Annotated in this window: 54 protein-coding genes and 2 pseudogenes (2 of these 56 running past the window's edge); 28 read left to right on the forward strand and 28 right to left on the reverse strand. The window is 64.2% G+C overall.

What is annotated here, in order from left to right:
- Window positions 1-187, reverse strand: partial view of a PilZ domain-containing protein gene (locus PVZ72_RS06920; RefSeq protein ID WP_187979315.1) — the 5' portion only. 113 nt of this gene lie to the left of the window's left edge; the window shows 187 of its 300 coding nt (coding positions 1-187); the start codon lies at window positions 185-187; the stop codon falls past the left edge of the window.
- Between the two features lie 204 nt (window positions 188-391).
- Between PVZ72_RS06920 and rssB the strand changes: the two genes are divergently transcribed.
- Entirely contained in the window at window positions 392-1,576 is a 1,185-nt protein-coding gene (gene rssB / locus PVZ72_RS06925; RefSeq protein WP_133861614.1) for a two-component system response regulator RssB, read from the forward strand.
- Window positions 1,573-2,055 (forward strand): anti-sigma factor antagonist RssC, encoded by a 483-nt coding sequence (gene rssC, locus PVZ72_RS06930; RefSeq protein WP_007158388.1) that lies wholly within the window; start codon window positions 1,573-1,575, stop codon window positions 2,053-2,055. Before rssB ends, rssC begins: the two co-directional genes overlap by 4 nt.
- Window positions 2,056-2,067: 12 nt before the next feature.
- Here rssC and tal read toward each other — a convergent pair whose 3' ends face one another.
- Window positions 2,068-2,994, reverse strand: a complete 927-nt coding sequence (gene tal, locus PVZ72_RS06935) for a transaldolase (RefSeq protein ID WP_133861615.1) — start codon at window positions 2,992-2,994, stop codon at window positions 2,068-2,070.
- A gap of 47 nt (window positions 2,995-3,041) precedes the next feature.
- Window positions 3,042-4,052, reverse strand: a complete 1,011-nt coding sequence (gene dusA, locus PVZ72_RS06940; RefSeq protein WP_273861522.1) for a tRNA dihydrouridine(20/20a) synthase DusA — start codon at window positions 4,050-4,052, stop codon at window positions 3,042-3,044.
- A gap of 243 nt (window positions 4,053-4,295) precedes the next feature.
- Here dusA and PVZ72_RS06945 point away from each other — a divergent pair, with 243 nt between their 5' ends.
- Complete coding sequence (locus tag PVZ72_RS06945) at window positions 4,296-4,961, forward strand: DUF4113 domain-containing protein (RefSeq protein ID WP_337960392.1); 666 nt, start codon at window positions 4,296-4,298, stop codon at window positions 4,959-4,961.
- Window positions 4,962-5,009: 48 nt separating this feature from the next.
- Window positions 5,010-5,735: a hypothetical protein gene (locus PVZ72_RS06950; RefSeq protein ID WP_187979311.1), complete on the forward strand. Its 726-nt coding sequence runs from the start codon at window positions 5,010-5,012 to the stop codon at window positions 5,733-5,735.
- Here PVZ72_RS06950 and PVZ72_RS06955 read toward each other — a convergent pair.
- From PVZ72_RS06955 to PVZ72_RS07000, 9 genes and pseudogenes are all read right to left on the reverse strand, one after another.
- Window positions 5,732-6,187 (reverse strand): annotated as a pseudogene (locus tag PVZ72_RS06955) (phage late control D family protein); the annotation flags it as partial. The gene PVZ72_RS06950 and the pseudogene PVZ72_RS06955 sit on opposite strands and share 4 nt — an antisense overlap.
- Before the next feature lie 129 nt (window positions 6,188-6,316).
- Window positions 6,317-7,039 carry an arsenical resistance protein ArsH gene (gene arsH, locus PVZ72_RS06960; RefSeq protein WP_187979310.1) on the reverse strand — a complete coding sequence of 241 codons (723 nt, stop codon included), beginning with the start codon at window positions 7,037-7,039 and terminating at the stop codon, window positions 6,317-6,319.
- Window positions 7,036-7,509, reverse strand: a complete 474-nt coding sequence (locus tag PVZ72_RS06965; RefSeq protein WP_187979309.1) for an arsenate reductase ArsC — start codon at window positions 7,507-7,509, stop codon at window positions 7,036-7,038. Before PVZ72_RS06965 ends, arsH begins: the two co-directional genes overlap by 4 nt.
- 8 nt (window positions 7,510-7,517) lie before the next feature.
- Window positions 7,518-8,807 (reverse strand): arsenic transporter, encoded by a 1,290-nt coding sequence (locus PVZ72_RS06970; protein WP_273861523.1) that lies wholly within the window; start codon window positions 8,805-8,807, stop codon window positions 7,518-7,520.
- Window positions 8,801-9,175 (reverse strand): metalloregulator ArsR/SmtB family transcription factor, encoded by a 375-nt coding sequence (locus PVZ72_RS06975; RefSeq protein ID WP_309739246.1) that lies wholly within the window; start codon window positions 9,173-9,175, stop codon window positions 8,801-8,803. The genes PVZ72_RS06970 and PVZ72_RS06975 overlap by 7 nt, the downstream gene beginning before the upstream one ends.
- A 386-nt stretch (window positions 9,176-9,561) precedes the next feature.
- Window positions 9,562-10,062 carry a signal peptidase II gene (gene lspA / locus PVZ72_RS06985; protein WP_273861524.1) on the reverse strand — a complete coding sequence of 167 codons (501 nt, stop codon included), beginning with the start codon at window positions 10,060-10,062 and terminating at the stop codon, window positions 9,562-9,564.
- 237 nt (window positions 10,063-10,299) lie between these two features.
- Window positions 10,300-10,863: a fasciclin domain-containing protein gene (locus PVZ72_RS06990; protein WP_273861525.1), complete on the reverse strand. Its 564-nt coding sequence runs from the start codon at window positions 10,861-10,863 to the stop codon at window positions 10,300-10,302.
- A 74-nt stretch (window positions 10,864-10,937) separates the two neighbouring features.
- Window positions 10,938-11,645: an anti-sigma factor gene (locus PVZ72_RS06995; protein WP_273861526.1), complete on the reverse strand. Its 708-nt coding sequence runs from the start codon at window positions 11,643-11,645 to the stop codon at window positions 10,938-10,940.
- Entirely contained in the window at window positions 11,642-12,217 is a 576-nt protein-coding gene (locus tag PVZ72_RS07000) for a sigma-70 family RNA polymerase sigma factor (protein ID WP_273861527.1), read from the reverse strand. Before PVZ72_RS07000 ends, PVZ72_RS06995 begins: the two co-directional genes overlap by 4 nt.
- A 351-nt stretch (window positions 12,218-12,568) precedes the next feature.
- Between PVZ72_RS07000 and PVZ72_RS07005 the strand changes: the two genes are divergently transcribed.
- From PVZ72_RS07005 to PVZ72_RS07065, 14 genes and pseudogenes are all read left to right on the forward strand, one after another.
- Complete coding sequence (locus PVZ72_RS07005; protein WP_273861528.1) at window positions 12,569-13,309, forward strand: response regulator; 741 nt, start codon at window positions 12,569-12,571, stop codon at window positions 13,307-13,309.
- Window positions 13,310-13,311: 2 nt separating this feature from the next.
- Window positions 13,312-14,370: an ATP-binding protein gene (locus tag PVZ72_RS07010; protein ID WP_273861529.1), complete on the forward strand. Its 1,059-nt coding sequence runs from the start codon at window positions 13,312-13,314 to the stop codon at window positions 14,368-14,370.
- A 100-nt stretch (window positions 14,371-14,470) separates the two neighbouring features.
- A complete protein-coding gene (locus tag PVZ72_RS07015; protein WP_273861530.1) occupies window positions 14,471-15,061 on the forward strand; it encodes an EF-hand domain-containing protein in 591 nt (196 codons plus the stop codon).
- Between the two features lie 309 nt (window positions 15,062-15,370).
- Window positions 15,371-16,912, forward strand: coding sequence for an ABC transporter substrate-binding protein (locus PVZ72_RS07020; RefSeq protein WP_273861531.1), 1,542 nt, complete (start codon window positions 15,371-15,373; stop codon window positions 16,910-16,912).
- Window positions 16,909-17,844 carry an ABC transporter permease gene (locus tag PVZ72_RS07025; RefSeq protein ID WP_273861532.1) on the forward strand — a complete coding sequence of 312 codons (936 nt, stop codon included), beginning with the start codon at window positions 16,909-16,911 and terminating at the stop codon, window positions 17,842-17,844. Before PVZ72_RS07020 ends, PVZ72_RS07025 begins: the two co-directional genes overlap by 4 nt.
- Window positions 17,841-18,662, forward strand: coding sequence for an ABC transporter permease (locus tag PVZ72_RS07030; protein WP_273861533.1), 822 nt, complete (start codon window positions 17,841-17,843; stop codon window positions 18,660-18,662). The genes PVZ72_RS07025 and PVZ72_RS07030 overlap by 4 nt, the downstream gene beginning before the upstream one ends.
- On the forward strand, window positions 18,659-20,134 hold the full coding sequence (locus tag PVZ72_RS07035) for an ABC transporter ATP-binding protein (protein WP_252977126.1): 1,476 nt from the start codon (window positions 18,659-18,661) through the stop codon (window positions 20,132-20,134). Before PVZ72_RS07030 ends, PVZ72_RS07035 begins: the two co-directional genes overlap by 4 nt.
- Before the next feature lie 1,120 nt (window positions 20,135-21,254).
- Window positions 21,255-22,463 carry an OprD family porin gene (locus PVZ72_RS07040; RefSeq protein WP_273861534.1) on the forward strand — a complete coding sequence of 403 codons (1,209 nt, stop codon included), beginning with the start codon at window positions 21,255-21,257 and terminating at the stop codon, window positions 22,461-22,463.
- Window positions 22,464-22,590: 127 nt separating this feature from the next.
- Window positions 22,591-23,361: pseudogene (locus PVZ72_RS24165) on the forward strand (MCP four helix bundle domain-containing protein); the annotation flags it as partial.
- Window positions 23,362-23,427: 66 nt separating this feature from the next.
- A complete protein-coding gene (locus tag PVZ72_RS24170; protein ID WP_443218239.1) occupies window positions 23,428-24,216 on the forward strand; it encodes a methyl-accepting chemotaxis protein in 789 nt (262 codons plus the stop codon).
- A 265-nt stretch (window positions 24,217-24,481) separates the two neighbouring features.
- On the forward strand, window positions 24,482-24,694 hold the full coding sequence (locus PVZ72_RS07050) for a hypothetical protein (RefSeq protein WP_187979297.1): 213 nt from the start codon (window positions 24,482-24,484) through the stop codon (window positions 24,692-24,694).
- Between the two features lie 109 nt (window positions 24,695-24,803).
- Complete coding sequence (locus PVZ72_RS07055) at window positions 24,804-25,187, forward strand: response regulator (RefSeq protein WP_085982650.1); 384 nt, start codon at window positions 24,804-24,806, stop codon at window positions 25,185-25,187.
- A gap of 94 nt (window positions 25,188-25,281) precedes the next feature.
- Window positions 25,282-25,527 carry a hypothetical protein gene (locus PVZ72_RS07060; protein ID WP_133861670.1) on the forward strand — a complete coding sequence of 82 codons (246 nt, stop codon included), beginning with the start codon at window positions 25,282-25,284 and terminating at the stop codon, window positions 25,525-25,527.
- On the forward strand, window positions 25,527-26,390 hold the full coding sequence (locus PVZ72_RS07065) for a formate/nitrite transporter family protein (RefSeq protein ID WP_133861671.1): 864 nt from the start codon (window positions 25,527-25,529) through the stop codon (window positions 26,388-26,390). Before PVZ72_RS07060 ends, PVZ72_RS07065 begins: the two co-directional genes overlap by 1 nt.
- Before the next feature lie 56 nt (window positions 26,391-26,446).
- Here PVZ72_RS07065 and fabI read toward each other — a convergent pair whose 3' ends face one another.
- The 3 genes from fabI to gloB all read right to left on the reverse strand — a co-directional run bounded on the left by fabI (window position 26,447) and on the right by gloB (window position 30,001).
- The gene (gene fabI / locus PVZ72_RS07070) at window positions 26,447-27,247 is read right to left on the reverse strand and encodes an enoyl-ACP reductase FabI (RefSeq protein ID WP_042134086.1); all 801 of its coding nucleotides are present in this window, start codon (window positions 27,245-27,247) and stop codon (window positions 26,447-26,449) included.
- A 194-nt stretch (window positions 27,248-27,441) separates the two neighbouring features.
- Complete coding sequence (locus PVZ72_RS07075; protein ID WP_187979296.1) at window positions 27,442-29,076, reverse strand: lytic transglycosylase domain-containing protein; 1,635 nt, start codon at window positions 29,074-29,076, stop codon at window positions 27,442-27,444.
- 145 nt (window positions 29,077-29,221) lie between these two features.
- Window positions 29,222-30,001 (reverse strand): hydroxyacylglutathione hydrolase, encoded by a 780-nt coding sequence (gloB, locus tag PVZ72_RS07080; RefSeq protein WP_273861535.1) that lies wholly within the window; start codon window positions 29,999-30,001, stop codon window positions 29,222-29,224.
- An 83-nt stretch (window positions 30,002-30,084) separates the two neighbouring features.
- Between gloB and PVZ72_RS07085 the strand changes: the two genes are divergently transcribed.
- From PVZ72_RS07085 to dnaQ, 3 genes are read left to right on the forward strand one after another with little or no spacing between them, the layout of a single operon-like run.
- Complete coding sequence (locus PVZ72_RS07085) at window positions 30,085-30,861, forward strand: methyltransferase domain-containing protein (protein ID WP_133861674.1); 777 nt, start codon at window positions 30,085-30,087, stop codon at window positions 30,859-30,861.
- A complete protein-coding gene (gene rnhA, locus PVZ72_RS07090) occupies window positions 30,854-31,318 on the forward strand; it encodes a ribonuclease HI (RefSeq protein ID WP_133861675.1) in 465 nt (154 codons plus the stop codon). Before PVZ72_RS07085 ends, rnhA begins: the two co-directional genes overlap by 8 nt.
- 18 nt (window positions 31,319-31,336) lie before the next feature.
- A complete protein-coding gene (gene dnaQ, locus PVZ72_RS07095; RefSeq protein ID WP_273861536.1) occupies window positions 31,337-32,071 on the forward strand; it encodes a DNA polymerase III subunit epsilon in 735 nt (244 codons plus the stop codon).
- 326 nt (window positions 32,072-32,397) lie between these two features.
- Here dnaQ and PVZ72_RS07100 read toward each other — a convergent pair whose 3' ends face one another.
- Window positions 32,398-32,742: a hypothetical protein gene (locus tag PVZ72_RS07100; RefSeq protein WP_273861537.1), complete on the reverse strand. Its 345-nt coding sequence runs from the start codon at window positions 32,740-32,742 to the stop codon at window positions 32,398-32,400.
- A gap of 3 nt (window positions 32,743-32,745) precedes the next feature.
- Between PVZ72_RS07100 and PVZ72_RS07105 the strand changes: the two genes are divergently transcribed.
- Window positions 32,746-34,185 (forward strand): ferrous iron transporter B, encoded by a 1,440-nt coding sequence (locus tag PVZ72_RS07105; RefSeq protein ID WP_273861538.1) that lies wholly within the window; start codon window positions 32,746-32,748, stop codon window positions 34,183-34,185.
- The gene (gene nudC / locus PVZ72_RS07110; RefSeq protein ID WP_273861539.1) at window positions 34,182-35,009 is read left to right on the forward strand and encodes an NAD(+) diphosphatase; all 828 of its coding nucleotides are present in this window, start codon (window positions 34,182-34,184) and stop codon (window positions 35,007-35,009) included. Before PVZ72_RS07105 ends, nudC begins: the two co-directional genes overlap by 4 nt.
- On the opposite strand, the gene PVZ72_RS07115 is transcribed toward nudC, so the two are convergent.
- Entirely contained in the window at window positions 34,977-35,753 is a 777-nt protein-coding gene (locus PVZ72_RS07115) for a TSUP family transporter (protein WP_017640224.1), read from the reverse strand. The genes nudC and PVZ72_RS07115 overlap by 33 nt on opposite strands.
- 77 nt (window positions 35,754-35,830) lie before the next feature.
- A complete protein-coding gene (pobA, locus tag PVZ72_RS07120; protein ID WP_273861540.1) occupies window positions 35,831-37,015 on the reverse strand; it encodes a 4-hydroxybenzoate 3-monooxygenase in 1,185 nt (394 codons plus the stop codon).
- Between the two features lie 114 nt (window positions 37,016-37,129).
- On the opposite strand from pobA, the gene PVZ72_RS07125 reads away from it, so the two are divergent.
- Window positions 37,130-38,047, forward strand: coding sequence for a helix-turn-helix domain-containing protein (locus tag PVZ72_RS07125; RefSeq protein ID WP_252977122.1), 918 nt, complete (start codon window positions 37,130-37,132; stop codon window positions 38,045-38,047).
- Here the strand turns inward: PVZ72_RS07125 and PVZ72_RS07130 are convergent.
- Together PVZ72_RS07130 and PVZ72_RS07135 are read right to left on the reverse strand one after the other, a co-directional pair.
- On the reverse strand, window positions 38,007-41,066 hold the full coding sequence (locus tag PVZ72_RS07130) for a hybrid sensor histidine kinase/response regulator (RefSeq protein WP_273861541.1): 3,060 nt from the start codon (window positions 41,064-41,066) through the stop codon (window positions 38,007-38,009). The two genes, PVZ72_RS07125 and PVZ72_RS07130, sit on opposite strands and share 41 nt — an antisense overlap.
- A gap of 42 nt (window positions 41,067-41,108) precedes the next feature.
- Window positions 41,109-42,377, reverse strand: a complete 1,269-nt coding sequence (locus PVZ72_RS07135) for a 3-phosphoshikimate 1-carboxyvinyltransferase (RefSeq protein WP_187979291.1) — start codon at window positions 42,375-42,377, stop codon at window positions 41,109-41,111.
- 203 nt (window positions 42,378-42,580) lie between these two features.
- Between PVZ72_RS07135 and PVZ72_RS07140 the strand changes: the two genes are divergently transcribed.
- From PVZ72_RS07140 to PVZ72_RS07150, 3 genes are all read left to right on the forward strand, one after another.
- Window positions 42,581-44,134: an alkaline phosphatase D family protein gene (locus tag PVZ72_RS07140; protein WP_273861542.1), complete on the forward strand. Its 1,554-nt coding sequence runs from the start codon at window positions 42,581-42,583 to the stop codon at window positions 44,132-44,134.
- Between the two features lie 118 nt (window positions 44,135-44,252).
- Window positions 44,253-45,197 carry a DNA replication terminus site-binding protein gene (locus PVZ72_RS07145; RefSeq protein WP_187979289.1) on the forward strand — a complete coding sequence of 315 codons (945 nt, stop codon included), beginning with the start codon at window positions 44,253-44,255 and terminating at the stop codon, window positions 45,195-45,197.
- Between the two features lie 521 nt (window positions 45,198-45,718).
- Window positions 45,719-46,312: a DUF1349 domain-containing protein gene (locus PVZ72_RS07150; RefSeq protein WP_273861543.1), complete on the forward strand. Its 594-nt coding sequence runs from the start codon at window positions 45,719-45,721 to the stop codon at window positions 46,310-46,312.
- A gap of 12 nt (window positions 46,313-46,324) precedes the next feature.
- On the opposite strand, the gene PVZ72_RS07155 is transcribed toward PVZ72_RS07150, so the two are convergent.
- Both PVZ72_RS07155 and PVZ72_RS07160 read right to left on the reverse strand, forming a co-directional pair.
- Window positions 46,325-47,098, reverse strand: a complete 774-nt coding sequence (locus tag PVZ72_RS07155; protein WP_187979287.1) for an L-iditol 2-dehydrogenase — start codon at window positions 47,096-47,098, stop codon at window positions 46,325-46,327.
- Between the two features lie 68 nt (window positions 47,099-47,166).
- Window positions 47,167-48,474: an ABC transporter substrate-binding protein gene (locus PVZ72_RS07160; RefSeq protein WP_187979286.1), complete on the reverse strand. Its 1,308-nt coding sequence runs from the start codon at window positions 48,472-48,474 to the stop codon at window positions 47,167-47,169.
- 248 nt (window positions 48,475-48,722) lie between these two features.
- Between PVZ72_RS07160 and PVZ72_RS07165 the strand changes: the two genes are divergently transcribed.
- Window positions 48,723-49,637, forward strand: a complete 915-nt coding sequence (locus PVZ72_RS07165) for an AraC family transcriptional regulator (RefSeq protein WP_187979285.1) — start codon at window positions 48,723-48,725, stop codon at window positions 49,635-49,637.
- Window positions 49,638-49,724: 87 nt separating this feature from the next.
- Here PVZ72_RS07165 and mgrA read toward each other — a convergent pair whose 3' ends face one another.
- The 6 genes from mgrA to PVZ72_RS07195 form a co-directional block, all read right to left on the reverse strand.
- Entirely contained in the window at window positions 49,725-50,762 is a 1,038-nt protein-coding gene (mgrA, locus tag PVZ72_RS07170) for an L-glyceraldehyde 3-phosphate reductase (RefSeq protein ID WP_273861544.1), read from the reverse strand.
- Between the two features lie 557 nt (window positions 50,763-51,319).
- Complete coding sequence (locus tag PVZ72_RS07175; RefSeq protein ID WP_273861545.1) at window positions 51,320-52,294, reverse strand: biotin-dependent carboxyltransferase family protein; 975 nt, start codon at window positions 52,292-52,294, stop codon at window positions 51,320-51,322.
- Window positions 52,291-53,163: a 5-oxoprolinase subunit B family protein gene (locus PVZ72_RS07180; protein WP_273861546.1), complete on the reverse strand. Its 873-nt coding sequence runs from the start codon at window positions 53,161-53,163 to the stop codon at window positions 52,291-52,293. Before PVZ72_RS07180 ends, PVZ72_RS07175 begins: the two co-directional genes overlap by 4 nt.
- Window positions 53,160-54,512: an acetyl-CoA carboxylase biotin carboxylase subunit gene (locus PVZ72_RS07185; protein ID WP_405046285.1), complete on the reverse strand. Its 1,353-nt coding sequence runs from the start codon at window positions 54,510-54,512 to the stop codon at window positions 53,160-53,162. Before PVZ72_RS07185 ends, PVZ72_RS07180 begins: the two co-directional genes overlap by 4 nt.
- Before the next feature lie 17 nt (window positions 54,513-54,529).
- Window positions 54,530-54,781 carry an acetyl-CoA carboxylase gene (locus tag PVZ72_RS07190; protein WP_158896781.1) on the reverse strand — a complete coding sequence of 84 codons (252 nt, stop codon included), beginning with the start codon at window positions 54,779-54,781 and terminating at the stop codon, window positions 54,530-54,532.
- 92 nt (window positions 54,782-54,873) lie between these two features.
- Window positions 54,874-55,191: the 3' portion of a 5-oxoprolinase subunit PxpA gene (locus PVZ72_RS07195; protein WP_187979282.1), read on the reverse strand. It continues 447 nt past the right edge of the window; 318 of the gene's 765 nt are visible here — the last part of the coding sequence; the start codon falls outside the window, past its right edge — the gene reads right to left on this strand; the stop codon is at window positions 54,874-54,876.

Consider the following 55,191-nt stretch of genomic DNA (forward strand, 5'->3'; position numbering starts at 1 on the left):
GGATGAGCACGGTCACCTTGTCGCCGATCTGCAGGCTGGTGGCGGCCTCGATCTGGAAGCCGGTGCTGGACAGATCGACGCAACGCGCCTCGAAGGAGGCGTCGCCGACCTTCAATAAGGCCTTGGAGTCGACATGCATGCGAATGAAGTCGCGCTTTTCACTGTAAGAACGGTCGATGGTACTCATGGCAATCCTACTGCTTGGGAGGATGGATGACGGGTTGCTGGAGGTATAAACTCCATAACGGCACCCTGTAAAGAAATTCCATCCGGTTGGCAAGCTTGAACGCCCCGGTGGATGGGAGTAGTGTCTCCGCCGTGTCGTAATCACCGTGGCCCGTGTCGGATAGTGTCCGCCGGTTTGCCGTTCGGGTGCATGCCTGGATCCTCTATGTCTAATTCGCCTGCCACGCTCTTGATCATTGACGATGACGAGGTGGTTCGCCTCAGTCTCGCCGACTATCTCGAAGACAGTGGCTTCAACGTCCTGCAGGCCAGCAATGGTCAGCAGGGCCTGGAAATATTCGAGCGCGAACAGCCCGACCTCATCATCTGCGACCTGCGCATGCCGCAGGTCGACGGGCTGACGCTGCTGCGCCGCATCAGCGAGTTGTCCATCGATACGCCCGTGCTGGTGCTGTCCGGCGCCGGCGTCATGAGCGACGTCGTGGAAGCCCTGCGCCTGGGCGCCGCCGATTACCTGATCAAGCCGCTGGAAGACCTGATGGTGCTCGAGCACTCGGTCAACCGTGCCTTGGATCGCGCTCGTCTGCGTCTGGAAAACGATCGCTACCGGGTCAAGCTGGAAAACACCAATCGCGAGCTGCAGGCCAGCCTGAGCCTGCTGCAGGAAGATCAGAACGCCGGACGCCACGTGCAGATGAACATGCTGCCAGTGACGCCCTGGGAAACCGAAGGGCTGAACTTCGCCCACGAGATCATTCCGTCGCTGTATCTGTCCGGCGACTTCGTCGACTACTTTCGCATCGACGAACACCGTGTTGCCTTCTACCTGGCCGACGTCTCCGGCCATGGCGCGTCCTCGGCCTTCGTGACCGTGCTGCTCAAGTTCATGACCACGCGCCTGCTCTACGAGTCCAAGCGCAACGGCACCCTGCCCGAATTCAAGCCCTCGGATGTGCTTGGCCACATCAACAGGGGTCTACTGGATTGCAAATTGGGCAAGCACGTGACCATGCTGGGTGGCGTCATCGACGAAACCACGGGTACCCTGGCGTACAGCATCGGTGGCCATCTGCCGCTGCCGGTCCTGCATACCCCGGAAGAAACGCGATTCCTGGTCGGCAAGGGGCTGCCGGTCGGCCTGTTCCAAGAGGCGACCTACAATGACCACCAGATGGATCTGCCCGAGCGTTTCAGCCTGACCCTCTTTTCGGATGGCATCTTCGACCTGCTGCCGGGAGACAATTTGAAAGAGAAAGAACACAGCTTGCCCGACTACGTCCGCCGCGCCGGCGGTACACTGGCAGGCCTGAGCGAAGCCCTGGATCTGGCATCCGTCACCGAGATGCCCGACGATATCGCTTTGCTGGTGTTGAGCAGGAACCTGGCATGAGCACCGGAAAAATCCAATTTGCCGAGCAGGATGGAACCTTCGTCCTGAAGTTTACCGGCGAGGTGCGTCTCACCCTGTGCTCGGCGCTGGACGCGACCATCGAACACATCTTCTCGTCGTTGAATTTCTCCTCCATCGTCATCGACCTGACCGAGACGCAGAGTATCGACAGCACCACCCTGGGCCTCCTGGCCAAGCTGTCGATCCTGTCGCGGCAGCGCATCGGGCTGCTGCCCATGCTGACCACCAACAACCCGGACATCCTGCGCCTGCTGGATTCCATGGGTTTCGATCAGGTGTTCAACATCGTCGAGACCGTACTGCCTTGCCCGGATTGCCTGACCGACCTGCCACCGCAGGACCAGTCCGAAGCCGAGGTGCGCAGTCGCGTGCTTGAAGCCCATCGGGTGTTGATGGGCCTCAATGAATCCAACCGCAATGCCTTTCGCGATCTGGTCAGTGCCCTCGAAAGGCACTGACCGAATGATCCTTTAGCGCTTGCCGGGCAGCAGCACTTCCAGCTTTTCCTGATCCCGCGCGAACTGGCGAATGCCTTCAGCCAGCTTTTCGGTGGCCATGGCGTCTTCGTTGTGCGCCCAGCGGAAGGCGGCCTCGTTCAGCTGCTGCTTGGGCTCGCCACCGGTGCTGTCGGCGTTCAGCACGCGCGGCAGGTCGCCCTGGGCTTCCGACAGCTGCTGCAGCAATTCGGGGCTGATGGTCAGGCGATCACAGCCGGCCAGCTGCTCGATCTGGTTCAGGTTGCGGAAGCTGGCACCCATCACCACGGTGTCGTAGCCATTGGCCTTGTAGTACTGGTAGATGCGGGTGACGGACTTCACGCCCGGATCTTCCGCGCCTTCGTAGTCACGGCCTTCGGCCTTCTTGTACCAGTCGTAGATGCGACCGACGAAGGGCGAGATCAGGAATACGCCCGCTTCGGCGCAGGCGGCGGCCTGGGCGAAGGAGAACAGCAGGGTCAGGTTGGTCTGGATGCCTTCCTTCTCCAGTTGCTCGGCGGCGCGGATGCCTTCCCAGGTGGAGGCGATCTTGATCAGCACGCGGTCCTTGCCGATACCGGCCTTCTCGTACAGTTCGATCAGGCGATGGGCGCGATCCAGGGTGGCGGCGGTGTCGAACGACAGGCGCGCATCCACCTCGGTGGAGATGCGACCGGGGATCAGCTTGAGGATCTCGCCACCGACGGCCACGGCGAAGCGATCGCAGGCCAGACCGATGTCACCCTTGGCGCCGCTGAAGGCAGCCTGCAGGTGTTCTTCGTAGCGGGGCAGGGCAGCGGCCTTGAGCAGCAGCGAGGGGTTGGTGGTGGCGTCGTAGGGCTTGAGGCGGGCGATGGCGTCCAGATCGCCGGTATCGGCGACGACCGTGGTGTATTGCTTGAGTTGTTCCAGCTTGCTCATGGCAGGTCTTTCCTTCGGTTAACGAATGGACATCGTGGAGACGTGACTCAGTGGCCCCTGAGAAGTTCAGTGGCCTCGTCATACAGGCGCAGCGGTTCAGGGCTGCGATGCAGATCGGTGGACAGCAGTTGACGGAAGCGCCGCGCGCCGGGAAAGCCCTGCGCCAGGCCCAGGATATGGCGGGTGACGTGATGGATGAGCCCACCCTGTTGCAGATGCGCCTCGACATAGGGCCGCAGCTGCAGCATGACCTCATGGCGGGTCAGTTGCGGGCGGTCGCAGTCGTAGAGCGCCGCGTCCACTTCCGCCAGTAGGTAGGGATTCTGGTAGGCCTCGCGACCCAGCATCACCCCATCGAAGACCTCCAGCTGCTCGCGGCAGGTGTCCAGGGTCTTGATCCCGCCATTCAGGATGAATTCGAGATCCGGAAAATCCTGCACCAGCTGCGCGGCCACGTCGTAGCGCAGCGGCGGGATCTCGCGATTCTGCTTGGGCGACAGCCCTTCGAGGATGGCGATGCGCGCGTGCACGGTAAAGCTGCGGCAACCGGCCTCGGCGACCTGGCCGACGAAGTCCCGCAGGGCCTCGTAGCTGTCGCGCCCGGAGATGCCGATGCGGTGCTTGACCGTCACCGGGATAGCCACGGCATCGCGCATTGCCTTGACGCTGTCGGCCACCCGCTCGGGATAGGCCATCAGGCAGGCGCCGATCATGTTGTTCTGCACCCGGTCGCTGGGGCAGCCGACATTCAGGTTGATCTCGTCATACCCCGCCTGCTCACCCAACCGCGCCGCGGCGGCCAGCTCGGCCGGCACGCTGCCGCCCAGCTGCAGCGCCAGGGGATGCTCGGTCTCGTCATGGCGCAGAAAGCGCTGGGCATCGCCATGCAACAGGGCACCGGTGGTGACCATCTCCGTATAGAGCAGGGCATGCTGGGACAGCAAACGATGGAAATAGCGGCAATGGCGGTCCGTCCAATCCATCATGGGCGCCACGGAGAAGCGGCGGGACGGCTCAGGGCGCGTGGTTGCTGGGTTTGAGGCGGTTTCGGCAAGCATCTCGGTACGTCTGTGTGGAGCTGGTTTGCTACCTTTCAGCCGCTTCAGTAGAGCTGTAGCTGCAAGGTCGCAAGCGTAAGGAGCATGAGTTGAATCGGAAGGGGAACGCTAACGTCTCACTGCCAAAAAACGGCAGAACAAGCGTAGAAATCCGGGTCTGCAGCATGCTGGGGTTCAGGGTTGAGTCTATCAGGAAAGCCAGGCATCCGATTGGAAGCGGACCCTTTAAGTATCGATGAGAAAGTGAGATATGGCGCGTGTCCAGAGCACAACGTGGGCTTCCTCAATTCCAACTACAAGCTCTACGCCGACGTCTCGAACCGGGTGGTGCGGACCATCCAGGGGATGGTGCTGGACGTGGAGGCGTATTCGATCAACAAGTGCTGGGCGGACCTCATCGGCCTGCTTGGCGTCCTGGGGCTGGACCGTAAGAGCCTGACGCGAGTGCATATGCCCATCGGCGTCGGGATATCCAGCACCAGAACGCTGGCGCTGGTGAGCATCCAGACCGGGCAGCATGAGCTGGAGGAGCGCCGCTACTACCGCAGCCTGTGTATCCCGCTCGCGCACCCTATCGATTACACCCGCCTCCTGGTGCAGGTCGTTCTGGCCGGCTTGGACCCCATTTATCGCGAGGGCTACGCCTACTCGAAGTGCGCCGGGGTGCTGGGCAGCATCGTGCAGACGGACGAGTTCACGCCGGATCTCTTCGCCCCGGCCTGGCAGGGGCGGCCCAGCGAGCGGATGCGGGTGGTGGACCGGATCAATGCGCGATACGGGCGGGCGGCGCTACACGTGGGGCGGGTGCCCGCCGATCCGGGGTGGCAGATGCGGCGGGAGCTGTTGTCGCGGGGGTATATGACAAGGTGGGGGGGAGTTACCGCAGGCTGGCTAGATTATGCAATCTAATCCGCTATGATTGGTTAATAACAATTTGCCTGTTAGGAAAGTGCGAGCATGGAAGGTTCTGCTGACATTGAAAAACCACCCCGCCGAATCATCGAATTTGGGGCAATTATAACGACTCTTACACTTGTCACGTATGCTCTGGGCTATCTAAAGCTAGCAGTCCTATATGCGGTTCTGGATTGCACGTGGGTTCTTAGGTTTCATGGGCCACAAGACTTTATAGCGAATGGCGCTGTTGGGGTGGCAGCGGCGTTTGTCTCGGCAGTAATATTTAGCTTTACAAAATGGCGAGAGAATTCGCTTCAGAATGCTCAGGTTATCCTAGGGTTGATAGGGTTGGTCTCCCTCTTGATCGCTGGCGGGCTTTCGAAATTATTCTCCAAATCGTCAGTGTTTTTTGACCCCGTAATGGAGGTGTTCCCTTACGTTTATATGGGGCCAATATTTTATGATTTATTTTTTTCCATATATGAGAAGCGTGAGGCGAAGAATCTTTCAATTTACTTCATGGGGGTTCCTGTTCTACTTTTTGTATTAATTTATATAGCTACAGATTCGAAATATAAGGAAGTTGCTAAAGGGCTGGGTTCTACTTATATGGTGTCTAGGCTCTCTGGAGCTGATAAATCAATATTGGTGGGCTCTGTGAATGGTAAGTATTTGGTACTGCCTTGCGAACCTCGCCAAAGGTTTTCCATTATTGATCCAGGTAGTGAGTGGGTTGTTTCTCCATTGGCTAGTGCCTCGGACTGTCAGCCTGCTCTACCGCGTTAGGTAGCCAGGTCAGTTTCTTTCAGCTTTTTCCACTCCCTTTCCACGGCCCGCTTCGCCGTCGCCTTGGTGGCGTACAGGTGCCTGAGCCGCCGCGGCTTGCTCTGGTCGCCCTCGGTGAGGGTGTGCTCCTTGCCGGTCTCGGGATCTCGGTAGTAGGCGATGATGCCGGTGTAGTCGCCCTGGATCTCGTCGACCAGGTCGGCGACCAGGTCTTCCGGCAGCTTGGCTTCCAGCTCGAGGCGCGTGGTGTAGCCGCCGTCCGCCGTGAGACTGTGCTGCACGTTCCCGCCGTACCAGATGATGGCGTCGATCTCGGCCTTCACACCCTGCAGGGTGTAGGCGGGTTCGGGCATGAGCTTCGGTCGGGCCAGGGCGAGCGGGTAGGCAAGGGTGGCGGTAGTGCGCGGAAAATGTCGTGTGGCGTAGGCTGAAAGGGGACTCTGGCGAGACGCAGCAAGTTGAGGACTGGAAACGCTACGGCCTTGTGCCCGCCGATCCGGTGGTAGATGCGGCGGGAGCTGCTGTCGGGGGGTATACGACGCGGTCGGGGAGTTGCCGCGGACAGGTTGGAAGGCCGTCGATCAGATCGAGCGCTGATTGACCCGCGCTGAAAGTGCTTCTGCGCTCTCCTTGCGCTCGGAGTAGCGATCAACCAGGTAGGCGTCCCGGCCTCTGGTGAGAAGCGTGAATTTCATCAGCTCCTCCATGACGTCCACCACCCGGTCGTAGTAGGCCGAGGGTTTCATGCGACCCGCTTCGTCGAATTCCAGGAACGCCTTGGGGACCGATGACTGGTTGGGGATGGTCACCATGCGCATCCAGCGGCCGAGGATCCGCAGCTGGTTCACCGTGTTGAACGACTGGGATCCGCCACTGACCTGCATGACAGCGAGCGTCTTGCCTTGGGTAGGACGTACCGCGCCCAGCGTGAGCGGAATCCAGTCGATCTGCGCCTTGAATACCGCTGACATCGAGCCATGGCGCTCGGGGGAGCACCACACCTGCCCTTCGGACCAGAGCACCAGATCGCGAAGCTCCTGAACCTTGGGATGCTCTACCGGCGCGTCGTCAGGCAGCGGCAGGCCGGTTGGATTGAAGACTGCCGTCTCGGCGCCCATGAGCTGCAGGATTCGGGCTGCTTCCTCAACCAGCAGCCGGCTGAAGGAGCGCTCCCGATTCGATCCGTACAGCAGCAGGATGCGCGGCTTGTGCTGAAGCTGTTCCGGCTCGGAGAGCTTATCGACGGTAGGGACGTCGAATAGCGATTCGTCCAGGTTGGGGCTGGTTTCGAGAGTGGCGCTCATTGGATCTCTCCGATCTCATCGAGCGCCTGCTTCAGTTGCGCTGGGCTCAATGCGTTCGGGTCTAGACGGAAAAAGGCGTCCAGTCTTCTGCGGATCTGAGCCACCGTTGCATCGAACGCGGCCTGGACCTGGTCATTATTGCCGACAACGTCAGAAGGATCCGCCAAGCCCCAGTGGCTTTTTATCGAGGGACCAAAGAAGACCGGACAGGGCTCGCCTCCCGCCTTGTCACAGACCGTGATGATGATGTCTGGCGGGTTGCCTTCAAAGGTCTCGGACCCTTTGCTGTAGAGGCCGGAAGTATCGATGCCCAGGCCCTCCAGCGTCTGGACCGCGATAGGGTTCAACCGTCCGCTGGGAAAGCTGCCTGAGCTCACGGCAGAGCAGCCAGCAGGTGCAAGGTGGTTGAAGAGACCTTCAGACAGAACGCTGCGGCAGCTATTGGCCGTGCACATAAAGAGGACTTTCATGGCTTCTCCTACGGATGAATGCTGAGGCGCACGGCCAGGGCGGCGAGGGTGGCGATCAGGATGGGAAAGGTGAGCACGCAGCCCACTCGGAAGTAGTAGCCCCAGGTGATGCGGATGCCTTTCTGGGCCAGGACGTGGAGCCAGAGCAGGGTGGCCAGGCTGCCGATCGGCGTGATCTTCGGACCCAGATCGCACCCGATGACGTTGGCGTAGATCATGGCCTGCTGGACGACCCCGCTGGCCTCACCGCCCTGGATGGACAGGGCGCCGATCAAGACGCTGGGCATGTTGTTCATGATCGAGGAGAGCAGCGCAGCGGTGAGGCCGGTGCCCAGGGTTGCCGACCACAGGCCATGACTGGCGAAGGTGTTGAGCAGGGAGGAAAGGGCCTCGGTGAGCCCCGCATTGCGCAGGCCGTAGATCACCAGGTACATGCCCAGCGAGAAGAGCACGACCTGCCAGGGGGCCTTGGCGAGTACCTGGCGTGTGGAGATGACCGATCCCTTGCCGGCGATGATGAGCAGCACAGCTGCACAGACCGCTGCCACTGCACTGATCGGAATCCCGAGCGGCTCCAAGGCGAATAGCCCGACCAGGAGGAAACCCAGGATCCACCATCCCGCCTGGAAGGTAGCGCGATCGCGAATGGCGTTCTGCGGCTGTTCGAGCGCGTGCGGGTCGTAAGACGCCGGGATGTCCTTGCGGTAGAACAGCCACAGCATCAATAGCGTCGCGGCGACGCTGACGATATTGACCGGCCACATGATCGAGGCGTATTCGCCGAAGTCGATCTGAAAGAAGTCAGCGGAAACGATGTTGACCAGGTTGGACACCACCAGTGGGAGGCTGGCCGTATCGGCGATGAAGCCCGCAGCCATGACGAAGGCAAGCGTCGAGGCCGGACTGAAGCGCAGCGCTACCAGCATGGCGATCACGATGGGTGTCAGGATGAGGGCTGCGCCGTCGTTGGCGAACAGGGCGGACACGACGGCGCCCAGCAGGATCATGTAGGCGAACAGCCTGCCTGATTTGCCGCGTCCCCAGCGGGCGACATGGAGCGCTGTCCACTCGAAAAAGCCCGCTTCATCCAGTACCAGGCTGATGATGATCACGGCGATGAAGGTAGCCGTCGCATTCCAGACGATGTTCCAGACAACAGGGACGTCGGCCAGGCTGACGGTGCCCGTCAGTAGCGCCAGTACCGCACCGCCCGCTGCGCTCCAGCCCACGCCAAGCCCTCTTGGTTGCCGGATCACCAGTACCAGGGTCAGAAGGAAGATCGATGCAGCAATCAGCATGACGCGGTCTCCACCGCGCCTGGCGGGCAGCAAGCAGCCTGCCTGGTAGGCCGGCTGTCCATTGCGGCGAGGCGATCCATCTGAGGCTGTACCCACGGCAGGTTTGCCCCGAGCGTCAGCTCCAGAACCTCCCGGGCCCAGGCAGGCAATTGGGGGTGCAGCCGGTAGTAGATCCACTGTCCTTGGCGCCGATCCTCAAGCAATCCGCAGGCGCGTAGCTGCGCAAGGTGGCGTGAGACTTTCGGCTGGCTGTCGTCGAGCGCGTGGATGAGTTCGCACACGCACAATTCCGCTTCGGCGCAGAGCATGAGCATGATGCGCCCGCGCGTATCGTCAGCGAGACATTTGAAGAAGCTGGTGGGGGACATAGCCAGAGCCTTGAATATATGAAAATCCGCATATGCGAAAATACATATGTATCAACTGGCGGTCTAGCTTCCGGCAGCTTGGCTTCCAGCTCGAGGCGGAATTGGGTAGCCGCCGTCCGCGGTGAAGCGGTGCTGCACGCTTCCTCCGTACTAGATTCTCGGCCTTCACGCCCTTGCAGGGTGTAGGTGAGTTCGGGCATGAGCTCAGGGCGGCCCAGGGCGAGTTGGTAGGCGTAGGTGTGGCCCAGGTCCTTCACGTTGTCGCCACCGCCGGCAATGGCCTCCTGCTTTTTAGCGCTGTAGATGTCGTGGAAGAAGGCCCGCAAGGCGTCGTAGCTCTCGTGATCAGCCTTGCAGTTAACCGTGCTGGTCGTCGTCTTCGTAGATCAGGCTAGCGCCTTCTGTTCTTTCGAAAATCCTGACAGGGCCAGGTAGGCCACACCTGCCATGATCGCTACGTCCGCGAGGTTGAAGACGCCTGTGTGGAGTGAGCCCAGGTTCAGGACCAGGTAGTCGACAACGTGGCCATCGCGAAAGAATCGATCGATGAGATTCGAACCGCCTCCAAGAGCGATCAGGTACAGAGCCGCCGAGCGACCTGGGGACTGCTGCCAACGCGAGAGCGCCCAGTAGCTTACGCCTGCGACAGCTGCCAGCGCGCAAAGGAAAATCAGTGATTTCACTGTCGATGGCAGATCCTGACCGATGCTGAGGAAGGCGCCAGGATTCAGACTCAGGACCACATCCATCCATAGGCTGGAGGTGCCAAGCCGATAGGAGATTGCGGCAAGCTGAGCCAACGCGGCGAGCTTAATCAGTTGGTCTATCGCTACAAAAGCCAGTCCCGCCCCTACAATAGCCCAGAGGGTCCAGGTGCTCCGCTTCATCGAAATCTCCATCTATGTACGTTAGTCGGCGGCATGATCGTATCAAAGCTGCCTTTTAACTTCGCAGATGGTTATGTCGTCGAGCATCCAAGAGGTACGGGAGCCGGGCGCGTCTCGCGTAGCTGACTTGCCTAAATTCGGTCTCGTATGGCTCTCGACGGAAGAGGCAACCGCCCCACGGATCGCTACCCAGTAAAAGCGGACACCCCTCACAGGTGTCCGCCCGCCGCCTGCCCGTTACTTCGGCATCAGTACGGTATCGACCACGTGGATCACGCCGTTGGACTGCATCACGTCGGCGATGGTGACGGCGGCCTTGCCGCCCTTGGCGTCGACCAGCCAGAGTTTGCCGTCATGCAGCTTCACGGTGAGGTCTTCGCCCTGGACGGTTTTCAGCTTGGTCATGCCGCCATGCATCTTCGCCTCGGCCATCAGTTGTTTGGCGGTGTGGGTACCGGGCACCACGTGGTAGGTCAGGATCCTGGTCAGGTCGGCCTTGTGCTCGGGCTTGACCAGGGTATCGACGGTGCCGGCCGGCAGCTTGGCGAAGGCTTCGTTGGTCGGCGCGAAGACGGTGAAGGGGCCGCTGCCATTGAGGGTGTCGACCAGACCCGCCGCCTTGACGGCCGCCACCAGCGTGGTGTGGTCCTTGGAGTTGACGGCGTTCTCGACGATGGTCTTGGACGGGTACATGGGCGCGCCGCCGACCATGACGGTATCGGCGGCGAAGCTGAGCGGGGCGGTGGCACCTAGGATCGCGAGACTGGCTACGATGGCGATGCGCTTGAGCAAGGTGTGCATGGTGCGTCTCCTGAGTTCTTCGGCCCTCCGGATGAGGGTGATGAATGTACGGAGCGGCCCGGCAAACGGATGCATCAAAGCGCGATTATTTTTCCCTGGGCGATGACCGGCCCCGTCGGCGCGCCTGTCGGCGAGCCGGTCCGCGGCTCGAGGGAGACCGCCAGTACCGCCCCTGGCGTCAGTGCCGAAGCGAGTCCCGCGGGAACGGCCAGGGTCACGGCCGTAGCGTCGTCGAGCAGGCCCAGGGAATGGGGTCTGCCATCCGTCGTGATGATCCAGGCCTCGGCGCTCCTGTCTGGCCAATCCGGCTTGCCGGTGGGCACGAACAGCAGCTGCCGGCCGTTCCCCTGCAGGGTGACGCTGAATGCCAGGCTGCCATTGCTCTGTTCCAGGCGGGCGAGCAGGGCAGGTGTCGCGACCTGGACCGGGCGCAGCAACACGAGCAGCGCCAGCACGAGGGCAGCGACCAGCGTCAGCCCGGTCGTCCAGCGCCACAGGCGCGGATTGTTCCAGCGGCGGATCGGCTCGGGTGCCGGTTCCTCTGTCGGGAACAGCCGTTTCTGGATACCGTGCCAGACGTGAGCCGGCGGTTCGACGACCGGAAACTCATCGAGCCACTCGGCGAAATGCCGCTGCCAGGCCGCCAGTTGCGCCTGGTAAGCAGGCTCCCGCCGCACGAGTTCTTCCACCTCCAGGCGTTCTTCGGCGGACAGTACGCCCAGGGCGTATTCCGCGATGAGCAGCGCCTGTCGGTCGGAAGGGGGGATCTCCTTGTCGTTCATAGGCCCAGGCACGCGCGCAGTTGCAGGAGGCCACGCCGGATCCAGCTTTTCATCGTGCCGAGCGCGATACTGTGGCGGGCGGCCAGTTCGGCATAGGAATAGCCCTCGAAGAAGGCGACCCGGATATAGGTCTGCTGGTCCTTGCCCAGGGTTTTCAGGCAGAGCTCGATCTGGCGACGCTGGCGATGGGCTTCGAAGTCTTCGGCGACGGACTGGGTTGCCGGCCACTCGGCCAGGCTGTCGAGCGGCTCGTGTCGATGCTGGGCGCGGCGTCGATCGATGCCCTTGTGGCGCGCCAGGGTCGCCATCCAGGTCAGGGCGCTGGAACGTGTGGCGTCGAAGGTGCCGGCCTTGAGCCAGATGGCGGTATAGGCCTCCTGCAGGACCTCTTCCGCCTCCGCGCGATCCCCCACGTACTGCAGGCACACGCCGAACAGTTTGCTCGCGGTCACGCGGTAGAGCGTTTCGAAGGCCAGGCGATTGCCCTGGCCGCAGGCCTGCAGCAGGACATTGAGCGCAACGGGCTCCGGGTTCGTTTCAGGGCTGGCCGATACGGCTGATCTGCTCGTCAAGGATGGCGTTCCGAAAGGAGGCGCAACAAAGGTAGCTGGGCGTCAGCCCTATCGGGGCCGAGCAGCAAGAGGCCCGGGATTGCGGTGCTTGATGGCTTCACCGCCTCGGACGACCGCAGCAGCGAGGGGCGATCTGTCCGATTTACCATCGAACGGGCGGCTTCGCAATCGCGATTACCCTCGTGCGCTAATGCTTGCTCGGGTGGCTTAGGGCGCGCGGGCCTGCCGGCTCCCTCTCCGTATCCGCTCCTTGACCACCTTTACACAAGGCTACATGCCAGGCCGTAGCTGCCTCGCGGGCTGAGCGGCTAGCATGCACGTCCAGATCGTCCGACTGTTCAGGTAGCCCCGATGTCGCTGTCATCCGAATCCCCGCGCTGGACCTCGCGCATCCTGCTAGTGGATGACGATCCGTCGATCCGCGAGTTGATCTGTGGCTATCTGGCGCGTTTCAGCATCAATGCCCGGGGGGTGGGTGACGGCCTGGAGATGCGCCGGGCGCTGGCGGAGGAGGCCTTCGATCTGGTGGTGCTGGATCTGATGCTGCCGGGGGAGGACGGGCTTTCCCTCTGTCGTTCACTGCGGCGCGACAGCGGCATTCCCATCCTGATGCTGACCGCCCAGTGCGAGCCGGCGGATCGCATCATTGGCCTGGAGCTGGGCGCCGACGACTATATGGCCAAGCCCTTCGAGCCCCGGGAACTGGTCGCGCGGATCCAGTCGGTGCTGCGCCGGACCCAGGATGGCCGCGTGCCCCAGCGCAAGGCGCCGCGGACCAGTGTCAGCTTCGATGGCTGGAAGCTCGATGGCATCCTGCATCAGCTGCACTCGCCGGCCGGGGTGATGGTACCCCTGTCCAATGCCGAGGTGCGGCTGCTGTGGGTCTTCATCGAGCAGCCGCGCCAGGTCCTGAGCCGCGAGCAGTTGCTCGACGCCACCCGCGGCCGGGCGATCGAGGCCTTCGATCGCAGCATCGATCTGCAGGTGTCGCGCTTGCGCAGCAAGCTGGGCGACGATCCCCGCGCGCCGCAGTTGATCAAGACGGTGCGCGGCGAGGGCTATCTGTTCGATGCCAGGCAGATAGGGCACTAGCCGTGCGCCGCCTGGATACGCTGTTCGCCCGCCTGTTCGCGGTCTTTCTACTGGCCATCCTGCTGGGCCATCTGCTGGCCTTTTTCTGGTTTCGGCATGGACTCGGCGAGCGACCGCCGCCACCGCCGCCACCCATGGAGGGTGAAGCCGCCTTCGATCGGCCACCGCCGCCCGGGCCTTTCCCGCACCGGGAGCCCGGCGTCTGGCGGCGCATCGAGTGGTTTCTCGGCGGCCCGCTGATCTTCCAGCTGGGCTCGCTGGTGATCGCCGCCTGGCTCGGTGCGCGATTGCTGACGCGGCCGCTACGCCAGCTGACCGAGACCGCCGAACACCTCAGCCATAACCTCGACGGTTCGCCCATTCCGGTCACCGGCCCCTGGGAGACCCGGGAAGCCGCGCGGGCGCTCAACCGCATGCACCAGCATCTGCTCGAACAGCTCCAGCAGCGCGGGCGCATGCTCACGGCCATCTCCCATGACCTGCGCACGCCCCTGGCGCGGGTGAAGCTGCGCATCGAGGACATCGACGATCCGCGCCTGCATGCCCGGGTCAGCCAGGACGTGGATGACATGATCGAGTTGCTCGACGGCACCCTGAGGTATCTCCGCGAACAGCACCGCCAGGAGCGTCCCATCCTCTGCGACGTGCAGGCGCTGGTCGAGGCCATGGCCGAAGATGCGGCGGAGGAGGGCGCCCAGGTCGCTGTCGAGGGCAGCTGCCAGCCGTTGAAGGTGGCGCCCATGGCGTTGCGCTCCTGCCTGGGCAATCTGCTGCAGAATGCCCTGCGCTACGCCGGCCAGGCGGAGATCTGCCTGAGCGAGCAACCGGAGCGGCTGCTGATCTCCATCCTCGACCGCGGGCCGGGGATACCAGCCCAGTATCGGGAAGCGGTGTTCGAACCCTTCTATCGCCTGGAGGGCTCGCGCAATCGATCCTCGGGTGGGACCGGGCTGGGGCTGGCCATCGCGCGGGAAGCGGCGGCGCACATGGGCGGCGAGCTGACCCTCGGGGAAACGCCCGGCGGCGGCCTGACCTGCCAGGTGGTGCTGCCACGCCCCTGATGTATCGCCGGGCATACAAAGTGACCAAATGGCTGACATCTACCCGGCGGATACTGGGCGGTGCGGAACACTGATGTCCGCATTCCCGGGAGAGACATCCATGATCAGCGGAATAGGCAGTGGCTACTCCAGCTACTACAGCAGTGCCAGCGCGATCAAAGGCACAGGCACGACAGCGTCCGGTAATAGCGTCAGCGGCAGCGAAGACGGCAATCCGTTGCAGAAGCTGTTCGGCAAGCTCGACGCCGATGGCGACGGTTCCATCAGTAAGAGCGAACTCGCCACCGCCGCCAGCGCGGCGAGCGATACCCAGACGGATACCGACCAGAGCGGGGCTATCGACGTCGACAAGCTGCTCGGCATGCTCGACCAGGATGGTGATGGCAGCGTCGGCGAAAGCGAATTCGCTTCGGTCTTCGCACCGCCTCCCGTTGGTCCCCAGGGGCAAGGGGGCACCGAGGATTCCGGCGATTCCAGCGTCGCCGGACCAGGTGGTTCGGCGCGTCCGCGCATGCCGCCGCCACCGCCGCAGGAGGCGAGCGGGCAAGGGGACAGCGAGGCCGATTCCAGCGCTCAGACGTCGTCGAGCCCCTACACGCAACTGGTCCAGGCGGTATTGCGGCAGTACCAGAGCATTGGCAGCAACGGCAGCAGCACCGCCACGGGCAGCACCTTGAACGTGGCCGCCTGAGCGGAGATCGGCAACACAGGGCAGGGCGGCCAGCGGCCGTCCGGTCTGCGCAATCACCTTGCACTCGATTCCCTTCTTGCCACCAGCTCCCTTCAGGGGCGAGTACCTTGGCTTACGGCTAATCGGACTGGACCTCATCGCCTGCCGCCGCTCCGCGAAAAATTCTCCAGCTGTTTCAAGATGTTGCTATCGCAGGTAGGGCTTGGCTTGTTGCGAAAACGTTATGATATAACGTGCGCCTTCATTGGTTTGGCCGATGCTCGGCTGTCAGCTGCGGGTATCGGCGCTTTCGCTCTGCTAAGGACTGTTATGCCTGTATCTCGCACCCTCCGGTCGGCGCTGACCGCTTCGGCGTTGGCGACCCTGGTCGCCTTCGTGCCGCCGCTTTCCAGCGCCGAGGAACGCGTCTTCGACGTGGTCGGCCCCTTCGAGATCGGTGGGCTGGATCCGTCGATTTCCGGCTTCGTCTTCCAGCGCATGCAGATCACCGAGACGCTGCTCGAAGCCGATGCCCAGGGCCAGCCAGTCCCTGGCCTGGCAGTGCGCTGGACCGAATCGGCGGATGGCCTTACCTGGCGGCTCACCATTCGCCAGGGGGTGAAATTCCATGACGGCAGCGTCCTCACGGCAGAAGCCGCGGCCGCTGCCCTCAATGCGGCACGGGGCAAGCCCGGGGTGCTCAAGCAGGCGGGCACGGAATCGGTCACTGCCGAGGGCAACGAGGTGGTGATCCGCCTGACGAAACCCTTCAAGCCCTTGCTGGCGCTGCTGGCGCATTCCTCCACCAATATCCTGGCGCCGGCCGCCTACGACGGCGAAGGCAAGGTACAGCAGATCATCGGCACGGGGCCGTACCAGCTGACCCTGCTAGAACCCCCGCAACGCCTGGCTGCCAAGCGCTTCGCGGGCTACTGGGGCGCCCAGCCGGAGATCGCCAGGACCTCCTACTTGGCCGCGGGCCGCGGTGAGACCCGCACCCTGATGGCCGAGAGCGGCGATGCTGAGCTGGTGTTCCAGCTCGACCCGCCCAGCATTGCCCGCCTCAAGCGCTCCAGCAGTCTCAAGGTGCTGATCGAGCCAGTCCCGCGAGTGGTGCTGCTGACCCCCAACTCCGGTGCCGGCGCCACCGCGCCGGTGGAAGTACGGCAGGCACTCAGCCTGGCCATCCAGCGCGAAGGCGTCGCCGCCGCCGTGTTACGCGCGCCGGGTACCGGGGCGACTCAGCTGTTTGCCAGGAATGTGCCCGCCTGGCACGACCCCGAGCTGGCGCCGCTCGCCTACGATCCGGCGGCATCGCGCAAGCTGCTGGCCGGGCAGGGCTGGACACCGGGATCCGATGGCATCCTGCAAAAGGACGGCACGCCGCTCAGGCTCAAGCTGCTGACCTATTCCGACAGACCCGAGCTGCCGCTGATCGCCACCGCGCTGCAGGCGCAGTTGCGCGAAGTGGGCGTGGACGTGGAGGTCGCGGTGCAGAACTCAAGCGCCATCCCGGCCGCGCACAACGATGGCTCGCTGCAACTGGCACTCTATGGCCGCAACTTCGCCCTGGTCCCGGATCCCCTGGTTACTCTGCTCAATGATTTCGGCCACGGCGGTGCGGAATGGGGTCCGTTGGGCTGGAAGAACCCGGTCTTCGACCATGCGCTGGCCGCGCTGCTGGCCAGCGACGATCCGGCCGAGCAACAGCGCCAGCGCCATGCCGCCATGGCCCAGGTGCAAAAGGACCTGCCGGTGATTCCGGTGGCCTGGTATCGCCAGACGATGGCCGTGTCCAATGCCGTCGAAGGCGCCGCCATCGATCCCTTCGAGCGCACCTTCGGCCTGAGCAAGCTGCGGTGGACCCCATGACCCGCTTGCTTGCCTTTCGCCTGCTGCAGGCGGGGCTGGTCGCCCTGCTGGTCGGCGGTCTCACCTTCCTGTTCATGAATCTGCTGCCGGGAGACGCCGCCTACCGCATCGCGGCCGCGCGTTACGGCTATGATCTGGTGGATACCGCCGCAGCTGCGGCGGTGCGGGCCGAGCTGAATCTGGATCAGCCCCTGCTGTGGCGCTTCCTCGCCTGGATCGGCGATCTGCTGACCCTGGATCTCGGCCATTCGCTGGTCTCCGGCAAGCCGGTGATGGATGTCGTCGCCCATGAACTGGGCAGCTCCATCCGCCTGGCCATCGGCGCCGTCTGCCTGTCGCTGCTGCTGGGCCCGCCGCTGGGCGTGGTGGCCGGTCTGCGTCCGGGGAGTCTGCTGGACCGCGGCCTGCTGGTGCTGACCACCGCGATCCGCGCGCTGCCGCAATTCGTCCTGGGCGTGATCTTCGTGCTGCTGTTCGCCATCTCCTGGCAGCTGTTCCCGGCGGCCGGTCACGGTACCTTCTGGCACAGCGTCTTGCCCACGCTGACCCTGGCCCTGGGGCTGGCCGCGGTGTCGTCGCGGGTCGCCCGGGACGCCACGGTGGAGGTCGCCGCGTCCGCCTACTACCGCTTCGGCCGCCTCAAGGGCCTGAGAGGCGCCAGCGTCTTCCTGCGCCATGGCCTGCGCAACATCGGCGTGCCGGTGGTGACCTACCTGGGCGTGCAGCTGGTGTATCTCATCGAGGGCGTGGTGGTGGTGGAGACGCTGTTCGCCTGGCCGGGCATCGGTCACGGTCTGGTCCACGCCATCGTCCAGCGCGACGTGCCCATGGTGCAGGGCACCGCCCTGGCGATGGGGCTGCTGTTCGTCATCCTCAATACCCTGGTCGATCTCGCCAACCACCTGATCGATCCGCGCGGGAGAAACGCATGAATCTCGACGCTACCCTCGCTGCGGCGGCGCCTCCGGTCAAATCCTCCGCGCGCGGGCTCGGCCTGGGCCTGCTGGCGACACTGATCGCCTTCGCCGTACTCACCCCGCTGCTCTGGCCGGGCGATATCGCCCGTCAGGACTATGAGGCGATCCTCGCGGGGCCCAGCAGCGCCTATCCGCTGGGTACCGATCACCTGGGCCGCGACATGCTGGCGCGGCTGTCGGTGGCCATCCGCTTCTCGCTGGGGCTGGCCTTCATCAGCGTCTGCACCGCCGCCATTCCCGGCGTGCTGCTGGGCATCCTGGCCGCCTGGAAAGGCGGACTGGTCGACAAGCTGCTGGGCGGCCTGGCCGAGCTGTTCCTGGCCTTGCCGGGGTTGCTGCTGGTGCTGCTGATCGTCGCGGTGTTTCCCGGCTCCTTCGTCGCCCTCTACAGCGCCGTGGCCCTGGTGCTCTGGGTGGAGTATTTCCGCATGACCCGGGCGCTGGCGCGCACCGTGCTGGCCTCGCCGGCGGTGGCCGCCAGCGGGCTGCTGGGCTTCGGCCCCGTCTACATCATCCGCCGCCATCTCTGGCCGCAGATGGCGCCGCTGCTCCTGACCATCGCCGCCTTTGGCGCCGCCTCGACCATCATGGCCATCGCCGCCCTGGGTTTCGTCAGCATCGGCGTGCGCCCGCCCACGGCCGAGCTGGGCCTGATGATCACCGAGTTGCTGCCCTATTACGCCGAGGCACCCCTGGTCATGGGCCTGCCTATCCTGGCGATCTTTCTAACCGTGCTGTCGCTACTGCTCATCACCGGAGGGCGCAAGCCATGACCGCCTTGCTCACGACCACGGCGCTGGAGATCCGCACCGCCGAGGCCCGATTGGTGGAACCGCTGTCAATCCGCCTGGCGCCGGGGCAGGTGTTGTCGATCATCGGCGAGACCGGCTCGGGCAAGAGCCTGTTCGCCCAGGGCGTCGTCGGCAACCTGCCGGCGGGGCTGCAGGCCCACGGGCAGATAGGCCTGGCGGACGGCTTCAGCGAAGAAGGCCGCGAGGCCGGTCGCCGTAAGCACTGGGGCAGGGGGCTGGCGGTGCTGCCCCAGGAACCCTGGCTGAGCCTGGACCCGACCATGCAGGCACGCTCCCAGGTCGCCGAGACCTACACCCAGGTCGTCGGCCTCGCCCGTGCCGAAGCCCGCGACCGGGCCAGCGCGGATCTGGCGCGGCTGGGCCTGGCCGGCGCCGAGCGCAAGTATCCCTTCCAGCTGTCCGGGGGCATGGCCCAGCGCCTGGCCTTTGCCGCCACCCATGCCGGTGGCTCGCCAGTGCTGATCGCCGACGAGCCGACCAAAGGGCTGGATCGCGACCGCATCGACGAGGTCATCGACCTGCTCAAGGCCATGCTGGCCGAGGGAGGCAGCCTGCTCATCATCACCCACGACCTGGAAGTCGCGCGCCGCCTGGGCGGCGAGGTGATGATCATGCTCAAGGGACGGGTCATCGAATCCGGTACGGCCGAGCAGGTGCTGCGCCAGCCGCAGCATGCCTATACCCGTGAACTGCTGGCCGCCGATCCCGCCCAGTGGCCGAAGCGTACCTCGCGAGCCATTACCGACGAAGCCGTGGTGACGGTGGAGGACCTTGCCGCCCAGCGCGGTGGCAAGCAGCTGTTCGAGGGATTGTCCTTTGGCGTCCGGCCTGGGGAGATTCTCGGCGTGACGGGACCGTCTGGCTGCGGCAAGTCGACCCTCGGCGACATCCTGCTTGGCCTGGCCGCGCACAGCGCGGGTGCGATCCGCCGCCAGCCGGGTCTCGGTCGCTTCGCCTTCCAGAAGCTGCACCAGGATCCGGTGGCTGCCTTCGCGCCCTCGGTGACCATTCGCCAACTGCTGGCGGATCTGGTGCGGCTGCATCGGCTGGATACAGCGCGGATTGGGCGGCTGATGCAGCGCCTGCGCCTCGACGAGCGTCTGCTGGATCGACTGCCCGGCAACATCTCCGGAGGTGAGTTGCAGCGCTTTTCCCTGCTGCGCGTGCTGCTGCTCGACCCGGCGCTGATCTTCGCTGACGAGCCCAGCTCGCGGCTGGACCTCATTACCCAGAAGGAGATGATCGAGCTGCTGGTCGAGACCGCCGAGGAATCCGGAACCGCCATCCTCCTGGTCAGCCACGACGAGGACCTGGTGGGCGCCGTCGCCGATCGGCGCATCCACCTGACAGATCCGGCGGCGCCGATGCGCAGTCAGGCGGAGTTGAACTCCCGGCCTGAGGCGCCGGAGGTGGTTTTCGCCGCCCACGACTAGGATTTTCGCCGGTATCCCTCAGTACCGGCAGCACCCTTCCAGCTAAGCGACTCGTCTGACATGCGATGGCAGCGGTCACGTGCTGGGCGCAACAAACGTCCAGTGAGGTTCGCTGCGCGCTGAAAAAAGCGTCGGGTATCCAGGCCCTGCTCCGAAAGCGGCAGGTTTCAACTTGGTATTACTTTACCAAGAATTCTTGGTAGTGATTTTTGGACTGGTTAGAAAGAGATCCTGGGTTGGCCAAGCAAACTTGCACAGCTCCTGAGTCGAAACTTCCTGAGCTTGGCGCACTGAGCGATGGGATCGATGTTTTTCCGTCTGTATCTGTTAGATGAGGGACAAGGCGTGGGCTTCGTGAATCGCGCTAGAACATTCTTATAATATGTCCGTCTTTTTATAGTAGGTGCTCGATTTCTATTGGAGATATAGGAGGTGAGCTGCGGTAAAAAACCTTAATAACTTAAATATCCAAATTTGAATTTTAGGTGAAAAGACGCCGTAAACCTTGACGCCTGGCGATAGGAAAAAGCAGCATTACGCATCCCGTGTCGACGTGCCCTTGCTGCCAATCGACTGCACTAGTCGATTGCGCGGCAGTGTCTGCACGTAAGTAGAAGCTGCCCGCGAAGTTCATGTGACAACTGATTTCTACTTCTTTGACTGTGTGCGAGATTTTCAGCGGTTTTATCCGGCTAGTTTCGGCGTGGCAGTGAGTTATATCGAAAGATTGAACAGGCAGGCTTGCAAGTCCGTTGTTTTCGAAAATTAAGAGATCGAGTAACTCCTATGTCCGCTTTGTTTTCTTTCTGGTAGTCGATTCGCCAGCACTATGACCTGATTTCAGAGCCCGTACTGGGGAGTGCGGGCTCTCTTCAACGCGCATTTCAAGCCACGCCGGTGCGGCTCTGCTGTCCGGTGCACGTCTGGCTGCGCGTCTTCAACCACTAGTAGTCGCCGACAATGAATAGGGGAAGTTATGCAAAGCACGCGTAATCAGAAAGGAGCGATATCCAATACCCATTTGACCAGTTTCAGCCGACTCCTCGGCCGCTGGACGTTTGGGGTGGTGGGCGGCTGTACGCTGCTGCTTGGCTGCAATGCAGCCTTCGCGGAGGGCTTGGTGGACGACAGCAAACTGGTGCTGACGGTACGCAACTTCTACTTCAACAGTGACCGCGCCAACGGACGGGCGAATCAGGAAGACTGGACCCAGGGTTTCCTGCTGGACTATCAGTCAGGGTTCACACCGGGTCCCGTGGGTATTGGGGTCGATGCCTTCGGCTATCTGGGCCTCAAGCTCGATGGCGGCCCCGGACGCCGTGGCACCGGTAACTTGCCCGTTCATGCCGGGAATGAGCCGGCTGATGAATATTCCCGTGCCGGTGCTGCGCTGAAGCTGCGGCTGGGCAATACCGTGGTGCGCTATGGTCAACAGGCGCCCACGGCGCCGGTCTTCGCCATCAGCACCAGTCGCCTGCTGCCGCAGACCGCCACGGGGTGGAGCGTGCTCAGTAGCGACATGGCGGATCTGTTGCTGGAAGCAGGGCATTTCACCTCTTCCACCGATCAGGTCAGCACTAACCGCGATGGCGATCTCTGGGCCGGATACGCGCGGCAGCGCGCCGATCACATCGATTTCGCCGGTGGCAAGTACAGCCCGGTCAAGGGGGTCAGCCTGTCGCTCTATGCGGCGCAGCTAGATGACATCTGGAACCAGTACTACGGCAACCTGAATCTGGTAAGGGCGCTGTCCAGCACCCAGGCACTCACCTTCGATGCCAATCTCTATCACACACGGGATACCGGAGCGGCCAAGGCTGGCCCGATCGACAATACGTCCTATAGCCTCGCCGCTGCCTTCAGCCAGGGACCTCACACCTTCACGCTGGGCTGGCAGCAGATCGATGGTGATACGCCGTTCGACTACGTGGCCTTGGGCGACAACGATCGCCTCGGCGGCGGTATCCTCCTGGGCAACGCCGTGATGCTCTCCGACTTCAATGCCCCTGGCGAACGCTCCTGGCAAGCGCGCTACGATCTCAGCTTCAAGACGCTCGGCGTGCCCGGCCTCAGCCTGATGACCCGCTACCTCGAGGGCTCCGGTATCGATGGTCGCGAGCTGCCGGTCAACAGCGCCTATCGTGGGCTCTACGGCGCAGACGATCACGAGCGGGAAGTCGACCTGGAGGGTCGCTACGTCCTGCAAGCGGGAGCGGCCAAAGGACTGTCGATCCGGGTCCGCCAGGCCTGGCACCACGGCTCGCCGTCCACCGGCGGTTCGGTCAATCAGCTGCGGGTCATCCTCGACTATCCGCTGCAATTGCTCTGACGCTCGCGTAATCCCCAATGGACGCCGCGACCGCTGGCAAGCGGTTCGCGGCCGTCCGTCGTCGCTGGCTTAAGCGGGCCCCGCTGCGCCGATAGCCCTAATAGTCATTTTATTAGGGATAACCCTCATGAGTCTTCGCAGCCTCAACGTCGCGCCCCGCGCCGTGCTGTTCTTTTCCGTCATCGTCCTGATCGTCTTCGCCCTCGGTGGCGTCGCCGTGGTGCAGATGGGCAAGCTCTTCGAGGCGGAGCAGGAAGTGGAGACCAACTGGCTGCCGGGCAACCAGCTGGCGGCGAAGATGAGTGGCGGATTGCTGCGGCTGCGCCTGGAAAGTCTCAGGGCCACCACCACACCGGATCCGCAGCTGCGCGCCCAGACGGTCGCGGCCTTTCCCGGTTATCGCGATGCCTTCTTCACGGCGGTCAAGGACTACGAAAAGACCCTGGCCAACGCTGAAGACCGCCAGTTGTACGGCGCCGTGGTCAAGGGCGCCGAGAGCTACCGGACCCTGCTGGATGCCTTCGAGCCCAAGCTGCGCGCGGGTGACAACGAAGGCGCCATCGTCCTGATCAACACCTCGATCCGTCCGCTCACCAACGCGCTGGAAAAGACCATTGCCGAACTGAGCGCCTTCAACGAGCGCGGTGCCCAGGCTGCGGGGCAGGCGGCGGGCGCCACCTATGCCAACGGCCTGTTCTGGGTCTATGGGCTGATCGGCCTGACCATAGCGGCCACCGTCGTGCTTGCGGCTCTGCTGATCCGCAGCATCACCCTGCCGGTGGGTGAGGCCTTGCGCATTGCCCAGCGGATCGCCCGCAAGGACCTTACCGAACGGATCACCGTGGTCGGTCGCGACGAAGCGGCCGGCATGCTGCAGGCCCTGGCCCAGATGCAGGGCAATCTGCGCGACACCGTTTCCCATCTCGGCGACAGCTCGACCCAGCTGGCCTCCGCCGCGGAAGAGATGACCGCGGTGATCGACGAAGCCAGCCGCGGCTATGTGCGGCAGAACGACGAGGTCAACCAGGCTGCCAGTGCCGTCACCGAGATGAGTTCGGCGGTGGAGGAGGTCGCGCGCAACGCCGCCGATGCGGCCAGCACTTCGCTGCATACCCAGAACCTGACCAGCGACGGCCTGGACAAGGTCACCCGCACAGTGCAGTCGATCGAGGCGCTGGCGCAGAACGTGGCCAGCACCAGCGAGCAGATCCAGGCCCTGTCGTCCCGCGCCCAGGACATCAACGCCGTGGTCGAGGTCATTCGCGCCATCGCCGAACAGACCAACCTGCTGGCGCTGAACGCTGCCATCGAGGCGGCCCGGGCGGGTGAGCAGGGCCGGGGCTTCGCCGTGGTCGCCGACGAGGTACGGGCACTGGCCCATCGTACCCAGCAGTCGACTCGCGAGATCGAGCAGATGATCGGCGCCATCCAGAATGATTCATCCCAGGCCGTCAGGGCCATGGCCGAGAGTCAGCAGCTGGCCGGTGAATCCACCTCGGTCGCCCAGCTGGCCAATGTGTCCCTGGAGCAGATCGCCGAATCCATCTCCCAGATCAACGATCGCAATGCGGTCATCGCCACCGCCGCTGAAGAGCAGGCGCAGGTGGCGCGGGAGATCGATCGCAACATCACCAGTATCCGTGACCTGGCCACCCAGAGCGCGACCGGCGCCACCCAGACCGCCAGCGCCAGCGCCGAGGTCTCCAGGCTGGCCAGCGGATTGAATCGCGTGGTTCGCGAATTCGCCGTCTAGGAGGAGGGCCTTGAGGCCTTCTCGCCACGCGGCGGCGGGAAAGCGTCCTTTGCGACTGGCTCCAGGTTCGTCGCGGCAATAGAAAGACTAACAAGGGCTCTGGGGCATTCGCCCGTGCGACTGCGCTGCGCTGGCACGCCTGCTCGCCGCTGGAATGCCCGCCCGACAGTCTTTAGTATTCCGTTACATCGCCTCTGGCATCGGGTAGAGAACGAATCGGCGCTTGGCCTGCCTAAACAGTGTCCAATCAACCCGGAGTCCTACCATGAACGCGAAGAAAATCTCTGCCTTGATGTTTGCTGGTCTGATCGCTGCCAGTGGCGCTGCTTTCGCCACCGAAAGTGCAGGCAATCCGCCAAAGGCCAACAGCGCTGGTATGGGCACCCCGGCTGGTCAGAAGACCGGTGAAGGTGCAGGCGCCGCGACCGGCGCCGGCAAGACCACGCTCAACGAGCAAGGCCAGAAGCAACAGCAGTAATGTCCAGGGGGTCGCCGGCACGTCTGGCGCCCCCTAAATCTGCGTCTAGAATGGAACTTTGCAGGCCTCTTGTGTCCAAGGGGGCCGAGCGTGTGGGTACAGGGGTCAGATGGTGAGTGCGGAACAGAGCAAGGTTGTCCTGGTCGTCGAAGATGAGCCGCAGATTTTGATGATTCTGGCGGATTATCTTTCCGAACTGGGTTACACCGTCCTGCAGGCGCCATCGTCACTCGAAGCCTTTCGCATCCTGGCCGGTCGGCCACGCCTGGATCTGCTGATCACCGACTTCCGCCTTCCCGACGACGTCTCTGGCGTGATGATCGCCGAGCCCGCGCTCAAGTTGCGCCCCGATCTCAAGGTGCTCTTCATCAGCGGCTACCCAGCCGAAATCATCGATACCGGCTCGCCATTGCTGGGCAAGGTCCCCTTGCTGACCAAGCCATTCTCCCTCGAGCGTCTCCACCTGCAGGTGCAGAAGCTGCTCGGCGCCTGATCCGCTCCCTCGCCACAGATCGTTTTTCCGCCGGCACAGTCTATCTGTCAGGTGCGACCAATCCGGTCGCCTCAGGTTGGAGATAACGGCGCCCATGGCTATCAAGCATTTCAATCATCACGAAGCGATTTCCTCCGCCGTTCCGGCTGAACAGGGTTTCGAAGCGGTCATCGCCGTCAAGGCGCGGCGCGAGGATGCCCATCCGACCTTTCACAAGGTCGCCACCGAGCGTCATTTCGATCTGGCCTCCGAGGCGGAGGAGGCCGCCGATGCCGCGCTCAATCGCGTGACCGAGATCGGCGACGACGATGAACTCCTCTGGGACGAGCGGGCCGTCTGATGAAGAGAGACCAGGAACAGGGCGAAGAACCCCGACAGCGGCATGAATCCGGTCCGGACGACCCTGAACTGAGTCGCGAGGAAGAAGAGGACGTCGACGAGAACCAGCTGCCACGCGCCGTGGTGCTGCACGAGATCATCCGTACCCAGGGTGATCACGAACTCGAACGAACGATCGCGGCGCTGTTCTGGTCGGCGCTGGCCGCCGGCCTGACCATGGGTCTGTCGTTGATGGCGATGGGGCTACTCAATGCCAATCTGCCCGAGGGTGGCTACAGCAAGGCCATCGCCAGCTTCGGTTATTCGGCTGGCTTTCTGGCGGTGATCCTGGCGCGTCAGCAGCTGTTTACCGAAAACACCCTGACGGCGGTACTGCCGGTGATGAGCGAACCCACGCTGCACAATTTCGGTCGCCTGGGGCGGCTGTGGGGTGTGGTACTGGTGGGCAATCTCATCGGGACCATCCTAGTCGCCTACGTGATCCTCAATCTGCCGCTGTTCGATGCCAAGGCCGACGCCGCTTTTCTGAAAATCGGTACCAAGGTGATGGAGAACGATGCCTCGGCGATGTTCGCCAAGGGCATCGTATCCGGCTGGATGATCGCCACCATGGTCTGGATGCTGCCCGCTGCAGAGCACGCCAGGATCTGGATCATCGTGCTCATCACCTACCTGATGGCCCTGGGGGACTTCACTCACATCGTGGTCGGCAGTCTGGAGGTGGCTTACCTGGTGTTCGCCGGAGAGGCGAGCTGGGGCGATTTCTGGCTGACCTTCGCCGGGCCGACCCTGGCCGGCAACATCGTCGGGGGCAGTCTGATCTTCGCGCTGATCAGCCATGCCCAGGTGCGCAGCGACACCTGAAAGCGGAAGGGCCGGCAAATTGCCGGCCCTTCGCGGTGATCAGGTAGCTGCTTCGATCACTCGTCGTCGTTGAGCTGACCCATGGCGGTAGTGTTGAAGCCGCCGTCGACATAGAGGATCTCGCCGCTGATGCCCGATGCCAGGTCGGAGCAGAGGAAGGCACCGGCGTTGCCGACTTCGTCGATGGTCACGTTGCGACGCAGGGGCGTCTGACGCTCGTTGGCGGCCAGCATCTTGCGGAAGCTCTTGATGCCCGATGCGGCCAGGGTGCGGATGGGACCGGCGGACACGGCGTTGACGCGGGTGCCTTCCGGGCCGAGGCTGCCGGCCAGGTAACGGACGCCGGCTTCGAGGCTGGCCTTGGCCATGCCCATGACGTTGTAGTTCGGCATGGTGCGCTCGGCGCCCAGGTAGGACAGGGTCAGCAGGCTGCCGTTGCGGCCGCGCATCATCTCGCGACCGGCCTTGGCCAGGGCGACGAAGCTGTAGGCGCTGATGTCGTGGGCGATCTTGAAGCCGTCACGGGTGGTCACGGCGGTGAAGTCGCCGTCCAGCTGGTCGCCGGGGGCGAAGCCGACCGAGTGGACGATGCAATCCAGGCCATCCCACTTCTTCGCCAGCGCGGCGAACACGGCTTCGATCTGGGCGTCGTCGGCAACGTCGCAGGGGAAGCACAGCTCGGGATTGGAACCCCAGCCGGCGGCGAATTCTTCGACGCGACCCTTGAGCTTCTCGTTCTGGTAGGTGAAGGCCAGCTCGGCGCCTTCGCGGTGCATGGCCGCGGCGATGCCGGAGGCGATGGACAGCTTGCTGGCGACGCCGACGATGAGAACGCGCTTACCGGCGAGAAATCCCATGGTTTTTTCCTCTTCTGTGTTGAATCCCGGGCAGCAGCCAGGGGCTGAGGTCCGGGTTGGGCAGGGCTCTGCGCAGGTCAGAGCGAGATCTTGGCCTGGCTCCGCTAGGGGTCAGGCACGGGTGGGGCGGTAAGGTAGCAGGTCGATACCCGGGACAAAAGCGCTGGTTGACCGCTGCGGTGCGCGGTCGCGCCTCAGTTGAGGAACAGCGTCAGGGTCTGACCAGGGGTCAGGGCGGAAGCGCTGCGCGGATTCCAGTCCTGCAGCGCCTGCACGCCGATGTTGTAGCGCTTGGCGATCTGATAGAGGGAATCGCCGGCCTTGACCCGATAGTAGGTGGGGGCGGCCTTGGTCGTTTTGGCCGTCTTTACCGCCGGCTTGGTGGTCTTGACGGTATAGGAGGCCGGCATCGCCACGGCCGTGGCGGTGCTGCTGCCCGTGCCATGCAGCTTCAGCGTCTCGCCGACCTTGAGGCCACGCTTGCCGAGATCGTTCCAGCGCTTGAGGTCACCCAGTTCCACCTCGTTGGCCCGAGCGATGGACCAGAGGCTGTCGCCAGTGCGCACCCGGTAGGTGCGCACCACGGGTTCTTCGGCCACGGCGATGGTTTCCAGGGGCGTCGTGGTCTTGCCGGTCTCGCGCCGCGGGATCATCAATTCCCGGCCAGCGGACAGGCGGCTGCTGCTGCTGAGCTTGTTGAGCGCGGCGAGTTGCTCGACGCTCACACGATTACGCTTGGCCACGCTGCGCATGGTATCGCCGCGGCGCACCTGGTATTCCTGCCACTGCACCACGGCATCGGAGGCGATGTTGGGCAGGGTCGCGACCAGGCGCTTGGCTTTTTCCGCCGGCACCAGCAGATGCTTGGGGCCGTCCATTGTCACGCGCTGGGTGTAGGCGGGATTCAGGCGATAGAGTTCGTTGGCATCCAGATCCGCAAGTTCCGCCACCCGGGCCAGATCCAGGTGCTGCTTGATGTCCACGACTTCGAAATAGGGCTCGTCCGGGATGGATTCCAGGGCCAGGCCGTAGGCGTCCGGATTGCGTACGATCTGGGAGACGGCGAGCAGCTTGGGCACGTAGTCCTGGGTTTCCGGCGGCAGCGACGACAGATTCCAGTAGTCGGTGGGCAGGCCGAGCGACTGGTTGCGCTCGATGGCGCGGCTGACCGTGCCTTCGCCGGCATTGTAGGCAGCCAGGGCCAGCAGCCAGTCGCCACCGAACATGTCGTGCAGCTTGCTCAGGTAGTCCAGGGCGGCGTTGGTCGAGGCGGTGATGTCGCGGCGACCGTCATAGAAGCGGGTCTGGCGCAGATTGAAATACTTGCCGGTGGTGGGGATGAACTGCCACAGACCGGAGGCGGCGCTGCGCGAGAGGGCGTTGGGATTGAAAGAGCTTTCCACCACCGGCAGCAGGGCCAGTTCCAGCGGCATGTTGCGTTCTTCCAGGCGCTCGACGATGTAATGCAGATAGGGCGCGCCGCGGCTGCAGGACTGCGCGAGGGCAGCTTCGTGGCTGGCGTACCAGAGGCGCTGACGATCGATGCGCGGGTTGGTGCCGTTATCGCCGGCCCCCTGGAGCTGATAGCCGTCCCGCACCCGGTCCCAGATGTCGCCGCTGGTGGCCGCCGCGGTCGGTGCCTTGCGCAGCCATTCCGGCGGACGCTGCATCTTGCTTTGCGTCATGTGCAGATCGGCCTGATAGGCACGATTGTCTGGCTGCTGATTGCTCTGGCAGCCGGCGAGGAAGACGGCGAGGCAGAGCGCCGAGACTTTGAAGGAGGTGGCCAGCACGTCTGGTTCGCGGGTTTTCGGCGTCGCTGGCGGCATCGGTCTGGGCTTTCCGGGAGCTGGAGGATGGGCGATTCTAGGAACCGCATCCCGGGGGGTCAAGGAACAAGCCCTTGGCCTGTGACCTGTACGACGACCGCAAGCCCTGGCTTACAGCGTGCTGAAGGGGTCTGGGCAATAGGTGTCAGAACGTGTCCTTCCAGCCTCTCAAGGCCGCGAAATAGGTATCCTCCGGCGCATCTGCCGCCACCCCGCGCTCCTCTTGCAAACGCAGACGTACGCTGCTTTCGGCGGTACGCAGGAAGGGATTGATGCGGCGTTCGCGGCCCAGGCTGGAGGGCAGGGTGGGACGCTGGGCCTCCCGCAGCTGCTGCGTCGCGGTCAGGGCCTGCTGCACCGCGGGGTTTTCCGGTTCTACCGCCTGGGCGAAGCGCAGGTTGCTGAGGGTGTATTCGTGGCCGCAGTAGATTTCGGTGGCGTCCGGCAGGCTGGCCAGGCGTTGCAGGGAGGTCAGCATCTGGCTGGGCGTACCTTCGAAGAGCCGGCCGCAGCCGGCCGAGAAGAGGGTATCGCCGCTGAACAGCAGGGGTCGCTCACCCGCGACATGGAAGGCGATGTGGCCGGCGGTATGGCCGGGCACCCGCAGGACCTCGAAGGGAACGCCCAGCACCTCCAGGCGCTGGCCGTCCGCCAGGGGGAGGTCGACCGCGGCGATGCGTTCGTCAGCCGGCGCACTGACCCGGGCGCCGCTGCGCTGCTTGAGCGCAGTGATGCCACCGGTGTGGTCGTTATGGTGGTGGGTGATCAGGATATCGGTCAGGCGCCAGTCCGGATTGGCATCGAGCCAGGCCAGGACGGGGGCGGCATCGCCCGGATCGACCACGACCGCCTGTCTTGTCGCGGCGTCCTTGATTAGCCAGATGTAGTTATCGTTGAAAGCGGGCAGCGGAAGAATGTCGAACATGGACGAGCTCTCTGGTCGGACTGCAGGCCCCTAGGGTAGCAGTGGGTGGTAGGGCTAAGGCTTCAATATGAGAGGACCAGACGATGCACGATGAATTCTCCGCCCAGGTCGATCCGCGCTGGCTGAGGCTGATGAGCTCGGCACGGGACTGGCTGGCCGGTCCACTGGGCCAGCTGCTGCTGGAGCAGGAGCGCGTGTTGATCGACGAAGAGCTCAAGCGTCACTTCGGCAGTTACCTGATCCATTACGGTCCGCACCCCGAGGCGCCGGCCAATTGTGGTCAGCTCCGCCATGCGGTGCGCATAGGGCCGCCGCTGGGTGATGTGGACATTGTCTGCGAAGAGGGTGCCTGGCCCCTGGGCGAGCACGCGGCCGACGTGGTCCTGTTGCAGCACGGTCTGGATTTCTCCCTGGCGCCGCATCGGCTGTTGCGTGAAGCGGCACTGAGCGTGCGCCCGGGCGGGCACCTGGTGGTGGTGGGCATCAATCCCTGGAGTCTCTGGGGCGTGCGCCATTACCTGGCTCGGGATGCCTTGCGCAAGGCCCGTTGTTTCGGCCCCAGCCGGGTCGGCGACTGGCTGTCGGTGCTGGGCTTCGCGCTGGAGAAACGGCGCTTCGGGTGTTATCGTCCGCCGCTTTCATCCCCCAAGTGGCAGCAGCGGCTGGCCTGGATGGAGCAGGGTGAAGCCGAACCCAACTGCGAGCAGGCAGCGGGCGCGGGCTTCTATCTGCTGTCGGCGCGCAAGCTGATGTTCGGCCTGCGCCCCGTGCCCCAGGCGCGCAAGGAACCGCGCGGCAAGCTGGTGCCCATGCCGGTGGCCAAGATCAGCCGCCGCGAATCGAGTGAATCCAATGAGTGACGACATCGTCGAGGTCTTTACCGACGGCGCCTGCAAGGGCAATCCCGGCCCCGGTGGCTGGGGCGCCTTGCTGAAGTTCAAGGGTGCGGAGCGAGAGCTCTGGGGCGGCGAAGCCAACACCACCAACAATCGCATGGAGTTGATGGCGGCCATCCAGGCCCTGGCGGCGCTCAAGCGCCCCTGCCAGATCCGCCTGACCACCGACTCCGAGTACGTGATGAAGGGCATCACCCAGTGGCTGGTGAACTGGAAGAAGCGGGGCTGGCAGACCGCCGCGCGCCAGCCGGTGAAGAACGCCGAGTTGTGGCAGGCCCTGGACGAACAGGTTCAGCGCCACCAGGTCGAGTGGCGCTGGGTGCGCGGCCACACCGGCCACCCCGAGAACGAGCGAGCCGACCAGTTGGCCAACCGCGGTGTCGACGACGTCCGGCAGGCCAAGCAGGCCGCCAAGGCGTAACCAGGCAAGAGGTTAGCGATGAGATACGTAGTTCTGGATACCGAAACCACCGGCATGCCGGTGACCGATGGCCATAGGGTCATCGAGATCGGCGGGGTCGAGGTCGTCGGCCGGCGCCTGACCGGGCGGCATTTCCATGTCTACCTCAACCCGGATCGGCAGATCGACGAGGGCGCCATCGCGGTCCACGGCATCACCGATGATTACGTCGCCGACAAGCCGCGCTTCGCCGAGATCGCCGACAGCTTCTTCGAGTTCATCGAAGGTGCCGAGCTGGTCATCCACAACGCGCCCTTCGACGTGGGCTTCATCAACATGGAGTTCGCCCGGCTGGGTGTCCATCCCGAGCGCGCCGACATCTCCCAGCACTGCTCGGTGCTCGACACCCTGGTCATGGCCCGCGGCCGGCATCCCGGCCAGCGCAACAGCCTGGATGCCCTCTGCAAGCGCTATGGCGTAGACAACTCCAACCGCGAGCTGCATGGCGCCCTGCTGGACGCCGAGATCCTCGCGGACGTCTACCTGGCCATGACCGGTGGCCAGACCAGCCTGTCGCTGGCCGCCCACGGCCAGGAAGGCAATGGTGACGGCAATTACGTCATGCCGATCAGGCGGTTGCCGGCCGATCGCCCGCGGACACGGGTGATCAGCGCGACCAGCACCGATCTCGATGCCCATGCGGCGCGCATGGCGGCCATCGAAAAGAGCTGCGGCCGGACCCCCCTTTGGCTGGCCGGCGCCGACGCCGAATAGCGCCTTTCAGCGCTCGCCGGACGCCCGCTCGGTCCGGGAGCGGGCGTTCGCGTTCGTCTGAATAAGCTGAAAGACCTCACAATTTTCAGCTATTGTTCAACTAAGATGCTGCAGGCTGGTCATTTGAGCCCGCATGAAGCCTCGAATTTCGAATTGCGCGGAACTTTATTTGTTCCTCAAAATCATATGACGATTCGGAATTATCGCTTCGCTGTTGTGGATTTACAGGTCTAGCGTTCCAGAGCAAGGTTCTTTGGCGTGGCGAGTAGTCCCATACCCGTCCGCCTGGAATGATTAGTGTGACCCGGTCAGGAAGACGCAGGTACCTAGGCTCCAGTTGGAATAGCAAGCCTTTTTTCCCGTTTTAAAATGGCGTTGGCGAGGTTGTAATGGCGCAGGAGGCGTAAGGCACCATGGTGACCGGAGCAAGAGCTTTGAGCTTGGTCCGCGAACAGCTGTTCGCGACCATCGAGGAAGCTGAATCCCATCTCGAGCGATTCATTGTCGAACGGCACTGCAGCAGCCTGTTGCAGCGCGCGGTCGAGAGCATCGGCCAGATTCGTGGCGCCCTCACGCTGATAGAGCTGACTGGCGCCCAGTTGCTCGCCCATCAGACGCTGCAGATCGCCAACGACATTCCTGCCGGCGCCGGTGCCGAACATGACGAGCATCTCATGGCGATCTGTCGTGGACTGCATGTGCTGCGCCGCTATCTCGAACAGCTTCGTAGCGGTCAGGACGAGATGCCCGAGCTGCTGCTGCCGGCGATCAACGCCCTGCGACTCGCTGGCGGCGAACCCGAACTCCCGGAAAGTTATTTCTTCAGTGTCCGCCTCGATCAGCGTCCCCTGATCAGCGAGACCACTAGTCTTGGCGTGCGTGAGCGTCAGGCCCAGGCGCGCCGGATGCGTCAGATGTACCAGGTCGGCCTGCTGGGTTTCCTGCGCGACGTCAATGGCGTGGCCAGCCTCAGGCTCATGGCCAGGGCGCTGGAGCGCTCCGCGGCGCTGCTGCACGATCATGTCGGCGGCTACCTGCCCTGGGTCGCCGCGGCCACGGTCGAGGGCTTCGCTCAGGGCCGCCTGACGGCCACCCGTGAACGCAAACAATTGTTCGCCCGGGTCGATCGCGAACTGCGCCAGATGCTGGGCAACGAGCTGCACGAGCCGGCCCGCAGCACCCTCAAGGAGCTGCTCTATCTGCTGGCGCTGGCCGGTGTCGAAGGCGCCCATCCGCAAGAGGTCATGAACGCCTACGGCTTCGAGCGACTCGGCTTTACCGATGCCCAGCTCGAAGCCGGCAAGAAGCGGCTCGCCGGTCCCGGTCATGCGGTGATGCATTCGCTGTCCGCGGCGATCCGCGAAGAGGTGGAGACGGTCAAGGACCTGATCGACCTCATCGAGGCCGAGTTGCGCACCGGCGCCGAGCAGAATCGCCTGCCTCGCTCCGATAATTTCTCCCGGCTGTATGTCCAGGTCGGCCTGCTGGGCAAGACCCTGGAGATGGTCGGGCAGGAGAACGCCGGTCAGGTGCTGCAGCAGTGCCTGCCCAATATCTCCCAGTTCCGCGACCGGACGGTCGTGCTGGAGGACCTGGCGCCCCTGGCCGATGCTCTGTTGCTGGTGGAAAGCCTGCTGGGCCAGCCCGAAGGGCAGGGCTCGCTGATCGACGTGCCGCTGGAAGCCGAGGGTGTCCAGGTCAGCGTCGCCAACTATCAGCTGGGCGAGGCCCAGGCGTTGCTGCACCGGGAGGCCTACAAGGGCCTGACCGACGCCAAGCGCGCCATTGGCGCCTTTCTCGATTCCCGTGGCGATACCCTGCACCTGGCCACCGTGCCGGCGCTGCTGGATACCGTCCGCGGTGCCTTGTTCTTCCTGGGTAATCCCCGCGCGGCCGAGCTGGTGCGGGCCTGTACCGGTTACATCCAGCGCTGCCTGATCGAAGGTGGTCAGGCCTGCGAGTCGGCGACCCTCGAAGTGCTGGCGGATGCCCTCAGCAGCATCGAGTTCTTTGTCGAAAGCGGTGGCACCGAGAGCCAGGACGGCACCCCGGAGATTCTCGATATCGCGGCGCAGAGCATTCGCGCCCTGGGCTGGACCTCGGCTGCGGCATGAGTGTCTGGCAGCCTGGCTGGTTCCAGGCCGCCCAGCCCTCCGGTGGCTGGCTGGTCGTCCACAGCGGCCAGGCGTTTCTGACCTCGGGCACCGAGGTGCTCTTCGCCCTGGATGATCCGCGCGTCCAGGGCTTCGAAGGGGAGCGCCATGGGATGGGGCAGTGGCAGGCGCAGCCGGTCACGCTGCTCGAACTGGATACGCCTGAGGATATCGATGGCTGCCTCTGGCAGCCCTTGCGGCCGTTGATGCTGCAATCGCCCCATGCGCTGTTCAAGTTGCTGGGCTATGCCAACCAGATCGGAACCTGGGCGCGGCAGCATCGCTTCTGCGGCCAGTGCGGTACCCGGACCTTCGCGCTCGATGGCCAGCGCGGCCTCAAGTGCCCGAATTGCCAGCTCACCCAGTACCCACGGCTGTCGCCCAGCATGATCGCCCTGGTCACCCGTGGCGATGAGGTGTTGCTGGCGCGATCGCCCCGTTTCGCGCCCGGCGTCTTCAGCACCCTGGCGGGCTTCGTCGAGCCGGGCGAGTCGGCGGAAGCTTGCGTGCACCGGGAGATCATGGAAGAGGTGGGCGTTGCGGTCACCAACCTGCGCTACCAGGGCAGCCAGAACTGGCCGTATCCGCATTCCCTGATGCTGGGTTACCACGTCGATTATCTGAGTGGCGACATCCGTTGCCAGCCGGAGGAAATCGAAGACGCCCGCTGGTTCCATCTGCGCGAGTTGCCGACGCTGCCGCCGGCCTTTTCCATCTCGCGCTTTCTGATCGATCGCTATCGCGTCGAGCGGCTAGGCGGCGCTGAACCAGTGCTGCCAGATTAGCTTGACGGTCAAGGCCAGCACGACGCAGATGAACACCGGGCGGATGAACTTGGCGCCGCCGGCGATGGCGCTGCGCGCGCCCAGATAGGCACCCAGGGTCAGTGACAGGCCCATGGTCAGCCCCAGTACCCAGAGCACCTGCCCCAGGGCGATGAACATCACCAGGGCGACGCCGTTGCTGACGAAATTCATGGTGCGGGCCACGCCACTGGCCTTGAGCAGGTCCAGCGGGTAGAGCAGCAGGCTGCTGACGGTCCAGAAGGCGCCGGTGCCCGGTCCGAAGAGGCCGTCATAGGCGCCCAACGTCAGGCCCTGGGGCCATTGGCGCCGCTGCGGCACGGGCGCATCGCTGAGCACCGGCGCCTTGGGCGTACCGCCGAACAGCAGATAGAGGGCACAGCTGAACACCACGACCGGCAGCAGCTGATTGAGGAAGTCCGCGGAAAGATGGTGGGCGACCAGGGCGCCGATCCCCGCACCGATGGCGGTAGCCACCAGGGCATGCCGCCACTGACGGGGATGGAACAGCTTGCGTCTATAGAAGGTGTAGGCGGCGGTGGCGCTGCCAAAGGTGGAGCTGAGCTTGTTGGTGCCGATCGCCAGGTGGGGCGGCACGCCGGCCATCAGCAGGGCCGGCACCGTGAGCAGGCCACCACCGCCGGCGATGGCGTCGATGTAGCCGGCCAGAAAGGCGACCCCCGCCAGCAGCGTCAGGGTCATGGGGTCCAGGGCGAATTCGAGCATGGGGTAGGGCGCCAGATGGAACGGGGGCGCCATCATGCATCAGACGCGCAGCCGTCACCACCTGTCGCCGCCCCTGGTCAGTCCAGTGCGGGGAAGGGCAGTCCGACGTAGTTTTCCGCGATGGTCGTGCGACCCGCTCTGGAATCGAGCAGCGCCTGGAGTTCGGCGTCCTGCACCCGCTGGGTGAAGGCGTCGGTATCCGGAAAGCGGTGCAGGGCGGTGGTCATCCACCAGGAAAAGCGCACCGCCGCCCAGATGCGTTTCAGGCAAAGCGTCGAATAGCGTTCGAGGCAGGCGGCATCGCCGGTGCGATAGGACTGCTCCAGCAGCAGATGCAGATTGCGCACGTCGCCCAGGGCCAGGTTGAGCCCCTTGGCGCCAGTGGGCGGGACGATATGGGCGGCATCGCCGACCAGGAACAGGCGGCCGTACTGCATGGGCTCGACCACATAGCTGCGCAGTGGGGCGATGCTCTTTTCCAGGGACGGACCGGTCACCAGCTGGGCCGCCGTCTCGGCTGGCAAGCGGGCCTTGAGTTCCGCCCAGAAGCGCTCGTCCGGCCAGTTCTCCACCGAGTCCCCGGCTGCCACCTGCAGGTAATAGCGGCTGCGAGTCGCCGATCTCATGCTGCACAGGGCGAAGCCGCGGGGGTGGTTGACGTAGATGAGTTCATCGGCGGCGGGCGGGGTATCGCTCAGCAGTCCCAGCCAGCCGAAGGGATAGACCCGCTCGTATTCGGTGAGCACACCGTCCGGGATGCTGCGGCGCGAGACGCCATGGAAGCCGTCGCAGCCGGCGATGTAATCGCAGTCGATGCGCAGGGTCTCACCGGCAACCTGGCAGGTGACATGGGGGCGCTCGCCCTTGAGCTCATGGGGCTGGACATCGCTGGCCTGGTAGAGGGTAGGGGCGCCGCTGGCCTCGCGGGCGGCCATCAGGTCGCGGGTGACCTCGGTCTGGCCATAGACAGTGACGCAGCGTCCGCCCAGCAGATCGTTCAGGTCCAGCCGCTCGCGCTGGCCATGGATGGCGAACTCGACCCCCTCGTGTACCTGGCCTTCCTGTTCCAGCCGCTCGGCGACGCCGGCCTTGTGCAGCAGATCGACCGTGCCCTGTTCGAGCACGCCGGCGCGGATGCGGCTGAGGACATGATCGGCGCTCTGGCGCTCGACGATGACATTGTCGATGCCCGAACGGGTGAGCAGTTGACCCAGCAGCAGCCCGGATGGGCCCGCGCCGATGATGACGACTTGGGTACGCATGGAGTCTGTCCTCTTGTCTGGCGTGATCGCCGTCTTGTTATAGGGCTCCGGTATTTTTGGACGATTTTGGCTGGTATCGGCAGGGACCTTTCCGATACTTTCTGGTACTTTTCAATGATTCGTGCGGCTATCGCCCAGGGACTGACGATGACCAACGCCTTTCCACCCATCTTCAAGCTGTATGGCGAGGCTCAGGCCTGGCCGGCACCGGATCTGCTGCATTGCGAGACCATCGAGAGTCGCAGTCGGCTGCATGCCTGGCATATCGACACCCATCGCCACGCGGATCTCGCGCAACTGCTCTATGTGCGCACCGGTGGGGTGCGCCTGCAGCTGGAAGACTGGCAGGGGGAAAGGCGCGGACCGCTGCTGGTGGTGCTGCCGGTGCTGTGCGTCCATGCCTTCGACTTCGATCCGGCGGTCGAAGGCTTCGTCATTACCCTGCCGGTACCCCAGGTGGAGCGGCTGAAGCAGCGCTGCCAGCGAGCCGGTCAGGGATTGTTCCTGGGGGCCGAGTGCCTGGACCTGGCAGCGCCCGATGCCCTCTGGATCGATCAGTTGATCGGCCAACTGGTCGCTGAATACGAAGGGCACAAGCCGGGTCGCGAGATAGTGCTCGAGGCCCTGCTCGACAGCCTGGCGATCTGGCTGCTGCGGCAACATCGCCATGAGCAGGGCACGGCCTTGCCGCGGCGTGCCGAACAGCACCTGGGACGTTTCCTGGCGCTGGTCGAGCAGCATTATCGCGAGCACTGGAGTCTGGGTCGCTACGCGACGGCGCTCGGTATTTCAGGGGTACACCTGAACGGTCTGTGTCGGCAGCTGGCCGGTGCCTCGGCGCTAGCCATCGTGCACCAGCGGCTGCTGCTGGAGGCACGCCGCACCCTGAGCTACACCCAGGCGTCGGTGGGCGAGATCGCCGATGCCCTCGGCTTCGCTGATCCGGCCTACTTCGCGCGCTTCTTTCGCCGCGGCACCGGCCAGAGCCCGCTCAGTTATCGGCGTCTGGCGGGCCAGCAACGGCAGGGCTGACGGCTGCCAGGGTTTCGCCGACCCGCGCAGCCAGGGCGTCGAGGTTGAAGGGCTTGGTGATCAGCGTCATGCCGGGGTCGAGATAGCCGTCCAGATGCGCCCCTTCGGCATAGCCAGTGGCGAACAGTACCCTGAGGCCGGGCCGGCGCTGCCGCGCGATCTCGGCCAGCTGGCGACCGTTCATGCCCGGTAGCCCGACGTCGGACAGCAGCAGATCGATGGGACGTCCGCTTTCCAGCAATGGCAGGGCGCCACGGGCGTCTTCGGCCTGCAGGGTGGCATAGCCCAGCTCCCGCAGCAGATCCACCACCATCTGCCGGACCACGGGTTCGTCCTCCACCACCAGCACGGTCTTGCCCGCGCCCTGGGGCGTGACGGTGGGCGACGTCAGCCGCGGCGGCTCGACATCGGCGCCCAGGTAGCGGGGCAGATAGAGGCCGACGGTCGTACCCTTGCCGGGCAGGGAGTCGAGTCGGACATGGCCCTTGGACTGCTTGGCGTAGCCGTAGATCATCGACAGCCCCAGGCCGGTCCCCTGCCCGATGGGCTTGGTGGTGAAGAAGGGGTCGAAGGCGCGGGCCATGACCTCGGGCGGCATCCCGGTACCATCGTCCACTACCAGCAGCGCCACATAGTCGCCGGCACTCACGGCGTCCAGGCCGTTGCCGCTGTCGGTCAGATAGACATTGCGGGTCTCGATGCGGATGGTGCCACCATGGGGCAGGGCATCGCGGGCATTGATGACCAGGTTGAGCAGGGCGCTCTCCAGCTGGTGGGCATCGGTCAGTGCCTGCCAGACATCCTTGTCGAGGTCGAGGACCAGCGCGATGTCGCCGCGCAGACTGCGCAGCAGCAGCTCCTCCATGGAGCGCACACTGTCGTTGACATGGATGGGCTGCAGATCCAGCGCCTGGCGCCGGGAAAAGGCCAGCAGACGCTGGGTGAGGGCGGCCGCGCGCTGGGCCGAGGTCAGCGCCGAATGCAGATACTGGTCGAACTTGTCCTGCCGGCCGGCCTTCTGTTGCCGCTGCAGCATGTCGAGGCTGCCCATGATGCCGGTCAGCAGGTTGTTGAAGTCATGGGCGATACCCCCGGTCAGCTGACCCACAGCTTCCATCTTCTGCGCCTGGCGCAGCTGTTCCTGCAGCTCCTGCTGCTCGGTGACGTCACGCCCCACGGCGTAGATGAGATCGTCCTCGGCGCTGGCGGTCCAGTCGAGGATGCGATAGCTGCCATCGCGGGCACGCACCCGCGCCCTGAGATTCGCCGAGCCCTGCTGGCGGCCCAGGCAGCGTAGCGTATCGAAGACCTGGCGCTGATCGTCCGGATGGATCAATTCGGTGAGCTGGACGGTCGCCAGGTCGGTTTCGCGTCGTCCCAGCAGGCGAGTGGCGGCGCTGTTCACCGTCTTCACCTCGCCGTCGGCGCGGCAGATCACCATGAGATCATGGCTGATACGCCACATCCGATCCCGCTCGCGGGTGCGCAGCTCGATCTGCTGTTCCAGTTCCTGGCGCGAGCGGGTGAGCACTTCCCGGGCGTCGACAATGCTCTGGATGTCGGTGCAGGTGCCGAACCACTGCTCGATGCGCCCCTTGGCGTCACGCACCGGCTGCGCTCGACCGAGCACCCAGCGATAACGGCCCGAACGATGTCGCAGGCGGTATTCGATATGGTAGGGCTCACCGGTGCTGAGGCTGTGGTGCCAGACCTTCCAGGTGCGCTCCTGGTCGTCGGGATGGAAGACGTTGGCCCAGCCTTCGCCCTCCGTGGAGCCTTCCGGCACCCCGGTGAATTCGTACCAGCGATCGTTGAAATAGAAGTGGTGGCCATCGGGGCGGGTGGCCCAGACCATCTGGTCGATGGAGTTGATGATGGCGCGCAGCTGCGCCTCGTTACGGGCCAGCTCCTGGGCCTGGCGCCGGTGACCACTGATGTCGATGAAGAGTACCGCGAAGCGATCGCCCGGCAGCTTGTGGGCGCGCACCTCGTACCAGTGTTCGTGCTGCAGGTGCAGCAGGATGTCGAACTGGGTGAATTCGGCATCGCCGTTCATGAAGTCGATATAGGCGGGCAGCAGATCGGCTTCCAGCTGCGGCAGGGATTCGCGCAGCGTCCGCCCCAGGACCTGATCCAGGGGGATGCCGGTCAGGGTGGCGAAGACCGGATTGACCTCAAGGAAACGGAAGTCCTCCATCCGGCCACTGGCATCGCGGATCGCCTGGGCCATGTAGAAGCCTTCGCGCATGCCGTGATACAGCTCCTGCAGCCAGAGATCGCGCTCGGTGATGGCGGCTTCGTTGAGCTTGCGCTCGGTGATGTCGTAGCACACGCCCAGGTAGCGGCCATTGCCCTGGCTGGTCATCAGCTGGCCGCGGCGACCGAGCCAGCGCTCCTCGCCGGTGTCGGCCCGGCGGATGCGGTATTCGAGATAGTCGAGGGCGTCGTCGTCCGGCGCGGCAGTCAGGGTTCGCAGGCTGGCGACATCGTCGGGATGCAGCTGGCGGACCAGCTCATCGAGGGAATAGCTGCGGCTGACCGGTAATCCCCACAGCTCGCAGAACCCCGAGGACACCAGCAAGCGGGCCTCTCCGGGCAGCAATTCGAAGGTGCCGACGCGACCGACGTCCTGGGCCAGGCGTACTCGCTCCTCGGCCATCAGCTGTTCGGTGCGGTCCTGCAGCACATGCACGAAGCCGAGTACGGTATCGGCGTCCTTCAGGGCCGTGGTGGCGATCTCCACCCAGCGCGGCGTACCGCCCTCTACCGTGATCCAGCCGGCGCCCTGGCCATGTTCATCGACCAGCGCCTGATGCTGAGCCGTGGTCAGGAACGAGATATCCCGATCGGGCGCCAGCAGGTCAGCGAAGCGCTGACCGCGGGCTTCGTTGGCTGGCCAGCCACACAGCAGTTCGGCGCCCCGATTCCAGCGCTCGATGCACCCGTGGTGGTCGGTGATGACCAGGGCGTGGGACGTCAACTGCAGAAGCGCCTGCTGTTCGAGCAGCGAGATCGACATGCGTAGATTCCATTCAGCGAGCGGGCGTGTGGCTAGCGATTCCTAGGCTTCGATACCCTCGCTCAGCTGGACGTTCAAACTGCGCAGGGCATTCCAGTACTCAGGATAGGTCTTGCCGACGCATTCGGGGTCCAGAATGCGGATACCCGCCACTTTCAGGCCCGCCAGGGCGAAGCACATGGCGATCCGGTGGTCGGCGTGGGTCTCGATCACGGCATCGGTCCGGGTACCGGCCAGGGCCGGGTCCGCGGCTACCAGCAGGTCGTCACCCTCGACGCGGGCAAGGCCGGTGCGAATGGCGTTGAGGCCGTCGTGCAGCGCCGCAACCCGGTCGCATTCCTTGACCCGCAGGTTGGCCAGGCCGACGAAGCGCACCGGCGTCTCGTTGAAGGCGGCAAGAACGGCGAGGGTAGGGATGGCATCCTGCATCTGCGAGCCGTCGATGACCGCCGGCAGCCGCGGGAAGGCGGCGATATGGTCGCGGGCCTTGGCATCGGGCTGGGTGAAGGCGTCGTCGGCCACACCCAGATCGATGGCGCCGCCGGTCAGGGCCTGGGCCGCCCAGAGATAGGTGGCGGCGGAAGCGTCCGGCTCGATGAAGTAGTCCCGGGCGACATAGCCGGTCGGGGCGACGCGCCAGGTGGCGGCGTCCAGCTGCTCGACCTGGGCCCCGAAGGTGCGCATCGCCTCGACGGTCAGATCGACATAACCACGGGCGCCGATGTCGCTGCCGCGCAGGGCGACGTCCACCGGTTCGCTGCCCAGCGCGGCCAGCATCAGCAGGGCGGAGACGTACTGGCTGGAGAGACCGGCATCCACCTCGAAGCGGCGAGCGGTGAGGCGGCCCTGGCCGGTGACGGTCACTGGCGGGCAGCCGCTAGGGGCGTCCACCTGGATGCCATTGGCCTTCAGGGTTTCCAGCAGGGGACCGATGGGGCGCTTTTGCATATAGGCGTCGCCGGTCAGGGTCACGGCGCCCGCGACGGTTGCCACCGCCGCGGTGAGAAAGCGTACCGCCGTGCCGGCGTTGCCGAGGAACAGCGGTTGAGCCGGCTGCTGCAGGCGACCGGAGCTGGTCACCACGAAGGTGGTGGCATCGGGCTCATCGACGGTGACACCCATCTGCCGCAGGGCCTCGGACATGTGCCGGGTGTCATCGCTCTTGAGGGCGCCGGTCAGGCGACTGGTGCCCTTGGCCAGCGCGGCCAGGAGCAGCGCCCGATTGGTGATGGACTTGGAACCGGGCGGGGCGATCCGTCCGTGCAGCGCGACGTTGGGCGGGGTGACGGTGATAAAGGGTCTGGCGGACATGGGGGCTCCAAGCAACTTCGCGACGGCCGTGACGGCGGTTCGTAACAGGGGCGCCATGATGCCATTTCGGGGAGCCAGGCCAAAGCGCCTGTTGGTTAATACCACCCCTATAGGGCAGGAAGGGTTTATCTGATACCTCTGATGTCATGAACAAGTAATCAAGGCGGGGTAGTGCTAGCGGTTTTCCAGCAGAGGCCAATGCCATGTCCCTTCTTCGTCCTGATCGTCGTCGTGTCCTGCAAGGCCTGGGTGCTTCGCTTCTGTTACCGGCCCTGGGGCAAAGGACCTGGGCCGCGCCGGCCGGACGTCCAGCAATACCCGACGGTATCCAGGCCGGGGATGTCACTGACGGCCGCGCATTGATCTGGAGTCGCACGGACCGGCCCGCCCGGTTGCTGGTGGAGTGGGATACCCAGGAGAGCTTTCGCTCGCCGCGCAAGGTGGCCGGTGCCGTCACCACGGCCGCGCAGGACTATACGGCGCGTATCGACCTCGCCGGATTGCCGGCCGATCAGCACATCTTCTACCGTGTCCGCTTCGAGGACATGGACAGTGGTGCCCTCAGCGAAGCTGTCGCCGGTCACCTGCGCTCGGCACCGAGTCAGCGTGGCGGTATCCGTTTCGTCTGGGGCGGCGACACCGTGGGGCAGGGCTTTGGCATCAATCCCGATATCGGCGGCATGCGCATCTACAACGCCATGCGCGAGCGGCGACCGGACTTCTTCCTGCACAGTGGCGACACCATCTATGCGGACGGGCCGGTGCCGGCGCAAATGACGGTGGAAGAAGGGCGCATCTGGCGCAATATCACCACCGAGGCCAAGAGCAAGGTGGCGGAAACCCTGGACGAATTCCGCGGCAACTATCGCTACAACCTGATGGACGACCATCTGAAGCGCTTCAACGCCGAAGTCCCGCAGGTATGGCAGTGGGACGACCACGAGACCACCAATAACTGGTCGCCGAGCAAGACGTTGGACGAGCGCTACCAGGTCAAGGACATCGCTGTCCTGAGTGGTCGGGCGCGCCAGGCCTTCCTGGAGTATGCGCCCATGCGTGGCGTCTCGGCAGACGGGGCAGGGCGCATCTACCGCCGCATCGCCTACGGCCCCTTGCTGGATGTCTTCGTGCTGGACATGCGCAGCTATCGTACCGGCAATGACAGCAACCTGGGTGACGAGGAGGGCGGTCAGGGTGCCTTCCTCGGTCAGGAGCAACTCGACTGGCTGAAGAAGGAGCTGCAGGCGTCCAGGGCGACCTGGAAGGTCATCGCGGCCGATATGCCCATCGGGCTGCAGGTCCCGGATGGCAAGGACGCACAAGGGCAGGCCCGCTGGGAGGCTATCGCCAATGGCGATCCGGGCGCCCCCAAAGGACGGGAGCTGGAAACGGCCGACCTGCTGAGCTTCATCGCGAGGCAGGGGATTCGCAATACCGTCTGGCTTACCGCTGATGTGCACTACTGCGCCGCGCATCACTATCACCCGGACAGGGCGGCGTTCCAGGATTTCGAACCCTTCTGGGAATTCGTGGCAGGCCCGCTCAATGCAGGCAGCTTCGGGCCCAATCCACTGGATGCCACCTTTGGTCCCGAGGTGGTGTTCCAGAAGGCGCCGCCCCAGGCCAACACCTCGCCGCTGAGTAACTTCCAATTCTTCGGCGAGGTCGAGATCGACGGGAAGACCGCCGAGCTGCAGGTCACCCTGAGAGATCAGGACGGCCATCCGCAGTTCAGCCAGAAGTTGCAGTCGGTCTAGATCAATACCACCCCCATATAGGTGCTACTGCTAGGATATCCCTCTGCAAGGTAATCAATAAGAAGGGTGAAGTTCGTGCAAATGCTACAATCTGGTAGATATCAGGCTGGAGTTGGCTATGCACGAAGACATCAAGAACACGTTCGAAGAGCTGAAGCGGAGCATCGCAACCTTCAATGAGCGCTGGCCCAGCAAGGTGATAGCCGCCCGGGTCTGGCGGCTGCCTTTGCTGGCGCAACAGCGGGTGCCGGACCACATCGCCGCGGAGTCCTTCGAGGGTAGCGCTGCGGTGGAGCTTACCCGTGATGCCTTGCTGGCCTTCCACCTGCAGCCCGGCCAGGCGCCGGGTACCGTCAGCCGCCTGCCAGGCTATATCGCCCTGACCGAACCCCTGATGGAGGAGATCCTGGCCATCAACACCTGCAAGGCGGCCTTCAGTGCGGCCATCGAACAGACGCGCCTGGAGCTGGAACTGGCGCCCGAGGCGCGGCCGCGCATCATGCGCAAGGCCCTGGGCGGCGCCTTCAATACCAAGCAGCTGATCCGCAAAGTCCATGGCTTTCCCGATCCGGTCCGGCAGCTGACCTTTACCTGGGCCGGCCATACCGCCGGAGGAGAGCGGGTCAAGGTGTCCAAGGTACGCGAGCAGCTCAAGACCCTCGCCATGGCCCGCGCCGATCGGGAGCGGACCGCCCTGGATCGCACGCCGGAATGGCAGGAGCATCAGGCACTCAATCGCATGGCGGACGACGACATCCTGGTCCGGCACAAGAAGATCGCCCCGCATCCACGGGCGATGCTCTGGTTCGGCGAGGAAAGTCGCTATGACGCCATGATCCACGCCAACCTGCCGGTCTTCGTGGTGCCGGCCCAGGACGGCATGCAGGTCGTCGACCTGCGCGATTTCGACCGTACCCAGCGCGGGGCGCTGCGACCCGACATCAAGCCGCGTCGCGAGGTGCTGGCCACACGGCTGCTGTACCTGCCTACCGACAATCCCGAACGACCTGCCGCCCAGCGCAACAATGAGGCGACACTCAAGCGTTCGACCTACAGCCGCTGAGCGCCGCTGACGTTACCGAGCGGGTGGATGTCGTAACCAGATCCTTCACCGCCGAGTGAAAAGGTAACGAAATCCTCCGCAACAGTTGTCCCAATGTCAGGCTAGAATCAATAAAATCTATCTATTTCAACGACTTATGAATGTTGGCACGGCGAGTGCTTTATTACTGACACAAGAACAACAAGATGCGCCGCTAACCGCCAACAAAAAGAACAAGACGGCCAAGGCTCGCGAACCGATCATTTTGGAACGCTGCAGAGCAACCAAAGTAATCTGTTCACTTCCCACCTGCTTGGTGGGGCGTACTAAAGATCGATGACGTTGATGTCCGACAACAAAAACAAGAGGACAGCAGACGTACTTGAACAGGGGAGCCTCCGGGCTCCCTTTTTTCATGCCTGCAAGAAGGTCGCTAGAGGGCAGGGGATGGCTGCCCTGACAGCACGATTAACTTCCAGCTTTGGCGCATCCCGCGTCCTTGATCTATCGTGTGCGCAGCCCATCCGCCGCGGATAACCGTCATGACCCTTGCGAAGACCTTGCCCGCCCACTGGCTGAACGAGCCGAAGCGCTGGTCCGACACGGATGGCCTGCTGCACATCTGTACCGATCGCGAGACCGACTTCTGGCAGAGGACCCAATACGGCTTCGAGCGTGATAGCGGGCATTTCCGCGGTTATGCGGCCGGAGCGGACTTCACCGCCCAGGTGCGGATCACCGGGACCTTTACCGAGCTGTATGACCAGGCCGGCCTGATGGTGCGGCAGGGCCGCGAGCAGTGGTGCAAGACCGGGCTCGAGATCAGCGATGGCATCGCCCATCTGGGCAGCGTCCTCACCCTGGGGCATTCCGACTGGGCCCTCGGGCCCATGCCTGATGCCTTGCGCGGCTTCTGGCTGCGGATGACACTGCATGACGAGGTGCTGCGCCTCCAGTATTCCCTGGATGGTCTGACCTGGCCGCTGTTGCGGCTGTGCCGGTTCGCGAGCGAAGAGGGCGCGGACCTGCAGGTCGGGCCCTATTGCTGCTCGCCGCAGCGCGAGGGCCTGGAGGTCAGCTTCGCCGACCTGCAGATCGGTCCGGCGATCGTCAAGGAACTGCATGACCTGAGCTGACCGAAGGGTGGATCAGCTCATCCAGTTGCCGCCGTCGACGTTGTAGGTCTGGGCGACCACGAAATCGCTGTCACTGGACGCCAGGAACAGCGCCATGCCGACCAGGTCCTCGGCGGTTCCCATGCGACCGTAGGGTACGGCTTCGCCGACCAGGCGCTTCTTCTCGCCCAGCGGCCGTTGCTCGTAATGGGCGAAGAGGGCGTCCACACCCTCCCAATGCTCGCCGTCGACCACGCCGGGAGCGATGGCATTGACGTTGATGCGGTGCTTGATGAGGTCGAGGCCGGCCGACTGGGTCAGGCTGATGACCGCGGCCTTGGTTGCGCAATAGACGGCAACCAGGGCTTCACCGCGGCGCCCGGCCTGGCTGGCCATATTGATGATCTTGCCGCCATGACCCTGGGCGATCATCTGCCGGGCAGCGGCCTGCAGGGTGAACAAGGGCCCGGCCACGTTGATGGCGAACAGCCGGTCATAGCTTTCCCGCGAGATCTCGACGATGGGGGCCAGGTCGAACAGGGCGGCATTGTTGACCAGGATGTCGAGCTTGCCGGCGGTAGCGACCACCTGGGCGATAGCCGTGTCGATGGACACCTGGTCGGTAACGTCCATGGCCAGGGCGTAGGCGCGCTCGCCCAGTTCCTCGGCCGTTTCACGGGCTCTTTCGATATTGATGTCGGCGATGGCCACCCTTGCGCCTTCCCGCAGGTAGGCCTCGGCGAAGGCCTTGCCGATACCGCGCGCGGCGCCGGTGATCAGGGCGCTTTTTCCTTCCAGTCTGTTCATGGTCTTGGCTCCAATCGAGAGACTGACCGCGCGATGCAGCGCGCAGTCAGGTCTTGGATAAAGGGAAGCTACTTGAGATAGCCCGCGCGTTTCATTTCGCGGGTCGTCGAGGTCTGGGCAGCGTTGAGGGCCTGCTCGACGCTCATCTGGCCGGTGAGGGCAGCGGAGAACAACTTGCCGACCGAGGTGCCGATGGCCTGGAACTCGGGGATGGTCACGTACTGGATGCCGACATAGGGCACCGGCTTGGCCGAGGGATGGGCCGGGTCGGCGTGCTGCATCATCTCCAGGGTGATCCTGGCGAAGGGCGCAGCGCTCAGGTAGGCCTGGCTGTAGGTCGACTGGCGAGTGCCCGGCGGGACGTTGGAGATGCCATCCTGGTCGGCCACCAGCTGGATATATTCCTTGGAGGTCGCCCAGGTGATGAAGGTCTTGGCAGCCTCCTTGTGCTTGGCGCTCGCCGGGATCGCCAGCGACCAGGCATACAGCCAGGACGAGCCCTTGTCGGTGACCTCATGGGGCGAGGCGGCGAAGCCGACCGCATCGGCCACCTTGCTCTGGCTCTTGTCGGTGGTGAAGGAGCCGGCGACGCTGGCATCCACCCAGAGCGCGCACTTGCCGCTGTTGAACAGGGCCAGGTTCTCGTTGAAGCCGTTGCTGGAAGCCCCGGGCGGGCCGTACTTCTTCATGGTGTCGACGTAGAAATTGGCCGCTGCTGTCCACTCGGGACTGGTCAGTTCGGGCCGCCATTGTTCGTCGAACCAGCGCGCGCCGAAGGCGTTGCCCATCAGGCTGAGCAACGCGACGTTTTCCCCCCAGCCGGCCTTGCCTCTCAGGCAGAGACCGTATTGCTCCTTGTCCGGCTGGTTGAGCTGGCTGGCGAAGGCGACGAGTTGCGTCCAGGTCGGTTTGTCGGGCATCTGCAGGCCGGCGGCCTTGAACAGATCCTTGCGGTAGTAGGTGACGGTGCTTTCGCCGTAGAACGGCAGGGCATAGAGACGGTTGTTGACCGACAGCCCCTGGCGGACCGCCGGGAAGATGTCCTCGACGTCATAGCTGGCAGGCAGGTTGTCGAGCGGCTCCAGCCAGTTCTTGGCACCCCAGAGCGGTGTTTCGTAGGTGCCGATGGTCAGCACGTCGAATTGGCCACCACCGGTGGTGATGTCGGTGGTCAGCCGCTGCCGCAGCACGTTTTCCTCGAGCACCACCCAGTTGAGCTTGATATCGGGGTGCTGTTTTTCGAAGACCTGGGACAGGCGCTGCATGCGCACCATGTCGCTGTTGTTGACGGTGGCAACGGTGACCGATTCGACGGCCTGGGCAACACCGGTCAGTCCGAGACCGGCCAGCAGCAGCAACGCGATAGGGCGCCTCATCTTCTTCTCTCCGTGACTGCCGCGGCGGGCAGCTTGTTGTTGTTATGAATGGCTGGCCGCCGATATAAATCTGATCTCGACAGGCCCGCTGGAGAGGATTACAACAGCAGGGCCAAGCCGCTGGCTAACCTGGTATTGACCAGTTGCCGATACATTTTTGACCTGGCTCGCACAGCGCACTGAGGTCAAAAAAGCATCGATAGCCAGGCGGACGGGTGCGGCCTTACCAGAACACGCAGAGGTACATCATGAAGGCGACCGCCTTCCTCGAGGCGCGGCCAGCAGAGCTGGAAGTGATCTTCGCCGCGCCCGACCAGAGTTTTCGCTGGTACGAGCACGACTATCCCTACGCCTTGGCGCGCTGGAATCATCACCCCGAATACGAGATCCACCTGATCCGCCAGGGCAGTGGACGACTGCTGGCCGGCGACTATGTCGGGCCCTTTGCGGCAGGTCACGTAGCCATGATCGGGCCGGATCTGCCACATGACTGGATCGGCGATCTGCCACCCGGCGAGGTGCTTGCCGGTCGCGATGTGGTCATCCAGTTCAATGGTGACTTGCTGCGCTCGCTGAGCGCTGTGGCACCGGAGCTGGGCGATTATCTGCCGTTGCTGGAACAGGCGCGACGCGGTCTGGAGTTCAACGGCGATACGGCCCTGCAGGCGGCTGCATTGATCGAGGCGATGGGCCAGGCCCGGGGTGCCGAGCGCCTGCTCAAGCTGTTCGCCTTGCTGGGCTTGCTGTCCCGGGCGCCGGGACGCGAAAGGATCGTCCTGGCCAGTGCCTGTTATGCGCCGGCGCTGGATGCCCGCAGTTCCGCAAGGGTGCATCAGGCCTTCGACTATCTGCTGAGCGAACTCACCGAGGATATCCGGCTGCCGGTGATCGCCAGGCGCGTCGGCATGAGCGAGGCGGGGTTTTCACGCTTTTTCAAGAAGGTTACCGGCCACGGCTTCATCGAACTGGCGCGCAAGCTGCGCATCCAGCGGGCCTGTCGTCTGCTGCGGCAGGCGGAGCTGTCCATTGCAGCCATCTGCTTCGAGGTGGGCTATTCCAACCTGTCCAATTTCAACCGGCATTTTCGCAACGAGACCGGACAGACGCCCAGCCAGTATCGCCAGGAACAGATCGGGACGCGGCGTCAGCAGCCGCAGAGGTGAGGGCGGGCGAGGGTGGTTATGCCCTGCCAGGATCCTATCAAGGTAGGCGTAGCTGACGCTGGAGCGCCCGCTACGCCAAGCGGGGCCTTATTCCGCGCTGGACGGCTTGGCCCAGAGATTGATGTCGCCTTCGACCGCATGGGTATCGATCTCGGCCAGTTCCTCGGCGGTAAAGGTCAGGTTGTCCAGGGCTGCCACGTTTTCCACGATCTGCTCGGGTCGACTGGCGCCGATCAGGGCGCTGGTGATGCGCAGGTCGCGCAGGGTCCAGGCCAGGGCCAGCTGCGCCAGGCTCTGGCCGCGGCGCTTGGCGATGGCATCCAGGGCGCGTACCCGGGCCAGGTTCTCGTCGGACAGATGACCTTGCTGCAGCGACTGGCCACCGGGCTGATTGACCCGGGCTTCGGCTGGAACGCCATTGAGATACTTGTCGGTCAGCAATCCCTGGGCCAGGGGTGTAAAGGCGATCACGCCACTGCCGATTTCCTCGGTCGCCTCCAGCAGATCCTTTTCGATCCAGCGATTGAGCAGGTTGTAGGCCGGCTGATGGATCAGCAGCGGGATCTTCCAGTCGGCCAGCAGCTTGGCCATTTCCCGGGTCTTGGTCCCCGAATAGGAGCTGATGCCGATATAGAGCGCCTTGCCTTGCTGGACCGCCGTGGCCAGGGCACTGGCGGTTTCTTCCAGCGGGGTGTGTTCGTCGAAACGGTGCGAATAGAAGATGTCGACGTAATCCAGGCCCAGGCGCTTGAGGCTCTGATCCAGGCTGGCCAGGACGTATTTGCGCGAGCCGCCACCTTGGCCATAGGGTCCGGGCCACATGTCCCAGCCGGCCTTGCTGGAAATGATGAGTTCGTCGCGGTAGGCCGCGAAGTCTTCGCGCAGCAGCCGACCGAAATTGATCTCGGCGCTGCCATAGGGCGGCCCGTAATTGTTGGCCAGGTCGAAGTGATTGATGCCCAGATCGAAGGCGGTGCGCAGCAAGGCGCGTTGACGATCCAGCGGCGTGGTGTCGCCGAAGTTGTGCCACAGGCCCAGCGAAAGCGCCGGCAGCACGAGACCGCTGCGACCCACGCGGCGGTAAGGAATACGGTCATAGCGATCGGAAGCGGCTTGATAAGCCATGCAAAACTCCTTGGGATGGAATACGTGTTGGAAACCCAGGACATTCGCGCGCGGTGACACAGGCAGAGGCGCGACAACCGGAAGGAACTCCGGGAACGGACGCCATCCGATTAAAGCCGCCAGCGGCGTCTTGTACAAACGGGCGCTGCGGAATTTGCGGTGCAGGTGTACGGTAAGCGGCGATCTGAATCCCTGGAGTCGTAATGGCAGGCAACGTGGCGAGGTCGTGGCGAATTGGAGGAAGCCGCCAGCGTAAAAACGCAGCCACCTGGTGCAGCGCTCCATAACCATGACTTCGCATAATGTATATTATGTTAAATTGGATATGGGCTTGGGCTGACAACTGCCCTTTGCCATCCCATTCGGCGTTTTACGTTCTCGCCAATCCAGCCAGCAGACTCCACTCTCGCTTCCCTACCCTGGCGCTGCCGATCAGCGTGTTTTGCAAGACGTGCAGCTTCGAGCAGGATTTCCTTGAGTGACGATCCTGAAGACGCGTCCGTTACGAACGACGCCTTCAGGATCTCCAGACCGATCGCCGCAACGTCCAGCGACCCTCAGGTCGCCAGGACCTGCTCCAGTCGCTGCAAGCGCTCCCGGTACACACGCCGTGCGGCCAGCGCGTCTTCCAGGGTCACGGCGACGAACCGGGCTTTCTGATTCGGCTGCAGCTGGCCGATCAGATCCAGGTCACTGCTGATGACGGTGCCGATCATGGCGTAGCCGCCGCCAGACACCGCGTCTCGGTGCAGGACGATGGGTTCAAGGCCCGCCGGCACCTGGATCGAGCCGATGGGATAACAGCTGTCGACGATATTGGACGGATCCGAGCCGGCGCCAAAGGGTTGTTCGCGCGGCGTGAATTGCAGCGGCCGACCGCCCTTGAATCTATAGCCGATGCGATCGGCTTCGGAGCCTACCGTCCAGGTATCGGCGAAGAACGCCTCGGCGGCGTCCGCGGTCAGGCGGTGATGATAGAGACCCGGCACGACCCGCAGGATCACCTCGCCGCCGCAAGCCGGCACCAGGTCGCCTGGCAACCGGACGCCAGGCTTGACGCCTGTCGCCGGGGTGCCGACAGCCAGTTCGTCACCCGCGGCGAGCCTTCGACCCTGGAAGCCACCCAGGCCGCCCAGGGTGTACGTCGAGCGACTGCCCAGCACCTCGGGCACATCGAAGCCGCCCGCCACGGCCAGATAGCCACGGGCACCGGCCTTGAGGTAATCGAACTTGAGCACCTGGCCGGCGCGTACGCCGAAGGCTTCGTCCAGCGGCATTTCGGCGCCGTCCAGGCGTGGCGTCATGCGCGCGCCGCTCAGGGCGACCAGGGCGTCTTCGGCGAAGAGCAGCTCCGGACCGAGCAAGGTGCATTCCACGGCCGCGGCGCCGGCTGCGTTGCCCACCAGCAGATTGGCCGCGCGCAAGGCATAGCTGTCCATGGCACCCGACGGCGGAATGCCCAGGTGGTAGTAGCCTTCACGGCCAAGGTCCTGGATCGAGGTGGCCAGGCCGGGTTTGAGTACCTTGATCATGCCGGCTCCTCCATCAGGGTGCGCGGATAGCCACGGGGATCGTCGAGGAAGGCGTCCAGGGAAAAGTCCACCGGCCGGATATTCAGGGTGAAGCTACCCTCCTCTACCTCGGCCAGCATCCGGTCGTACTCGGCGCGGTCGATGGCGCGGAAACGGACGATGTCGCCGGGCCGGAAGAACACCATGTGCTCCTGCAGGTAATCGAGGCGCTGCGCCGGATCGTAGATGGGCGCCGGCGTCACACCGAACACCTGGTAGCCGCCGGCGCCCCGTACCGAATAGATGCAGCCGAAGCAGCCGCCGTGGCCAAGGGTCTGCCTGGGTGTGTCGGTGCGGGGTCGCAGGTACTTGGGGACCTGCAACTGCCGCTCGGACTCCACCATCTGGAACATGAACGGCAATCCGGCGACGAAACCCACCATGGACACGAACCAGGGCGCGCCGCTGTGGGCGGCGATAAAGGCTTCGACGTCGGCCAGGCCGTTGATGCGCGCAGCGTATTCCAGATCGGTGGCGGACGGATCCTGGTGGCGATCGCGAAAGCGCATCAGCGTCTCGTGGGTCCAGGGATCGTTGTAGAGCACCGGGATTTCGATCATCCGCGTGGCCAGCTGGCGCTCGGCCACCGCCTGGTCTTCCACGCCCTGGACCGCTGCCAGGAGCCGGTCGGGCGGCAGCACATCGGGATCGAAACGGATCTGGAAGGAGGCATTGGCCAGGCAGATGTCGTGGATGCCGGGCAATTGCAGCGCCTGCACCGCACGGGTCATGGCCAGGCCACGGAAAAACGCTTCCAGGGACATGCTTTCGGACAATTCGACGAACAGGTGCTCGTCGCCACCGAAGCTATAGCGGATCGCGGTCGTCATGCGGAGATCTCCTCGGCCAACCAGTGTTCCAGGGTACCGGTGTCGAAGCGCGCTTCGATCACCCAGGGTTCGTCCAGCAGACGGCGATGCAGGCTGGCGGTGGTGGCCATGCCGCTCAGACGCAATTCGTCCAGCGCCTGGCGGGCACGGGCCAGGGCCTCGCCGCGATCGGCGCCATGGGCGATGAGCTTGGCCAGCAGCGAGTCGTAATAAGGGGGCACCCGATAGCCTGCGTAGAGATGACTGTCGACGCGGATGCCCGGGCCCTGCGGCCAGGCGAGCTGCTCGACCGTCCCGGGGCTGGGAAAGAAGTTGCGCGCCGGATCTTCGGCGTTGAGTCTCAGCTCGATGGCGGCGCCCTGCAGATGGATGTCTTCCTGGCGCAGCCCCAGGGGTTCACCCCCGGCGATGCGCAGCATGGCCTGGACCAGATCGATACCGGTGACCATCTCGGAGACCGGGTGCTCGACCTGGATGCGGGTGTTCATCTCGATGAAGAAGAATTCGCCGCTGGCTTCATCGAACAGGTACTCCAGGGTCCCCGCGCCGCGATAGCCGAGGCGTTCGGCCAGGCGTACCGCGCTGGCGCAGAGGGTCTCGCGCTGGGCAGCGCTCAGCACCGGCGATGGCGCTTCTTCCAGGAGCTTCTGGCGGCGCCGCTGCAACGAGCATTCGCGCTCGAACAGATGCACGGCGCGCTGGCCATCGCCAAGGATCTGCACCTCTATATGACGAGCGCGCTCGATGAAGCGCTCCAGATAGAGGGCGCCGCTGCCAAAGGCGGTCTGGGCTTCGCGCTGGGCGACGGGAAATTCCCGCGCCAGCTCGGCGGCGTCGCGGGCCAGGCGGATGCCCCGACCTCCTCCCCCGGCCGCTGCCTTGATCAGCAGCGGATAGCCCACCGTCTCGGCTGCCGCTATGGCGGCCTCTATATCAGCCGGTTCGCTGGCAGAGCCCGGGACCACCGGGACGCCAGCCGCCTGCGCGGTGCGTCGTGCCTCGGCCTTGTCGCCCATGCGGCGGATGATGTCACCCGAGGGGCCGACGAAGACGGCACCCGCCGCCTCCACTGCATCGGCAAAGGCAGCGTTCTCGGCCAGAAAGCCATAGCCGGGATGCACCGCATCGGCGCCGCTGTCACGCAAGGCCTTGAGCAGCGCCTCTATATTGAGGTAGCTGCGATCCGCCCGCGCCGGGCCGATCACCACCACGGCATCGGCCTGGCGCGCCGCCAGGGAATCCTGGTCGGCCTCGCTGCAGGCCAGTACCGTCTCGATGTCCAGCGCCTTGGCGGCGCGCAGGATACGAACGGCGATCTCGCCACGATTGGCCACCAGCAGACGGCGGATGCCGCTCCCTGACGTACTCACGAGGCGGCTCCGCTCAGGGTGGCCAGCAACTGACCCGGCTCGACCGGGTCACCGTCCTCCACCGCGAAGGCCGTCAGGGTCCCGTCCACTTCGGCGTGGACCTCCGAGAATTGCTTCATCACCTCGACCAGGCCGATCACCGTGCCGGCGGTGACGGTTTCCCCGACCTCCACATAGGGCGCCGCATCGGGCGTGGGTTTGCGATAGAACGTTCCGGGCAAGGGCGAAAGCACCGAATGTTCGGCCATGACGATTCCTCTTCTAGGCAATGTTGTCGGAAAGGCAGGCGTAGCGAAGGACTGGAGGACCCGGCGTCTTGGCGCCGGTGTCCGCATGAAAACTAGCCGGCGCCAGGGGCGCGGATGGCGATGCCGGCGGCGTCGAGGCGCTGGCGGATGGCCTGGGCCAGGCCCAGCGCACCGGGGGTATCGCTGTGCAGGCAGATGGATTCGAAGGCCACCTCGACCTCGCCCCCCTCCACCGTGGCGACCCTGCCCTGCTGGCAGGCTCTGAGTACCCGTTCGGCCACGGCCTGGGGATCCAGCTCACCCATGCGCCGGACCAGCACGATGGACCCGCTGGCGTCATAGTCCCGGTCGGCATAGAACTCGCGCACCAGGGGCTGGCCCAGCTCGCGACCGATTCGCCAGGTGGCCGA

Origin of the sequence: Pseudomonas sp. LA5 (assembly GCF_028640825.1) — a bacterium.
GTDB classification, from domain to species: domain Bacteria; phylum Pseudomonadota; class Gammaproteobacteria; order Pseudomonadales; family Pseudomonadaceae; genus Chryseomonas; species Chryseomonas aestiva.

Excerpts from the sequence above, each read along its gene's own strand:
- rssB (WP_133861614.1), top strand. The coding sequence starts at position 392 with ATGTCTAATTCGCCTGCCACGCTCTTGATCATTGACGATGACGAGGTG.
- rssC (WP_007158388.1), top strand. The coding sequence starts at position 1,573 with ATGAGCACCGGAAAAATCCAATTTGCCGAGCAGGATGGAACCTTCGTC.
- tal (WP_133861615.1), bottom strand. The coding sequence starts at position 2,994 with ATGAGCAAGCTGGAACAACTCAAGCAATACACCACGGTCGTCGCCGAT.
- dusA (WP_273861522.1), bottom strand. The coding sequence starts at position 4,052 with ATGCTTGCCGAAACCGCCTCAAACCCAGCAACCACGCGCCCTGAGCCG.
- PVZ72_RS06950 (WP_187979311.1), top strand. The coding sequence starts at position 5,010 with ATGGAAGGTTCTGCTGACATTGAAAAACCACCCCGCCGAATCATCGAA.
- arsH (WP_187979310.1), bottom strand. The coding sequence starts at position 7,039 with ATGAGCGCCACTCTCGAAACCAGCCCCAACCTGGACGAATCGCTATTC.
- PVZ72_RS06965 (WP_187979309.1), bottom strand. The coding sequence starts at position 7,509 with ATGAAAGTCCTCTTTATGTGCACGGCCAATAGCTGCCGCAGCGTTCTG.
- PVZ72_RS06970 (WP_273861523.1), bottom strand. The coding sequence starts at position 8,807 with ATGCTGATTGCTGCATCGATCTTCCTTCTGACCCTGGTACTGGTGATC.
- PVZ72_RS06975 (WP_309739246.1), bottom strand. The coding sequence starts at position 9,175 with ATGTCCCCCACCAGCTTCTTCAAATGTCTCGCTGACGATACGCGCGGG.
- lspA (WP_273861524.1), bottom strand. The coding sequence starts at position 10,062 with ATGAAGCGGAGCACCTGGACCCTCTGGGCTATTGTAGGGGCGGGACTG.
- PVZ72_RS06990 (WP_273861525.1), bottom strand. The coding sequence starts at position 10,863 with ATGCACACCTTGCTCAAGCGCATCGCCATCGTAGCCAGTCTCGCGATC.
- PVZ72_RS06995 (WP_273861526.1), bottom strand. The coding sequence starts at position 11,645 with ATGAACGACAAGGAGATCCCCCCTTCCGACCGACAGGCGCTGCTCATC.
- PVZ72_RS07005 (WP_273861528.1), top strand. The coding sequence starts at position 12,569 with ATGTCGCTGTCATCCGAATCCCCGCGCTGGACCTCGCGCATCCTGCTA.
- PVZ72_RS07015 (WP_273861530.1), top strand. The coding sequence starts at position 14,471 with ATGATCAGCGGAATAGGCAGTGGCTACTCCAGCTACTACAGCAGTGCC.
- PVZ72_RS07020 (WP_273861531.1), top strand. The coding sequence starts at position 15,371 with ATGCCTGTATCTCGCACCCTCCGGTCGGCGCTGACCGCTTCGGCGTTG.
- PVZ72_RS07025 (WP_273861532.1), top strand. The coding sequence starts at position 16,909 with ATGACCCGCTTGCTTGCCTTTCGCCTGCTGCAGGCGGGGCTGGTCGCC.
- PVZ72_RS07030 (WP_273861533.1), top strand. The coding sequence starts at position 17,841 with ATGAATCTCGACGCTACCCTCGCTGCGGCGGCGCCTCCGGTCAAATCC.
- PVZ72_RS07035 (WP_252977126.1), top strand. The coding sequence starts at position 18,659 with ATGACCGCCTTGCTCACGACCACGGCGCTGGAGATCCGCACCGCCGAG.
- PVZ72_RS24170 (WP_443218239.1), top strand. The coding sequence starts at position 23,428 with ATGACCGCGGTGATCGACGAAGCCAGCCGCGGCTATGTGCGGCAGAAC.
- PVZ72_RS07050 (WP_187979297.1), top strand. The coding sequence starts at position 24,482 with ATGAACGCGAAGAAAATCTCTGCCTTGATGTTTGCTGGTCTGATCGCT.
- PVZ72_RS07055 (WP_085982650.1), top strand. The coding sequence starts at position 24,804 with ATGGTGAGTGCGGAACAGAGCAAGGTTGTCCTGGTCGTCGAAGATGAG.
- PVZ72_RS07060 (WP_133861670.1), top strand. The coding sequence starts at position 25,282 with ATGGCTATCAAGCATTTCAATCATCACGAAGCGATTTCCTCCGCCGTT.
- PVZ72_RS07065 (WP_133861671.1), top strand. The coding sequence starts at position 25,527 with ATGAAGAGAGACCAGGAACAGGGCGAAGAACCCCGACAGCGGCATGAA.
- fabI (WP_042134086.1), bottom strand. The coding sequence starts at position 27,247 with ATGGGATTTCTCGCCGGTAAGCGCGTTCTCATCGTCGGCGTCGCCAGC.
- PVZ72_RS07075 (WP_187979296.1), bottom strand. The coding sequence starts at position 29,076 with ATGCCGCCAGCGACGCCGAAAACCCGCGAACCAGACGTGCTGGCCACC.
- gloB (WP_273861535.1), bottom strand. The coding sequence starts at position 30,001 with ATGTTCGACATTCTTCCGCTGCCCGCTTTCAACGATAACTACATCTGG.
- PVZ72_RS07085 (WP_133861674.1), top strand. The coding sequence starts at position 30,085 with ATGCACGATGAATTCTCCGCCCAGGTCGATCCGCGCTGGCTGAGGCTG.
- rnhA (WP_133861675.1), top strand. The coding sequence starts at position 30,854 with ATGAGTGACGACATCGTCGAGGTCTTTACCGACGGCGCCTGCAAGGGC.
- dnaQ (WP_273861536.1), top strand. The coding sequence starts at position 31,337 with ATGAGATACGTAGTTCTGGATACCGAAACCACCGGCATGCCGGTGACC.
- PVZ72_RS07100 (WP_273861537.1), bottom strand. The coding sequence starts at position 32,742 with ATGCTCGTCATGTTCGGCACCGGCGCCGGCAGGAATGTCGTTGGCGAT.
- PVZ72_RS07105 (WP_273861538.1), top strand. The coding sequence starts at position 32,746 with ATGGCGATCTGTCGTGGACTGCATGTGCTGCGCCGCTATCTCGAACAG.
- nudC (WP_273861539.1), top strand. The coding sequence starts at position 34,182 with ATGAGTGTCTGGCAGCCTGGCTGGTTCCAGGCCGCCCAGCCCTCCGGT.
- PVZ72_RS07115 (WP_017640224.1), bottom strand. The coding sequence starts at position 35,753 with ATGCTCGAATTCGCCCTGGACCCCATGACCCTGACGCTGCTGGCGGGG.
- pobA (WP_273861540.1), bottom strand. The coding sequence starts at position 37,015 with ATGCGTACCCAAGTCGTCATCATCGGCGCGGGCCCATCCGGGCTGCTG.
- PVZ72_RS07125 (WP_252977122.1), top strand. The coding sequence starts at position 37,130 with ATGATTCGTGCGGCTATCGCCCAGGGACTGACGATGACCAACGCCTTT.
- PVZ72_RS07130 (WP_273861541.1), bottom strand. The coding sequence starts at position 41,066 with ATGTCGATCTCGCTGCTCGAACAGCAGGCGCTTCTGCAGTTGACGTCC.
- PVZ72_RS07135 (WP_187979291.1), bottom strand. The coding sequence starts at position 42,377 with ATGTCCGCCAGACCCTTTATCACCGTCACCCCGCCCAACGTCGCGCTG.
- PVZ72_RS07140 (WP_273861542.1), top strand. The coding sequence starts at position 42,581 with ATGTCCCTTCTTCGTCCTGATCGTCGTCGTGTCCTGCAAGGCCTGGGT.
- PVZ72_RS07145 (WP_187979289.1), top strand. The coding sequence starts at position 44,253 with ATGCACGAAGACATCAAGAACACGTTCGAAGAGCTGAAGCGGAGCATC.
- PVZ72_RS07150 (WP_273861543.1), top strand. The coding sequence starts at position 45,719 with ATGACCCTTGCGAAGACCTTGCCCGCCCACTGGCTGAACGAGCCGAAG.
- PVZ72_RS07155 (WP_187979287.1), bottom strand. The coding sequence starts at position 47,098 with ATGAACAGACTGGAAGGAAAAAGCGCCCTGATCACCGGCGCCGCGCGC.
- PVZ72_RS07160 (WP_187979286.1), bottom strand. The coding sequence starts at position 48,474 with ATGAGGCGCCCTATCGCGTTGCTGCTGCTGGCCGGTCTCGGACTGACC.
- PVZ72_RS07165 (WP_187979285.1), top strand. The coding sequence starts at position 48,723 with ATGAAGGCGACCGCCTTCCTCGAGGCGCGGCCAGCAGAGCTGGAAGTG.
- mgrA (WP_273861544.1), bottom strand. The coding sequence starts at position 50,762 with ATGGCTTATCAAGCCGCTTCCGATCGCTATGACCGTATTCCTTACCGC.
- PVZ72_RS07175 (WP_273861545.1), bottom strand. The coding sequence starts at position 52,294 with ATGATCAAGGTACTCAAACCCGGCCTGGCCACCTCGATCCAGGACCTT.
- PVZ72_RS07180 (WP_273861546.1), bottom strand. The coding sequence starts at position 53,163 with ATGACGACCGCGATCCGCTATAGCTTCGGTGGCGACGAGCACCTGTTC.
- PVZ72_RS07190 (WP_158896781.1), bottom strand. The coding sequence starts at position 54,781 with ATGGCCGAACATTCGGTGCTTTCGCCCTTGCCCGGAACGTTCTATCGC.